The organism is Vibrio cidicii (assembly GCF_009665415.1).
In the GTDB taxonomy this organism is placed as follows: domain Bacteria; phylum Pseudomonadota; class Gammaproteobacteria; order Enterobacterales; family Vibrionaceae; genus Vibrio; species Vibrio cidicii.
On sequence record NZ_CP035922.1, the window covers coordinates 230,686 to 288,356 of the forward strand.

General features: G+C 49.6%; 48 protein-coding genes (1 of these 48 running past the window's edge). 32 read left to right on the forward strand and 16 right to left on the reverse strand.

The genetic code is table 11. From position 1 onward, the window contains the following. Positions 1-278: 278 nt before the first annotated feature. Together EWA64_RS16560 and EWA64_RS16565 are read left to right on the forward strand one after the other, a co-directional pair. Positions 279-1,982, forward strand: coding sequence for an AMP-binding protein (locus tag EWA64_RS16560; RefSeq protein ID WP_061896129.1), 1,704 nt, complete (start codon positions 279-281; stop codon positions 1,980-1,982). Positions 1,983-2,166: 184 nt separating this feature from the next. Beyond that, a complete protein-coding gene (locus tag EWA64_RS16565) occupies positions 2,167-2,616 on the forward strand; it encodes an HIT family protein (RefSeq protein ID WP_061896128.1) in 450 nt (149 codons plus the stop codon). Positions 2,617-2,812: 196 nt separating this feature from the next. On the opposite strand, the gene EWA64_RS16570 is transcribed toward EWA64_RS16565, so the two are convergent. Then, positions 2,813-3,661: a GlyGly-CTERM sorting domain-containing protein gene (locus EWA64_RS16570; RefSeq protein ID WP_139045751.1), complete on the reverse strand. Its 849-nt coding sequence runs from the start codon at positions 3,659-3,661 to the stop codon at positions 2,813-2,815. 140 nt (positions 3,662-3,801) lie between these two features. On the opposite strand from EWA64_RS16570, the gene EWA64_RS16575 reads away from it, so the two are divergent. The 5 genes from EWA64_RS16575 to EWA64_RS16595 all read left to right on the forward strand — a co-directional run bounded on the left by EWA64_RS16575 (position 3,802) and on the right by EWA64_RS16595 (position 9,801). Beyond that, on the forward strand, positions 3,802-4,425 hold the full coding sequence (locus tag EWA64_RS16575) for an STAS domain-containing protein (protein WP_139045750.1): 624 nt from the start codon (positions 3,802-3,804) through the stop codon (positions 4,423-4,425). Between the two features lie 26 nt (positions 4,426-4,451). Next, positions 4,452-5,189 carry a hypothetical protein gene (locus tag EWA64_RS16580; protein WP_061896125.1) on the forward strand — a complete coding sequence of 246 codons (738 nt, stop codon included), beginning with the start codon at positions 4,452-4,454 and terminating at the stop codon, positions 5,187-5,189. Between the two features lie 81 nt (positions 5,190-5,270). Beyond that, complete coding sequence (locus EWA64_RS16585; protein WP_139045749.1) at positions 5,271-6,254, forward strand: zinc-dependent alcohol dehydrogenase family protein; 984 nt, start codon at positions 5,271-5,273, stop codon at positions 6,252-6,254. A 194-nt stretch (positions 6,255-6,448) separates the two neighbouring features. Continuing rightward, on the forward strand, positions 6,449-8,425 hold the full coding sequence (locus EWA64_RS16590; protein WP_061896124.1) for a methyl-accepting chemotaxis protein: 1,977 nt from the start codon (positions 6,449-6,451) through the stop codon (positions 8,423-8,425). Between the two features lie 8 nt (positions 8,426-8,433). After that, complete coding sequence (locus tag EWA64_RS16595) at positions 8,434-9,801, forward strand: ABC transporter substrate-binding protein (RefSeq protein ID WP_061896123.1); 1,368 nt, start codon at positions 8,434-8,436, stop codon at positions 9,799-9,801. Between the two features lie 106 nt (positions 9,802-9,907). Here the strand turns inward: EWA64_RS16595 and EWA64_RS16600 are convergent, their stop codons facing one another. From EWA64_RS16600 to EWA64_RS16610, 3 genes are all read right to left on the reverse strand, one after another. After that, the gene (locus tag EWA64_RS16600; protein ID WP_061896122.1) at positions 9,908-11,542 is read right to left on the reverse strand and encodes a methyl-accepting chemotaxis protein; all 1,635 of its coding nucleotides are present in this window, start codon (positions 11,540-11,542) and stop codon (positions 9,908-9,910) included. A 235-nt stretch (positions 11,543-11,777) separates the two neighbouring features. Beyond that, on the reverse strand, positions 11,778-12,029 hold the full coding sequence (locus EWA64_RS16605; protein ID WP_039441738.1) for a DUF2999 family protein: 252 nt from the start codon (positions 12,027-12,029) through the stop codon (positions 11,778-11,780). A gap of 194 nt (positions 12,030-12,223) precedes the next feature. Then, the gene (locus tag EWA64_RS16610) at positions 12,224-12,472 is read right to left on the reverse strand and encodes a DUF3297 family protein (RefSeq protein WP_039441740.1); all 249 of its coding nucleotides are present in this window, start codon (positions 12,470-12,472) and stop codon (positions 12,224-12,226) included. A gap of 211 nt (positions 12,473-12,683) precedes the next feature. On the opposite strand from EWA64_RS16610, the gene EWA64_RS16615 reads away from it, so the two are divergent. Continuing rightward, positions 12,684-13,094, forward strand: a complete 411-nt coding sequence (locus EWA64_RS16615) for a hypothetical protein (RefSeq protein ID WP_230856410.1) — start codon at positions 12,684-12,686, stop codon at positions 13,092-13,094. Between the two features lie 45 nt (positions 13,095-13,139). Here EWA64_RS16615 and EWA64_RS16620 read toward each other — a convergent pair whose 3' ends face one another. After that, positions 13,140-15,617, reverse strand: a complete 2,478-nt coding sequence (locus EWA64_RS16620) for an EAL domain-containing protein (protein ID WP_061896121.1) — start codon at positions 15,615-15,617, stop codon at positions 13,140-13,142. Positions 15,618-15,803: 186 nt separating this feature from the next. On the opposite strand from EWA64_RS16620, the gene EWA64_RS16625 reads away from it, so the two are divergent. Both EWA64_RS16625 and EWA64_RS16630 read left to right on the forward strand, forming a co-directional pair. Then, complete coding sequence (locus EWA64_RS16625; RefSeq protein WP_061896120.1) at positions 15,804-16,760, forward strand: diguanylate cyclase; 957 nt, start codon at positions 15,804-15,806, stop codon at positions 16,758-16,760. 12 nt (positions 16,761-16,772) lie between these two features. After that, positions 16,773-20,234 carry an ATP-binding protein gene (locus EWA64_RS16630; protein ID WP_369435843.1) on the forward strand — a complete coding sequence of 1,154 codons (3,462 nt, stop codon included), beginning with the start codon at positions 16,773-16,775 and terminating at the stop codon, positions 20,232-20,234. 351 nt (positions 20,235-20,585) lie between these two features. Here the strand turns inward: EWA64_RS16630 and EWA64_RS16635 are convergent, their stop codons facing one another. Together EWA64_RS16635 and ampC are read right to left on the reverse strand one after the other, a co-directional pair. Further along, positions 20,586-21,236: a CatB-related O-acetyltransferase gene (locus EWA64_RS16635; protein ID WP_061896118.1), complete on the reverse strand. Its 651-nt coding sequence runs from the start codon at positions 21,234-21,236 to the stop codon at positions 20,586-20,588. Between the two features lie 115 nt (positions 21,237-21,351). Continuing rightward, positions 21,352-22,506 (reverse strand): class C beta-lactamase, encoded by a 1,155-nt coding sequence (gene ampC / locus EWA64_RS16640; RefSeq protein WP_065860357.1) that lies wholly within the window; start codon positions 22,504-22,506, stop codon positions 21,352-21,354. Positions 22,507-22,983: 477 nt separating this feature from the next. Between ampC and EWA64_RS16645 the strand changes: the two genes are divergently transcribed. Further along, positions 22,984-23,868 carry a hypothetical protein gene (locus EWA64_RS16645; protein WP_039426801.1) on the forward strand — a complete coding sequence of 295 codons (885 nt, stop codon included), beginning with the start codon at positions 22,984-22,986 and terminating at the stop codon, positions 23,866-23,868. 98 nt (positions 23,869-23,966) lie between these two features. Here EWA64_RS16645 and EWA64_RS16650 read toward each other — a convergent pair whose 3' ends face one another. Beyond that, positions 23,967-24,803 carry an alpha/beta fold hydrolase gene (locus tag EWA64_RS16650; protein ID WP_061896116.1) on the reverse strand — a complete coding sequence of 279 codons (837 nt, stop codon included), beginning with the start codon at positions 24,801-24,803 and terminating at the stop codon, positions 23,967-23,969. Positions 24,804-24,892: 89 nt separating this feature from the next. Here EWA64_RS16650 and EWA64_RS16655 point away from each other — a divergent pair, with 89 nt between their 5' ends. Then, on the forward strand, positions 24,893-25,078 hold the full coding sequence (locus EWA64_RS16655) for a hypothetical protein (protein ID WP_039426805.1): 186 nt from the start codon (positions 24,893-24,895) through the stop codon (positions 25,076-25,078). A gap of 68 nt (positions 25,079-25,146) precedes the next feature. Here EWA64_RS16655 and EWA64_RS16660 read toward each other — a convergent pair whose 3' ends face one another. Both EWA64_RS16660 and EWA64_RS16665 read right to left on the reverse strand, forming a co-directional pair. Beyond that, positions 25,147-26,346, reverse strand: a complete 1,200-nt coding sequence (locus EWA64_RS16660; RefSeq protein WP_061896115.1) for a DEAD/DEAH box helicase — start codon at positions 26,344-26,346, stop codon at positions 25,147-25,149. Positions 26,347-26,433: 87 nt separating this feature from the next. Then, positions 26,434-27,336, reverse strand: a complete 903-nt coding sequence (locus tag EWA64_RS16665; protein WP_061896114.1) for a LysR family transcriptional regulator — start codon at positions 27,334-27,336, stop codon at positions 26,434-26,436. Positions 27,337-27,478: 142 nt separating this feature from the next. Here EWA64_RS16665 and EWA64_RS16670 point away from each other — a divergent pair, with 142 nt between their 5' ends. From EWA64_RS16670 to EWA64_RS16715, 10 genes are all read left to right on the forward strand, one after another. Continuing rightward, complete coding sequence (locus EWA64_RS16670; RefSeq protein ID WP_061896113.1) at positions 27,479-28,336, forward strand: MBL fold metallo-hydrolase; 858 nt, start codon at positions 27,479-27,481, stop codon at positions 28,334-28,336. Further along, positions 28,330-28,956, forward strand: coding sequence for a DsbA family protein (locus tag EWA64_RS16675; protein WP_061896112.1), 627 nt, complete (start codon positions 28,330-28,332; stop codon positions 28,954-28,956). The genes EWA64_RS16670 and EWA64_RS16675 overlap by 7 nt, the downstream gene beginning before the upstream one ends. Positions 28,957-29,014: 58 nt before the next feature. After that, positions 29,015-29,374, forward strand: coding sequence for a hypothetical protein (locus EWA64_RS16680; RefSeq protein ID WP_061896111.1), 360 nt, complete (start codon positions 29,015-29,017; stop codon positions 29,372-29,374). A 129-nt stretch (positions 29,375-29,503) separates the two neighbouring features. Next, positions 29,504-30,106, forward strand: coding sequence for a thermostable hemolysin (locus tag EWA64_RS16685; RefSeq protein WP_061896110.1), 603 nt, complete (start codon positions 29,504-29,506; stop codon positions 30,104-30,106). Positions 30,107-30,115: 9 nt separating this feature from the next. Beyond that, entirely contained in the window at positions 30,116-31,621 is a 1,506-nt protein-coding gene (locus EWA64_RS16690) for an AMP-binding protein (protein WP_061896109.1), read from the forward strand. A 38-nt stretch (positions 31,622-31,659) separates the two neighbouring features. After that, positions 31,660-32,343, forward strand: a complete 684-nt coding sequence (locus EWA64_RS16695; RefSeq protein WP_061896108.1) for an iron-containing redox enzyme family protein — start codon at positions 31,660-31,662, stop codon at positions 32,341-32,343. 9 nt (positions 32,344-32,352) lie between these two features. Next, positions 32,353-33,150 (forward strand): SDR family oxidoreductase, encoded by a 798-nt coding sequence (locus EWA64_RS16700; RefSeq protein ID WP_061896107.1) that lies wholly within the window; start codon positions 32,353-32,355, stop codon positions 33,148-33,150. A 26-nt stretch (positions 33,151-33,176) separates the two neighbouring features. Then, on the forward strand, positions 33,177-33,809 hold the full coding sequence (locus tag EWA64_RS16705) for a tetratricopeptide repeat protein (protein WP_061896106.1): 633 nt from the start codon (positions 33,177-33,179) through the stop codon (positions 33,807-33,809). Positions 33,810-33,812: 3 nt separating this feature from the next. Further along, positions 33,813-34,472 carry a response regulator gene (locus EWA64_RS16710; RefSeq protein WP_039426815.1) on the forward strand — a complete coding sequence of 220 codons (660 nt, stop codon included), beginning with the start codon at positions 33,813-33,815 and terminating at the stop codon, positions 34,470-34,472. Positions 34,473-34,530: 58 nt separating this feature from the next. Beyond that, positions 34,531-35,871 (forward strand): sensor histidine kinase, encoded by a 1,341-nt coding sequence (locus EWA64_RS16715; RefSeq protein ID WP_170320375.1) that lies wholly within the window; start codon positions 34,531-34,533, stop codon positions 35,869-35,871. Between the two features lie 207 nt (positions 35,872-36,078). On the opposite strand, the gene EWA64_RS16720 is transcribed toward EWA64_RS16715, so the two are convergent. After that, the gene (locus EWA64_RS16720) at positions 36,079-37,776 is read right to left on the reverse strand and encodes an RluA family pseudouridine synthase (protein WP_061896104.1); all 1,698 of its coding nucleotides are present in this window, start codon (positions 37,774-37,776) and stop codon (positions 36,079-36,081) included. A gap of 230 nt (positions 37,777-38,006) precedes the next feature. Between EWA64_RS16720 and EWA64_RS16725 the strand changes: the two genes are divergently transcribed. The 3 genes from EWA64_RS16725 to EWA64_RS16735 all read left to right on the forward strand — a co-directional run bounded on the left by EWA64_RS16725 (position 38,007) and on the right by EWA64_RS16735 (position 42,047). After that, positions 38,007-40,082, forward strand: a complete 2,076-nt coding sequence (locus EWA64_RS16725) for a ferritin-like domain-containing protein (protein WP_061896103.1) — start codon at positions 38,007-38,009, stop codon at positions 40,080-40,082. A gap of 67 nt (positions 40,083-40,149) precedes the next feature. After that, entirely contained in the window at positions 40,150-41,190 is a 1,041-nt protein-coding gene (gene bufB, locus EWA64_RS16730) for an MNIO family bufferin maturase (protein ID WP_212590095.1), read from the forward strand. Further along, entirely contained in the window at positions 41,187-42,047 is an 861-nt protein-coding gene (locus tag EWA64_RS16735) for an HvfC/BufC N-terminal domain-containing protein (RefSeq protein ID WP_061896101.1), read from the forward strand. Before bufB ends, EWA64_RS16735 begins: the two co-directional genes overlap by 4 nt. An 80-nt stretch (positions 42,048-42,127) precedes the next feature. Here the strand turns inward: EWA64_RS16735 and EWA64_RS16740 are convergent, their stop codons facing one another. After that, positions 42,128-42,808: a substrate-binding periplasmic protein gene (locus tag EWA64_RS16740; protein ID WP_395199289.1), complete on the reverse strand. Its 681-nt coding sequence runs from the start codon at positions 42,806-42,808 to the stop codon at positions 42,128-42,130. Between the two features lie 322 nt (positions 42,809-43,130). On the opposite strand from EWA64_RS16740, the gene EWA64_RS16745 reads away from it, so the two are divergent. The 3 genes from EWA64_RS16745 to EWA64_RS16755 all read left to right on the forward strand — a co-directional run bounded on the left by EWA64_RS16745 (position 43,131) and on the right by EWA64_RS16755 (position 49,828). Beyond that, the gene (locus tag EWA64_RS16745; RefSeq protein ID WP_061896099.1) at positions 43,131-45,317 is read left to right on the forward strand and encodes an esterase-like activity of phytase family protein; all 2,187 of its coding nucleotides are present in this window, start codon (positions 43,131-43,133) and stop codon (positions 45,315-45,317) included. 143 nt (positions 45,318-45,460) lie between these two features. Further along, complete coding sequence (locus tag EWA64_RS16750; RefSeq protein WP_061896098.1) at positions 45,461-48,811, forward strand: PAS domain S-box protein; 3,351 nt, start codon at positions 45,461-45,463, stop codon at positions 48,809-48,811. A 9-nt stretch (positions 48,812-48,820) separates the two neighbouring features. Next, the gene (locus tag EWA64_RS16755) at positions 48,821-49,828 is read left to right on the forward strand and encodes an HD domain-containing phosphohydrolase (protein WP_061896097.1); all 1,008 of its coding nucleotides are present in this window, start codon (positions 48,821-48,823) and stop codon (positions 49,826-49,828) included. Positions 49,829-49,861: 33 nt separating this feature from the next. Here EWA64_RS16755 and EWA64_RS16760 read toward each other — a convergent pair whose 3' ends face one another. Then, a complete protein-coding gene (locus EWA64_RS16760) occupies positions 49,862-50,257 on the reverse strand; it encodes an ACT domain-containing protein (protein ID WP_061896096.1) in 396 nt (131 codons plus the stop codon). Between the two features lie 90 nt (positions 50,258-50,347). Then, complete coding sequence (locus EWA64_RS16765; protein WP_061896095.1) at positions 50,348-51,739, reverse strand: aminotransferase-like domain-containing protein; 1,392 nt, start codon at positions 51,737-51,739, stop codon at positions 50,348-50,350. 115 nt (positions 51,740-51,854) lie between these two features. Between EWA64_RS16765 and EWA64_RS16770 the strand changes: the two genes are divergently transcribed. The 3 genes from EWA64_RS16770 to EWA64_RS16780 all read left to right on the forward strand — a co-directional run bounded on the left by EWA64_RS16770 (position 51,855) and on the right by EWA64_RS16780 (position 54,382). Next, positions 51,855-52,748: an EamA family transporter gene (locus EWA64_RS16770; RefSeq protein ID WP_061896094.1), complete on the forward strand. Its 894-nt coding sequence runs from the start codon at positions 51,855-51,857 to the stop codon at positions 52,746-52,748. Positions 52,749-52,856: 108 nt separating this feature from the next. Beyond that, positions 52,857-54,023 carry an AAA family ATPase gene (locus EWA64_RS16775; protein ID WP_061896093.1) on the forward strand — a complete coding sequence of 389 codons (1,167 nt, stop codon included), beginning with the start codon at positions 52,857-52,859 and terminating at the stop codon, positions 54,021-54,023. Positions 54,024-54,160: 137 nt separating this feature from the next. Beyond that, positions 54,161-54,382: a hypothetical protein gene (locus EWA64_RS16780; protein WP_061896092.1), complete on the forward strand. Its 222-nt coding sequence runs from the start codon at positions 54,161-54,163 to the stop codon at positions 54,380-54,382. A 90-nt stretch (positions 54,383-54,472) separates the two neighbouring features. On the opposite strand, the gene EWA64_RS16785 is transcribed toward EWA64_RS16780, so the two are convergent. Together EWA64_RS16785 and EWA64_RS16790 are read right to left on the reverse strand one after the other, a co-directional pair. Then, positions 54,473-55,168 carry a pirin family protein gene (locus EWA64_RS16785; RefSeq protein ID WP_061896091.1) on the reverse strand — a complete coding sequence of 232 codons (696 nt, stop codon included), beginning with the start codon at positions 55,166-55,168 and terminating at the stop codon, positions 54,473-54,475. 30 nt (positions 55,169-55,198) lie between these two features. Continuing rightward, the gene (locus EWA64_RS16790) at positions 55,199-55,648 is read right to left on the reverse strand and encodes a DoxX family protein (protein ID WP_039464065.1); all 450 of its coding nucleotides are present in this window, start codon (positions 55,646-55,648) and stop codon (positions 55,199-55,201) included. Between the two features lie 366 nt (positions 55,649-56,014). On the opposite strand from EWA64_RS16790, the gene EWA64_RS16795 reads away from it, so the two are divergent. After that, a protein-coding gene (locus EWA64_RS16795; protein ID WP_061896090.1) for an alpha-amylase crosses the window boundary here: on the forward strand, positions 56,015-57,671 show its 5' portion. 407 nt of this gene lie beyond the right edge of the window; only the first 1,657 of its 2,064 coding nucleotides appear in the window; its start codon is at positions 56,015-56,017; its stop codon lies beyond the right edge, outside the window.

Genomic DNA, 57,671 nt, shown 5'->3' on the forward strand with positions numbered 1-57,671 from the left:
AACAAATGTACTCTGAATTGTTGTGACACATCCATATCAAGTCGCTTTAATTTATAAATGCATCAGCTGTGCCGGACAATATTAAAAAGCTATATCTCAGAACAATGGCTTGATGTTAAATAATTGTTGATTAAATGTTGCTCAAATCTATTCTGGTCTGACCATAAGATGCGAAATATTCTTTGAGGGTTGGAGAGGATCTCAGCTCTGATTTCCATCGTTTATGACGCATCATTGCAATGGAACGGCAACCTCAAACGACTAAGGAAGGGTTACTCATGAGCAATTACCGCACGCCTTTAGACCAGTTGAAAATCAACGTTAAGCAACATCCTGATAAAGTCTGGCTACATCAACCCGTTGATCGACAATGGTTTACCTACACTTGGCTAGAGGCGGACACGACCGCCAGAAAGGTTGCTAAAGGGTTGCTTGATGCCGGGTTAGTGGCGGGCGATAAAGTGTCGATCATCGCTAAAAACTCGGCAGAGTGGTACATCTGTGATTTGGCTATCATGATGGCTGGGCTTATCAGTGTACCTATCTACCCAACGGCCAGTGCGGACAACATCAAGTATGTGATTGAGCACAGTGGTGTTAAAGCCATGTTCATTGGCAAACTCGATGATAGTAAAGAGCTTTGCCAAGCCTTACCCGATTCTTTAATCACCATCGCTATGCCGAGTGCCAAAGTTGATTGTCAGCTGGACTGGCATGCATGGTTGTCAAAACTAGAGCCGCTTGCAGAGGTCAATACGCCTACGCTCAGCGATACTTTCTCCATCATCTACACTTCCGGCAGTACCGGTTTGGCAAAAGGCGTTCTGCTCAGTTATTTAAATGTGGCATCCTCTGCCATTTCTGGCAGTGAAATCTTTTTCCAGTCAGAGGCGACACGTGTGATGTCTTATTTACCTTTAGCGCACATCACAGAACGCTGCGTGGTTGAACTGCCTTCGATCTACAATCCTGCGGAAGTCTTTTTTACCGAGTCCATCGATACCTTCATTGACGACGTTAAGTACGCTCGTCCAACGGCTTTTCTGTCCGTACCGAGACTGTGGACGAAATTTCAGTCGAAAATATTGGCAAAAATGCCGAACAATCGTTTGCAACTGCTGCTCAAAATTCCCTTTGTTGGTCAGCTTGTGGCAAGAAAGATACGCGAAAATTTAGGGCTGCAAGAGTGCGTACTATTTGGCTCTGGCAGTGCGCCTATCTCTCCTGAGGTCCTGCTTTGGTTCCACAAAATTGGCATCAGTATTGGTGAAGGTTGGGGGATGACTGAAAGCTCAGGTCTGTCATGCAGCAACGTGCCGTTTGATTTTAATCACCTAGGTACCATTGGTACGCCGCAACCTTGTGTCGAAATGAAGTTATCGGCCGAAGGGGAAGTGTTGATTAAAGGCGATGCCGTGTTTTCCACGTACTACAACAACGAAGAAGCGACGCAAGCCGCCTTTGAAGATGGTTGGTTTAAAACCGGAGACAAAGCGGAGTTGAAGGCGGACGGTTCTTGGAAAATTATTGGTCGGGTGAAAGAGCAGTTTAAAACCAGCAAAGGCAAGTACGTCTCGCCGGTACCCATTGAAAGTAGCTTAGGACGAAATCCGGACATCGAGCAGGTGTGCGTGATTGGCGTTGGTCGAAAACAACCGATCGCACTTATTGTGTTGGGAGAAGGCACTCATGGGCATACCTCTCAGGTAAGAAAAGAGCTTAAGGATACGTTAATAAAGGTCAACCAAGAGCTTGAAGCGCATGAAAAGCTGGATCACTTAATCGTGGTGGAAGAGCCTTGGAGCATCGAAAACGGCCTGCTTACCCCAACGTTGAAACTGAAAAGAGATCAAATTGAGCAACGTTACCATCACTTACTCAGTTTAAATTTGCCCTATAAAGTGATTTTAGAGAGCAAAATCAAAGATGTAGATGAGCACTCTAAACCTGTCTATGCCAAGCGAGTTTCGGTGGGCGCTTAACTCAGTCGCAACTCTAAAAATAGAGTTCACTAAAAATAGAGTTTATCCTGCCAGTTGTGGCCAAAAGGGCGCTATCGATTAGTATGGTTGCTGTGACCTTTGACCCTTGCCGATGAGATGAACAGCAGCGGAAAGTTGGACCGCCGAGCGATAACCGAACAGTTAACAGCCAAGGAGTAGCGCTTTGCCAAGTAGTGACGCATGCATCATTTGCGCTATTAATAGCGACAACTTACAACACTATCGGATTGCTGAGCAAAATGGGTTAAAAGCCGTACTCGACATCTTCCCGATAGCCGAAGGTCATGTGCTGATTCTAAGCCGCAGCCACGCCTCTCATCTTGAGCAACTCTCTGCCGAAGAACACGCAGAGCTGTTTCAGTTTGCGCATCAAATCGGCAAGAAGATGTTTGAGGTGCTGGATGACGTGAGTGATTACACACTGGTGGTTAATAATGGCCGCGACGCTGGGCAACACATACCGCACGTACACATTCACCTGATCCCTCGCCGCAAAGGCGATAGCCTGGGCTTTTATTGGCGCTTAATGACTCGATTTATCAATCCAGTGAGCCCATTGAGCGCCAAAACGCGTCTCGCGCAAATGCATCTACGCTGGATTAACGCAGGGTAAGAGTTTGGCTGTGTAAGAAACGCGAGCAAGCGGTAAAGCGGTAAAGCTCCCCGTTTAGTCACCGATGGTGAGTCAGTAGTTTTGACCGCAGCTAAGTCTACTCTCTTTCTTACGGAGTGAAACAAGATTATGATGTTCCATTAACTAAGAAAACCCCGAACATGTATATGAGCGGGGTTTCCTTTAAAGTAAGCTCTTAATGAATGGCGTACTTACGGCGGAACATTAAAGCTGCAGCAATTAGTATGCTCCAGATAGAGATACTGCCGCCACCGCCGCCTGTGGAGGAATCTCTAGAGGTGTCTTGTGCATCGTTACCGCCGTTACTATCGTTACTATCGTTACCGCCGTTACTATCGTTACTATCGTTACCGCCGTTACTATCGTTACCGCCGTTACTATCGTTGATGGAAATATTGTAGTAGTTGATGATGTCGGGGTTGCGGGTTCCTAGGTAGTCTACAGTTCTAAAGTTCGTCATCTTTAGCTCTGGCATCTCCACCACGTTGACACTACGAAGAAGCATAGAGCTTATCATAACATAGCCTGCAGGATGGAAAGCTATCTGAGCTTTTATATCGTTTTCGATAAATTTGATCTCATTACCTTGCATATCTACAACAAGAACGTCGGTACTGTTACTTCTCTCAAATGCTAGCATGTTATCCGCTAGTGAAAATGTCAAATCAGCTCTGTTACTGGCTGGCGCATCAAACAATACTGTACCATCTTGATCTGTGATCGTAGTGTTTGGATGCTCATAAGTAACATTAAGCTTATGAGTCAGCTTTGGAACATCGTCAATAGTGTCAAATTTTCCGCCAGTGTTAGGATCGATTAAAATATACTCTTCACTGTCAGTCTCTTGACAACGAAAGTAGCCAACTTCACCTATGCATGATTGAAAAGCTTGTTCTCTTAACACTGTTAGTTGGGCGTCGAACTCAAGTAGTTTACCAACGCGTTTGTCATAAAATACAAATGTCCCATTGTTTGTGACGATTCCTCTAGGCACATATTCGTCTGATAAGGCGCGAGTAGACAAAACTTTTTGGTCATAGTCAATTGCTGCGAGAGCTTGGTCTTTTCTGTTATAGAACCATAGATCTTTATTTGGTGCAGCAGCTATCCAGTCTAAGTTTGCCTTATCTGCTTGGGCAAGAACGAGAAAAAGGCAGCCATAGCATGAGTGGTTATCACTCGTTTGAGCTCTGTGACTTGGCGGCTGTATACGGCAACTTGCTCATCCATAAACAGCCGATGGATTTATACTTCAAGCCGCTGCCGAACGGATTTCAAAATCGCGTTCTCCGCGTCGCGCCAGATATCTTGCCGCAGGATTCCATCGTGATTGAGTCGGTATCGATTGATGGCCAGCCTTATGACAAGTTTGATGCCAAGGCATTAACCGTCGACTTGCCGCAGTCGGACAGCCGTTTATCGGTAAAAGTCAGACTCACGCCAACCAGCGGCGTCGATCACTTTAAAGTGCAGGTCGAGAAACAAGCGGAGGCGTGTGTGGTACGTCTATCCGGCGCTTTTGATGAGCGCGCTATCCCGATTTTTAGTCAGTATGTCGGTGACATGGAGGGCAGCAGCCGTTTGGTAATGGAATGCAGTCAACTGGATTCCATTTGCCCGGCGGCGATCCGCGAGATCCTGTTTATCAAACAGAAGTTGTCGATAGACGAACGTCTGTGTTTTGTTGCGGTGAATGAGTCTGTGCAGAAGTCGCTACAAAACAGTGAGATTTTTAGTGAAATCGAACTCTACTCTTCATTGGATCAGGCGCTAAGCGCAAAACGTTAATCGCACAGGCGAGTAAAGGAGATGCTATGGCCGTATCCAAACTTGTGACTTTTCGTCGCTGGCTAATTGGTTGGATAAAAAATCCTTGGGTGGATATGGTCATTGGCATTTTTGTCTTAATCACCGCAATACTTGAGTTCGCGGTCGAAGAGACGCATCAATTGAGTGGAGCAAAAGGGCTGTTCTTACTTGGAAGCTGGGTGGTGCTTAAGGCAACGTTAAGGCTGCTTGAAAGTGTCGACCTTCTGGTGGATTCAGCTCAGCATTTCTATAAAAAAGAGAAGCCGCGATTTTTACTCAGATTCAACTTTATTGCTCTGATTCATATCATGATCGCCATATTGCTGGTGGTGATTGGCGTCAGTGAAGCGATTCAGGAATTTGATAGTGAAGTGGCGCTTAGCCAAGTTTGGCACTGGAACTTAGTGTTGGTGGGGGCGATGATCATGGCCAAGACCACGGGAGAGTTGATGGACGCCATCTACTTTGCCAGTAAAGCGGCAAAAAAAACCATGGCGCGCACCGCGCAGCAGGCCATTCGCTGGTTGCGATTCCCGAGGATGGAATTGGCCATGGCGTTTATGGTGCTGTTTATTTCGGCTTGGGAGCAGTTGCTCCGGCCTGGCGTCTTGCATCTCGGGCCACAGCATGGATTAGCTTTTTATGCGTTGGTGCATATCACTCGCTTCTTTGCCTCAATGGCAGAAACGACCGATTTGATTTATCTCTCTGAAAGTGAAAGCCACTACCCTCACGAAGATTAGCCAAAGTGTGCTGAGAACATTTGACGGCGCTCATGAGCTGACGTTATAACGCTTGCACTATTTCTAAGCTGCACGTAAGCCATGATGATAAACACCCGAGTTAAGCAATGTTGTTTTGGTCCGGCCAAAGAGTCCTTAACGCTCGAAGAGGTTGAGCTTCAACCGCTTGAGGCAGGCAAAATCCGCGTTCAAATTGAAGCGACCAACATCAACCCTAGTGATCTACTTTCGATTCAAGGTGTCGGGCAGTATCGTCGTGTGCATGTTCCGCCACGAGTACCTGGCTTCGAAGCAGTTGGGAGAATTGTGGATATTGGAATAAGCGACAGTGAGTTTCTTCTTGGGCAAAAAGTGCTGGTGGCGATGGGAGGCACGTGGCAGCAATATGTCGATGCAGCGCCCGACAATCTCTTTTTACTGCCACCGTCACTGGACAACGGCTACGCGTGTCAGCTTTACATTAATGCACTTACCGCTTGGGTTATCACGCAGAAGGTAGCGCAATTGAGCCAAAAGGATGTGGTGATAGTGAACGCGGCAGGCTCTGCGATAGGTAAAATATATGCTCAGCTTTCACGTTCGCTCGGTTTTCGCTTGATTGCGGTCACATCAAATCCACAGCACTACCCCTACCAGAATCTTGCCGTTCTCAATGCCAATCAAGACCTCAATTCGCAGATCCAAACCCGCGGTTTGCCCACGCCGACGGTGGCTTTCGATGCGATTGGTGGTCAGGCTGGCACGGCTTTGGCTCATACGCTTGGCCGTAAAGCACAATTTATCAATTACGGCACACTTTCACTCACGCCTTATGACAACGTATTCTTCCAATGTATCAAACAGCGGGAGATCAATTTCAGTACTTTTTTCCTGCGCTATTGGGAAGAGTCGGTTGGGAAAGTCGTAAGAAAAGAAGTCTTTGCCGAGATGTTAGCGCATTTTCTAACCCAGCATATTGCCCTTGATATCGAGCGTAAGCTGCCATTAGCTAAATTTCAAAGCGCGATCGAATCGATTGAAAACCCAGCGAACAGGCGACAAGGTAAGATCATTCTGACGTTGTAAGTCTTGCCTGAGGTATTGCTCATTTCACGACAAAATCTTTGCTGTTGGCTAAGCAAAGACTTCCGTTTTCTTCACACCTTACCCGATACCCGACTGCAACACTAAACATCACAAATCGTGATGCCTGTTGCACCACCTGCGCGAATCGGGGCTATGTTTAATCTATCTACTCATTCATCAACGAGGATATGTACATGGGCTTATCTATCGTACAGCGGATTATCGCTGGATTCGTGTTGATGCTCCTGTTGTTGATCTTATTGGGCGTCATCAGTACGTTTAAAATTCAAGGCATTAATGATGGTTTGTCTCAAGTTACCGATAAGGCGACGCCTTTAGTGGTATCGGTGGCAGGGCTTAAAGAAGCGTTACAAGAGAGTAACCGTTGGGTGCTTGAGTTTCGCACCAGCGAAGATGCGAACGAATTACCGCAACTTTCGAGTCGCTTTCAAGACCAGCAAGCTCGTTTTCGGCAACTGAGCCAAGAGATGAACAAACTGGCTTCAGAAGAAAGCCAAACCCAGTTCCAACAGGTGCTCAAAGCGACCGATCAATTCTACGCGCAAGCCGACCAAGTGTTGGCGAAACATGGTGAATGGGTCAATACCTTGTTGCAGCGCCGAGAGCTGGAAATTGCCTTTATTCGTTTAGAAGACACCTATCAATGGGCGGCGGACTTGCTGTTACAACAGAGTGCTAGCCAACGCTCAATGCGTAATAAAGCGGAGCTGATTACCTCGGGGATTGCTCGTGATTTGAAAAACATCCGTCGCGCCGATGCCAAAACCGATCTCAATGAGCTGGAAAAAGTGCTCAGTAAAGATATCGAAATGGCGCGCAAACGGCTCGAACGGGTGCTGGTGGCGGACGATGTCAAGGCGCGCTATGTGGCAAACCTGAACCGTTTGCAAGAGCTGGCGCTTGGGCAGCAAGGTTTGCTGGCAACCATGCGCAAAGCGCAACAGCTTGAAAACGATCTCGTGAGCCAAAACCAACAGGTTGATGCAAGCCTAGCCAATAGCCTTTCAAAGCTAGATGAAATGGCGCAATCGGCGGGCAGAATCGCAGAGCAAAGTCGCGTGCTCGCGGATGCGGCGGTAAGCAGTGCCAATTTCTGGATCATGGCGGTGTCTGCCATTTCTGCAGCGGTGGCACTGGTTATTGGCTACACCACCGCGCTCAGCATTCAAAGACCATTGCAGAAAATCAACAGTGAGTTGGCCTACATGGCCAAAGGCGATATGACGCGCCGAATCAATTATCAGACCCGCTGTGAGTTTGGCGAGCTGTCCCGTTCTATCGATATTTTGGCCGACAAAACCGGTGAATTGTTGTCGCAAATTAACGCCGGATCGCGCCACTTGGTGGAAGAAGCGAGCCGTTCGGCAGAAATAAGTGAACGGGCGATGGCGCGCGTGCAAGAGCAAAAGAGCCAGACCGATCAGGTCGCGGCTGCCATTACTGAGCTTGAAGTGAGTGCCACCGAGGTTGCGCGTTCGACCGATGGCGCGAAAGATGAGGTGGATCGCGCTGATGCCGAAGCTAAGAATGGTCGGCAGAAAGTCGCGACTACACGACGCATTACCGAGCAGCTTGCAATCGATATGGAGTCTGCCGTCGGCATTACCCACAAACTGGGCGAGTTTAGCAACAACATTGGCAGTATCTTGGATGTGATTCGCGGTATCGCCGAGCAAACCAATTTATTGGCCTTGAACGCCGCGATTGAGGCTGCTCGCGCGGGCGATGCCGGACGCGGTTTTGCTGTGGTGGCTGATGAAGTGCGTGCGCTGGCCACTCGCACGCAAACCTCGACCGAAGAGATCCAAAATATGATCGAGAACTTGCAGCAATCCAGTAAAGAAGTAGTGGAAGTGATGGGCCGCAGCCAAGAGCAAACGCGGACCTGCGTGGAGCAAACGCGAGAAATGGACAGCGCATTGCAGTCGATTGCGGATCGCATGAGTGCGATTAAAGAGATGGCCGATCAAGTCGCACACGCGGCGCAAGAGCAGATTTTGGTTAGTCAGAGCGTCGCCCACCACGTGACAGGCATCTCGGAAGTGGCGCATGAAACTGAACGGGAAGCGAGAGAATCGGCTACCAGCAGTGAAGTGTTGGCCGATCTGGCGGCGAAACAGCAACAACTCATTGCACATTTCAAGGTTTAGGAGGGCTTATGACCAACAAGTGGATTGGAGCGTTGAGTCTCCTGTTTTGTAGCCAATTGATGGCAAGTGAACTGGTGATCGAAAGCTGGCGTGGTGATGATAAAGCGTTGTGGGAGCAAAAAATCATCCCGGCCTTTGAAGCGGTTCACCCTGACATCAAGGTTAAATTTCATCCGGTGCAGAACGTCAACTACATGCCGACCCTGTGGCAAAACCTCAAGGCAGGTAAAGCGGGTGACTTAATCACCTGTCGCCCGTTTGATGACTCATTAGCGCTGTTTAAAGCGGGGCATCTTGCTGAGTTGACCGAAATGGCAGGGATGGAAAACTTCCCCAGTTTTGCCCAAGCACCATGGCAAACCGACTCCGGAGCGCAGACCTTCTGTGTGCCGATGGCATCGGTGATTCATGGTTTCTTTTACAACAAAACCATCTTTAACCAGTTGGGTTTGAGTGTGCCACAAACACGCGATCAGTTCTTTGCGGTGCTGGATAAAGTGAAAGCCGATGGCCGTTATGTGCCGCTATCTATGAGCGGTTCAGAAAGCTGGGTTTCCTCTGAGCTCGGTTTTCAAAATATCGGCCCCAACTACTGGAAGGGAGAAGATGGCCGCTTGGCGCTGATTAATGGTCAGGAACGTTTGGACGATCCGCAATACGTTGAAGTATTTGAAGAACTGGCCCGTTGGCGCAAATATCTTGGTTCGGGGGGCGAAAGTCGCGATTATGGCACCAGTAACGAGCTGTTCACCTCAGGAAAAGCGGCGTTTTATGTCGCGGGTTCGTGGGAAATTGCCCCTTTCACTGGCAAGGTGGACTTTGGCGTAATGCGCCCACCGGTGGCAAAAGCGGGCGAAGGTTGTTTTTTTACTGACCATACCGACATCGGCATGGGGATGAATCCGGCGAGCAAAAATCCGCAAGCGGCGAAAGCGTTCTTGCAATGGCTGACTACTCCTCAGTTTGCCGAGCTTTATACCAACTCGCTTCCCGGTTTCTTCTCGCTTTCAAACCATTTCTTTGATGTCACCAACCCTGCGGCAAGGGAGATGATGGAGTGGCGCGATCAGTGTGATTCCACCATTCGCGTGGCGACGCAAATTCTCTCGCGCGGCACGCCCAAGTTGGGCGATGAACTGGCCGAGGTAAGCCAAGCGGTGTTGCTTGGCAAAATGGCACCGAAAGCGGCGGCTGAGCGTTTAGAAGCTGGACTGCAAGGTTGGTACGCACCCCATCAAAACATGCCAGAGAAAGAGCCAAGTTGTCAGTGTGTTGAGGCCAAGTCGAACGTAATGCCCGCTGATGCCATGGCTTTACAGGAGTCCCAAATGAGTACTTTGTTTGAGGAGCCGAGTGAGGCGACGATTGAGAACTGAGTAAGCGTTATGCTTCTGCCTCCATAGAAAAATACGCCAATGATGGACAATGAAATGCAAAGGGGAGGATCAAATGATCCTCCCCTTTGATTTTGCTATTTTGCGACTAGCGCAGCTTAAATCTCTGGACGGTATTTTGCAGTTGGTTCGCCAACTGGCTCAATTCGACGCAGGATTGCGCGGCGCAAGAAGAGCCTTGTGCAACATGTTTGGCGGATTCATTAATGCGCTCGATGTTGCGGCTCAGCTCTTCAGTGACTGAATCTTGCTCACCACATGCGCTGGCGATCTGGATGGTCATATCGGCAATTTGGCCGCTTTGCTGGCGAATTTGTTCAATTGCCTGTTGTGTTTCTTGGCTTTGCTGCACACTCGTTTGGATCAAGTGGCTGCTGTTTGTGGTCGCTTGGCGTGCTTTTTCTGCGCAGCTTTGCAGATTTTGAATGATTTCAACAATATCGCCTGTCGATTGCTGGGTTTTTCCTGCGAGAGCGCGAACTTCATCTGCGACTACAGCAAAACCGCGACCTTGTTCACCGGCACGAGCCGCTTCAATCGCTGCGTTCAGTGCCAACAGATTGGTTTGATCGGCAATATTACTGATCACATCCACCACCATGTTAATCTGCTGTGCTTGTGTTTCCAGTTCTAGTACACGCTGTTCGGCTTGGCTAATTTCTTGATTAACCTGCTGAATAGACTCAGCTACCGTGCGCATTTGCTGTGAGCCTAAATTGGCGTGCTGGCTACTTTCACGAGACGAATCTGAGGTGGATTCGGTATTTCGAGCCACCTCAGCTACGGTAGATTTCATTTCCGCCATGGCAGTGGCGATTTGCATCACCTCTTCTTGCTGGATCTGCATCGCCTGAGAGGTTTGCTCGGAGACGGCACTCACTTCATCGACCGCATGAGAAAGCTGTGTCGCGCTGGTGATGATTTCTTCAACCATCACGCGCAAATTGTTTTGCATGGTGTGGCACGCATCGGCCAGTTCGCCAAGTTCATCTTGGCCAAAATGTTGGCGATCTAATTGGTAGGCTAAGTTGCCATCGGCAATGGCGTTTGCTTGAGTGACCACTTGCTGCAAAGGGCGGCAAATAAGATTGGTTAGCATCCAAGTGATAACACTCATAAAGCCGACCAGTAATGCCATGCCAATTAGGGAAAACTGGCTAATCGTGCTGATCAGTGAAACCAGCTCATTGCGGTTTCTATCTACATAAGTGAGATTGAGTTTTAGCAGCTCGTCAATCGCGACTTCCAACTTTTCAAATGTCGCGAGTGAGCGTTGCAGATCTTGCTGTGCTTTCGATTTCTCGGCTTGCATGATGTCATTGTTGAAAGAACCCAACTGATTGAGGTAGTCCTGCCACAGTGTTTTGACGGGAGTAAAAATTCGGCGTTCATTGTCAGTCCAGATGCTGCTTTCGTAGTGGCGCAGATCGGCCTCAATTTTTTGATAACGCTCATTCATCCAGTGAATATCTTCGGCGATTTCACTGGCATCGGTTGAAGTAAGCAGACTGATTTGCGCGCGTCGTACGGAAGACATGTTGTACTTAATTCCATCGACAACCAGCATTGCAGGCAACGTATCGTCGGTCAGATTAAGCACATCGCTGTTGATTGTGTTGAGCGAACGGTAAACATAGCCGCCAAACACTAAAATCGTAATAGCGACGGCACCTAATGCAACGGCAATTTTTTTACCTATTGGTAGATTCTTAAATAAGGACATAGGGAGTCGGTGACCTCAAAATAAAGCGAATTGGTCACGTCCGTGTGTAAAAAGATGCTTTCCGAATTGCGAGACAGCAGCACCTAGACGAGGTACTGAGTTAAGTGGGGCGGAGTATAGCACTAATGAGTGAGATGAACAGAATTTATGTGATTCTGGTCACGAATTGTAGGGCAAGAAAGAGGAGTGGCAGGCCGCAGAGTTTGTATACGCTTCTGCGGCCAAAATACGCAAATTACGACTGCAATTTCGCTTTTGCTTCTTCGACTTTAGAAAAATCAAGGCCAAGCTCTTCCACCGCTTCTTTGATCAGAGCCGGGTTTTGCATCACTTGCGCCATCAGCGCTTGCAACTGCTCTTGAGGCAAACCGAGCTGGGAGATGGTCATCATCGCGGCGAGCGGGTTTTGTGTTAGTGCTTGGAAAAGCTCGTTAATCTGCTCATCGCCAATATTATTTTCTTTCAACATCGCCAGAATTGGGTTCATCACATTTCCTTTTAATCGATACACGAAATAGACAGGCAGTTTAGCACTTGGTTAAACAGGGGTGAACTGGCAAAGGCGCGTTTTATTGCCGCTACCATTGATTACTGTGAATAGTCATAGATCGGACGAAACCGTAGAAAAAGAAAAGCCGACGCAAGCATCGACTTTTTATGTTGTCAGCGAAACCGATGAAGTTACACGTAGTAAGCTTCAACCGTGCCTTTCAGTTGAATCAGCATTGGGTTGCCGTAGCGATCTTTTGCTTTTGGCGATGGAATTTTAACCCAACCTTCGCTGATGCAGTACTCTTCAACATCAGTACGCTCTTTGCCGTTAAAACGGATACCGATCTGGTGTTCGAAACACTCTTTAATAAAGAATGGGCTGCGTGGATTACCCGCTAGGCGATCCGGTAGGGCTGGTTTTGCCGTAGTGTCGTTCATGTTTTTTGACCTAAAGTCGCTAAAAAGTGCGTCATTGTAGACAGAGCCAGCGCGCTGTTCAAGTGAAGTCGCTAGCGCTGTTACAAGCTGAAAGCGCTGGGCAACCGTGGCTTGTTTGATTTTGCTTAACCTCAATTCACCAACTTTTGACAGTCAGCGACAAGCTGAGCAGGTAAGCTCGGTTTCTGGCAAACAAGGAATATCTGAGATTATGTTAAGAAAATACATTGCGTTGTTGTGTTTATTCTCCGCCTCGAGCGTTCAGGCCGCTGATGACTGTCAGGTGACGATTGAGCGCTTGCATGATGTGGTTCAAGGTTATCAAGTCCAAGAGAACGAGGATGGCAAGCGATCAAGCGTTGCACAAAATCCACCGCTTCGCTGCGCAGAAATCACCATCACTTCGACATCTCGCAAAGAAAAAATCGCTATTTGGCTACGTGAGCACATTGAAGCGACCTTAATTGATGGGCGTGAATTGGTCGCAAGTCAGCTCAACTTTAAAAAAGATGACGTAAAGGCGGGCTACATTACCTTTCGCCCACAACAAGCGGTTTGGGCGTATGTCTGTTTCAGTGAAGATGCCACGCCAATCGCCAGTATAGAGTGTGAGTTGGATTGATTGTGAAGGTCATTGGGTTCTCAAGAAGGCAAGCTTAAGCTTGCTTCACACCTTCACATAGTTCACATTCTCTACCAATGTGCGCAGCGTGTCATAAGTGACTGGGCGAGAGAACAAAAAGCCTTGGCCTAGTTCGCACTCTAACTCATGCAGAAGCTTTTCTTCATGTGCAGTTTCAATGCCTTCGGCAACGAGTGTTAAGCCCAGTGATTTGGCCAGATGAACGACAGTTTTTACAATGTTGAAACTCTGCTCATCTTTGGTCATATCCCGAACAAATGCCCTATCGATTTTCAGCTCATCGATTGGGAAGGCTTTGAGATAAGAGAGGCTTGAGTAGCCAGTGCCGAAATCGTCGATAGAAATGGACACACCCAGTGTTTTAATGCTCAACAGTATATTTCTGGTGGTTTCGAAGTCATTCATTAAGGCGCTCTCGGTGACTTCCAACTCCAACAAGTGGCTAGGTAACTGAGTTTCTTGAAGAACAGCGCTGACCTCGTTGGCAAAGCCGGGGTTGGCGAACTGTTTCGCCGCGACATTGACAGAAAAGCGTGTAGGCATGCCGTCGTCGAGCATCTGCTTTGCCATGCGGCAACTTTTCATCATCACTTGCAAGCCGAGCTGGTTGATAAGGCCGGTTTCTTCGGCGATTGGGATAAAATCGAGTGGTGAGATCAGGCTGTCATTGGTATCTCTTAACCTAACCAGTGCTTCACAACCGACAATAGCGTGGTCTTGCAGGTTGTACTGCGGCTGGAATAGCACCTCCAGTGCATTACGCTCAATCGCCTGTCTGAGCTGAATTTCAACGTGATGGCGATGAAGCAGTTCGGACTCTAAATCTTGCGAGAAGAAGCAGTGTTGCTGCTTACCCTGTTTCTTCGCCCGGTACATTGCCGTGTCTGCATAACGCAATAGCTTTTCTTCATTATCGGCATCATCGGGGTAGATGCTAATGCCGATGCTGGCGGTGATTCGATGGGCCGTACCGTTGATATAAAACGGATGATTGATGGCAAGCTGCAAATCAGTGGCAAAAGAGTCAATCGTGCCGAGATTGGAGACATTGGTGGCGATGATAATGAACTCATCTCCACCAGCTCTGGCTATGGTGAAATCAGGAAGACAGTGTTCCGCTAAGCGGGTAGCGAGTTTTTTGATCAGTAAATCTCCGACGTGGTGCCCTTGCGTATCGTTGATATATTTGAAGTTATCGATATCAATCAACAGCATCGCGAGACGCCGTTTTTGAATTTGTGTAATGCGCATGGCGTTATTGAGTCTATCGTGCAGTAGCACGCGATTGGGCAGATCAGTCAATTGATCGTGATTGGCTAAATGGCTCATTTTTACCGACATGGCAATCGTTTCACTCACATCGTGAAAAACAATAATAGCACCAATAACTTGGCCTTGATTGTTACGAATGGGGGCAGCAGAATCTTCCACCCGATACACTTTGTTGTCTCTTGAAGTGAGTTGGCAGTTCAATGCCATGGCGACGGTGCGCTGTTCTTTTAGCGCCAACAAGATTGGATTAAAACTCTTTTGTTCCGTGGTCGCATCGCACAACAGCATTATCTCTTCAATATGTTTGCCTTTGGCTTGTGCTTGCCGCCAACCTGTCATGCTTTCGGCGATTGGATTCATGAAGGTGATGTGTGCGTTAATATCAGTAGCAATGACGGCATCGCCAATAGAATTTAACGTAACGTTAAGCCACTCTTTTTCTTCGGTTAAGGCGAGTTGAGTATTGACGATATTGGTCATATCGACGGCGGTGACGATGTAGCCAGTTAATTTATCATCGGTAATACGTCGTTTCACATGGATATCTAAATGTTTGGTTCCCGCAACATAGGTATTGAGTTCATAGCGAAATACGAGATTATTCTGATCGTGCTGACAGCAAACTTCTCTGCGAATGCGCTGTGCGAGCGCTTCCGGCAAGATCATATCGATGTTTGCATTTGTTCCCAGCTCTTTGTCTGTGCCGAGACCAAACCAATTTTTGCTGTAGTCATTGCAAAAGCGCCTTTCCCACTGTGGTGACCAATAAGAGACGAAAATGGGTAGCTGGGTGAGTAAGTCTTGCAAATCGCCTTTGGCGACTGATAACGCATCGGATTGAACACGCAATTGCAGTTGATTCAGCACTCGTAAACGGCAGAGGCGCATGTCAATTGGTTTGGCAATAAAATCTACCGCTCCGTACTCAAACGATTGGTACTCCAGGTCGGTTTCGTTGTGCGAGGTGATAAAAATAACAGCGGTGTTGGCGGTGTCTGGATTTTCCAGTAACTGCTTACACAGGCTTAAGCCATTGAGCGTGGGCATCTCAATATCAAGAATCGTCACTTTTGGTAGGTGGACCGCAGCAAGATCAAGAGCTTGCAACGGATTGGTGGTAGAGATGATGCGTCCCAGACCACGCAGTGCTTCTTCCATTATGATCAAATTGGTTTGCTCGTCATCCACGATTAAAATGCTGACGTCAAATTGCGTATTACTTGATGACATATGCCGCCTGCCTTAGCTGAACTCGTCACGATTCATTTCGTTCTGGACACCTTGTCCATTGTGCCAGTATGAACTAGCCTAATTAGAGTTGTTTCATTGTTGCTTAGAGACCTGATGAATATGGAGCTGCTTCAAAAGGAAATATAGTTCTGTATAACGAAAAAGTACAAAAGGATAAGTACCAACGTGCTAGGTGAGTTGCAAAAGCGGCAGGATAGGGCGACCGTGCTTGTGGTTGATGATGAGTTGATCAGCCGTGAAGTCATTAAGGAGTGCCTGTCGTCTGCATTTAATGTTATTACTGCGAGCAGTGGTGAGGAGGCAATAGTCCTTGCTACTGAAGCGTCGCCAGATTTAGTCATACTCGACATCATGATGGAAAAGATTGATGGGTGGAGCACTTGTTCCATCATGAAATCGTCGCCACACATCTGTCATATACCTATCATTTTCGCCACTTCTTGCGAAGACGACGATGCGCAGCTCCGCTGCTGGGAAGCTGGATGCGTTGATTTCATTACTAAACCGATCAATTTTGCTACCTTAGAACACCGAGTGAAAACACATGTCACGCACAAATTGCAAACTGAACATTTGGAAACCTTATCCAAACGTGATGTTCTTACTAAGGTTCTGAGTCGTCGCGCATTGGAAGAAGATTATCCGGTTATCGCGGGTCATTGCCGCCGTAGCGGTTCTCCTTGCTCCATTCTGATTGCTGATATTGACGACTTCAAGTTGTATAACGACACCTATGGCCATCTTCCTGGAGACAACGCGCTATGTGCGGTAGCGAAAGTGTTAAGCGACACCTTAAAGCGTGTCACCGATAGAATTTATCGTTTTGGCGGTGAAGAGTTCGTTATCATTTTGCCCAACGCGGATTTTCACGGCGCAAAATTGGTAGCGAGACGACTGAATTCGGCGTTAGAGCAACAGTGGATAGAGCATGCAGCGAGCCCTATGGGATGCATCACCATCAGCATTGGTGGTGTTGCTTGCAGTGCAGAAGAGATGCCAACTGACGTGACAAAGGTTCTCGGGATCGCAGACGGTGCCCTCTATCAAGCAAAAGCGTTAGGGAAGAATGGTAATGTTGTGGTGAAAATGGCAGCGACAAAGCCTGAGCAAGTTCTTGGTTGAAGGGAAGCAATCATGCGGATACAAAAGCTATTTGTTGTTGCGATATTTTTTTTGTTCATCTTGGTCTCCGGAATGGTGATTTACCAATACAGCCAACATGCCGCGTCGCAGATCATTCAAGATGCACAAAGAACGCTGATTTCTGCAACGAAAAGTAAAGTCTCGTTGCTAGAGAAAAGTATCGCTTCAAATATCGGTTTGTTAAAATTTCTTCATTCCACCCCACCTATCTCAGGCATTGGCCGTGCGCTGGAGAACAATGGTAACGATCCTATGGACAACACTACACTCGCACAGTGGAAAAGCCGATTGGATGTTATTTTCAAAGCGTTGATTGAAAACAACAGCGAGCTTATCCAACTGCGCATTATCACTGTTGAAGATGGGCGAGAGTTCTTGCGTGTAGACCGAGATGGTGGCCGAGTGGTTGCCGTGCCAGAGCAGCGCTTGCAAGACAAAAGGGATGAGTCCTATTTCGCTGCAGCAGCAGAATTGGAGTTTGGTGAGGTGTATGTCTCACCTATCAACTTGAACCGTGAATATGGGAAAATTGTTTTTCCTGCGCAACCTGTTTATCGCATCGCAATGCCGATATTCGGTCATGGTGGTGATCGTGTTGGCTTCTTGATCATGAATGTTGATGCCACTGAACTTATTCAACGTTTTGTCACAGAAACGGGGTTTATCAATGAGTTCTGGCTGGTTGATCAAACAGGCAGTTTTGTTTTTTCGACCAACAGTAAACTGAATTTTTCTGCGCAGTTGAACCCGTCTTGGACACTGACGAGTCTTTATGAGATCACTCCCTTCGGTACCGAAGGCTTGGCCAGCATTGCCGAAAAATCGGGAGGACAAACTCAATGGTTAGCGGATAGGGAAGTGGTGTATACCGGTACGAGCCGAGATGAACATCTGTTCGTTTATAGCTTGTTGAACCAAACCGTTATCGATCAAAGGATCAACGCAAGGCATCGAGAAATTATTACCATGGGTGGTATTTCCGTCTCTATTCTCGCCATGATCACTTTGGTGTTCTATCGTTCCTATCGCGCCAGCACCAAGTTGAACAATGCCAATTCAACTTTTCAAGCAATTGTTGATGGATCAGTGGATGCGCTCATCTGTATTGATGAAACTGGCTTAATCAAAACATGGAACCACGCTGCGGCGCAGCTTTTTGGCGTGCCGCAATCGTCGGTGCTCAACAAGCCAGTCTCTGAGTTTGTTAAGCTACACAACGCCGATTTACTCAAGCAACTGGCCGTCTCGAAAAACAAAGGTTCCGTATTGGCGTTCAAAGATACTTTTGATGATAAAAGTGGCTATCTGAAACATTTGGATATCAGTTTGTCTCCCATCATCCATCGCTCATCGTCAATGGAATCGTTCGCGCTGAGGTTAAGAGATATTACTTCCGAAGTCCGTAGCGAAGAGTTGTTAAAGCAGAGCAACGCTCAGGTCAGAGAGCGTACGGAAGAGCTGAAACGACACAGCGAAGAGCTAGAAATTGCTCACAAACAAGCGATGGAGGCGAGCTTGGCGAAAAGTAATTTTATCTCCACCATCAGCCATGAAATGAGAACGCCGCTCAATGGCATAATGGGCACACTCAACTTAATTCAAAATGATCCGCTCACTTCCAGCCAGCAAAAATATCTCACTATGGCTGAACGTAGCGTCAGTACTTTAGCCGTACTGATAAACGATATTCTTGATTTGTCGAAAATCGAATCGGGCAAACTAGAAGTGCATAATCAAGAATTTTCACCGCGTGAAGAGGTTGAAAGTATTGTTCAGTCGATGTCGGTTAAAGCAATAGAGAAAGGGCTGGAGTTGATTATCGATACCACCAATATTCACCATTCTCGAGTCATTTCCGACCCTAATCGTCTCAAGCAAGTGATCAATAATCTGCTCAACAATGCGATCAAATTTACCAATGAAGGGGAAATTCGTGTCGTTGCGTCCACTAGCACGCTGGAACAGGGTAGCGTGCGGTTGAGTGTTGATATTTTTGATACTGGAATTGGTATTGCTCAAGAAAATCAGCACAAGCTCTTTCAGCCTTTCTCACAAGAATCGTCCGAGACAGCGACTAAGTTTGGCGGGACAGGTTTAGGGCTGTCTATCTGTCGTCAGTTGTGCCAGTTAATGAATGGTGATATTGGCTTTGAGTCGATTCAAGGTAAGGGAAGTCATTTCTATTTCTATCTGGATATGCCGGAATCAGAATGCAACAGTGGTTCATTGGCCGCAGAGTTGCAAGGTCAGCGCATTGGTTTATGCCTAAACAATGATTCGTTAAGCAAAGTCGTGGCGAAAATGATCCTGAGTTGGGGTGGGCAGGTATTTGAACCTAAGTTGCCTATTGCACAGTGGCTAAATGAGAAGTCGTTGGACGCGGTTATCTTTGAAGCCGAATCATGTCACTACAAAGCGTTAATCAAAGCGGCGAAAGAGCACATATCATCCACCTCACATTCAGCACTTAAATGGGTTGAACTGAACGCTTCGACGCCGTTACCGCCGTATCAAATGGGAGGAGAACTTGCAGTGACTGTGGTGTCTAAACCGATTTTGAGCGAGGATTTATTAGCGGTATTAATAGGCTCAAATTCAACAGTAGAAGATGACAAAGAAGGGACAGAGAAACGTGTCGTTTCGTCGTGCCGGGTTGACTTGACGGGGATACGAGTGATGATTGTGGACGACAACGACATCAATCAGGAAGTGGCCAAAGGCTTTTTAGCTCCGCTTAATGCGCAGATCGATTGTGTCTCCAATGGTTTGGATGCGCTTAATTTGGTGATGGAGAAACATATTGAGGGTAAAGCTTACCACTGTATTTTGATGGATTGTCAGATGCCAGTGATGGACGGCTACGAGTGTGCTCGACAGCTGCGTTACAACTCTCAAAAATATGGCCACAGTAATGTGCCGATCATCGCGATGACGGCAAACGCCTTTTCTGGTGAAAAAGAAAAATGTTTGGCACACGGTATGAGTGATTACATCACCAAGCCCGTCGACTCGGAGAGGCTGGTGGAGAAAGTATCACGCTGGACGAAAAAATATCAGAATCAACGTGGTGCTGAAGCGATACAAACGCAACAGGTGACAGTGAAATCGACCTATGAAGGCTGGAAAAAAGATCAGGCGCTAAAGCGCATGGCAGGAAACCAAGCACTGTTGGATAAAATCGTTACTATGTTCCAGGCCTCTTCGGTTGAATATATGGAAAAATTGGAATCTGAAATCTCCGCACGTAACATTAATGAAGTTACACAGTGGAGCCACAAGCTGAAAGGTTTATGCGGCGACATCGGCGCACAAGATCTTCGAGAAATGTTGGCTGAGATGGAAAAAGAAGCACGTAAACAAGAAGAGTGCGATATCACTCAGATTGAAACCACGTATCACCAAGCCAAGCAAGAGTATTCAAAATTGATGGAAGCGATAGCGAGTCCAGTATGACCAAAACACGCGACACCTTTTAATTTGTAATTTGTATTAGTGCCGCGTGTTCACATCACCGATGTTCTTTTCACAAGTGAATGCCAGAGCAGTTCAGCGTACTTGCTTTCACCTGCTAATTTACGTCTCTTAATCCCAATCTGTTTGATGGTAGATGTCGCTTCATTGAGTGAGCAGTGAACTTTAGAGGTTTGTGTTTAGGTTGCGAGGCAAGCCTCAAGATCTCTCGCTGCGTTACATCCCTGCGCTTGCCCAAAGAATGGCAGTGGAGCTAAGCGCCGACCATAGCGCAACGGTTCGAGCGTGCGGCAGAAGAGCTGTATTAGCCAGCGACAACTGAAGCCTGATAATTCAGGCTCTTGTGGCAGGTAGATTTAAGTCATAGTGCTTGCTCGCATGTTTGAGCTGTGCTATGTCGCTGGCGCAAAGATACTTCTTGAGCGCGGAAAATTTTTCTTCAGACCAGTCATAAATTTTCAACGTTAAAAGCTCATCGATGATGGTTTTATCGAAACGATACTTGACGAATTTCGCCGGAGATCCCGCGACGAAACTATAAGGCTCCACATCATGAGTTACAACGCTATTCGCAGCAACGATAGCTCCTTCTCCAATGTTAACGCCCGGCATTACCATTGAACGCATGCCTAGCCAAACACCATCGCCGATGTGCGTATCGCCTTTGCCGACGTACGCCTCTTCAATGAAATCCATAAAGGGATATAAACAGAACCAGTCTGCTCTGTGCGTGCTATTTCCGCCCATCAAGATAACCACTTCTGGCGCGATACAGACGTAATCACCAATATAAAGTTTGTCAATAGTCCATTTTAGCTGCCAATCACGGCTTATTTTGTCACCTTGAAGATATCTCACCGCCGATTCTTCAAAGCCTGCATCCCAACAATCACTGTAGTAACTGTGACTGCCTTTGATGATGATATTAGGATTTGTCACCACTTCATGTAATAAGGTAACTTTCGACCAGTGTTTAGTATTCATTTTCTTGCTCATAATTAAATTTTAAAAAGTATAACAATGAAAAACTCTGTATATCAATGTGTGATCGAAAAATAGCCACTGGTTTTCGAAACAGTGGCGTAGAGATACAGAAGAATTAATTCGAAGAGGATACGATTGACTGGAAAATATTGTAGGCCGCAGTTACTCGTTCTCCATTTGGATAGTTTTTATTTGCGAGCAGGACGATACCAATATTTTCTGATGGGATATAGGCCACATAAGCTCCAAATCCTCCAGTTGAACCTGTTTTATTGACCCAGGAGTTTATATGGTTATTTTGTGAGTGGGTGATGCTTACGTGTTTAGGATTTAAAATCATGTCTGCTGAGTTACCTTCCAACAACGTTGGTAGTGTGGCAGGGTACTGATACATTTCCCATCCGATCGCTTGAGTGAAAGTTGGCGTATCAAAATAGCCTATATGAGTACTTTCTAGAGCATTTTGCATTGTACTGTTGAGAGGAATAAGACCAAGGTTGGCGTCAATATAACGTATCATATCGGTACTGGATGACTTTATCCCGTAGGCTTCGGCATCCAACATTCCCGGACTCACCCGAACTGGTTCATTGTTTTTATTGTAACCAAAAGCGTAGTTGCTTTCTTGATTACTTGGGACGTCAATATAGGTATTCAACATACCTAACTCAGGGAGAATGGTATTCTCCATCAAGCTGGCATAGTCTTTATTCATACTCACTGCAGCGATGTGCCCATAGAGTCCAATACTCGGATTTGAGTATTGTCTTTGCTGCCCAGCGGGGAACTTTGCTTGCCATGACTGATAGTATTTCATCATGGAATCATGATCCATCACTTCAGCAGGAAACTGAAGTGGCAGGCCACCAGCGGTATAGGTTGCAAGCTGGATGATTTTTGTGCTGCCAATGGTACTGCTTTTAAGTTCAGGTAAGTAATCGGCGGCCGTACTTTGTAGGTTAAGTTTGCCGTTATGTTGTGCATATCCACCTAATGTGGCGGCAAAGGTCTTACTGATTGAACCCAATTCAAATAGAGTTTCTTTCGTTACGGGTGTTTTTTTCTCTACATTAGCCAGTCCATAATTATAGAAATAATGTTTACCTTTGTAAGTGATCGCGACAGCCATCCCCGGTATCTGGTGTTGTTTCATTAAAGCTTGAATGTTCTTATCAACCGCATTTTTAATGTTTTGCGGTTGGCCGGCATGTGACAGGAACGACATGGCAGTAAGAACTGAAATAGAAAGTAGCTTAATTTTGTATTTCATTTTTTTGTTCATTGTAATACCAAATAAATGAGAAATGTAAGGCATCTCATTAATTATCAAAAGATGGCATAGAATAGAGAGTGGATTCGACATTATTGTCATGAAAAAGAAAAATTAATTTTAGCGCACATAATACAATGAGTGTTTATTGAAATTCTAAATGTAGTTGCCTTTAGTATTCTCAGGGTTTATTAATGATATCCTTATTAATTGTTATGTTGAGAGAGACGTTAATGCAATTTATTCAGATATTTCCTCAACTTAGCGGCCTTAGACTGGATCATCTAAGTGACATCTGGTATTTTCGCTCAGCTGCTCTGCGCTTCACAAAATGTTACAATTGGGTGTCATTTTTGTGTCGACCTTCGCAGGGCGGAAGTTTGCTTAAAGCAGCGTAGGCTGTGGACTGGCAAGCATTCGGGCTCTAATGGATTTGCATTGGAGAGTGACTGTTGAAATTAGTTGTAAACAGGCCTTATGCAAAACAGCAAGGAAAGCTTCAATGTCGCCGTGTCTGAGCAAGAAATCCGCAAAATGGATACGCTGCTGCAAAACATTGACACGGATATGGCGGTCTCTATGTCTTACGTACGCCGCGCTCAAGGTATCTCCTTCAAGCAGCTCGAGCAACGTTTCTCGGGCATCAATGGTTCGACGCTCAAGCGTTACATGCAGCAGAGTTATCCGTCGATGCGCCCCATCCATGTGGTGGCCGCGCTAACTTGGGTCATGATGGTGCCGATGACCAGCTTTTACTATGGCCTGAAAATGAAAGAGCAGTTTCGTGGCATGGATGACAAAGCCATTGAGGCGCTGCTCTGTATTGGCCGACTGCCCAGCGATCAGTTCAAGTTATATTTGGAATTAGTGGCGAACTTAATGAATGAAGACGACCGCGTGGCGTTTCTTCGCTTCAAAAGTGAGCTTGAATCGCAAACGGGTTTGCTGAGTAACTACAACGAGCTACTTCCTCCTCCTGTGCTGGATATCCACGAATTCGCGATTGACTACTACCGTTCTGTGGCGATTACTGTGAAACGTTTTCGTTTGCAGCACAACATTCCACTCGAAACCATTGCGCGTGTACTGGGCATTTCAGAATATCAGTACCAAATTTTGGAAGACGTGAACAAGGTACGCGATTTCCCGGTGGCGATTGGTTTTCGTGTCAAGTTGGGTTTCCATCTAAGTTCGCACGTTAACTTTACCAGCGAGATGCGCCAATTCCCTGAGTTCCATCAGTTGCGTCAGGTGCAGCATGTGCGCGATGCGTTGATTGTGGAAGCTTTGACCAAGGTTGAAAAGTCACGGAAAAATAGCGCCATCGATATACTGATGAGTTTATCAAAGATATACATATAAAATGTGATATTGATAAGGTGAGTGAAAATAATCAACCCAAATTGCACAGCGACTTGAGTTGATTATAAATGCATGAAAAATGAAAATAGCCTAAGTTTTTACGTTAGGCTGGCGAATGTTTTCTGCAACGCAACAGATGAAGCGGCTTGGGCGATTAATATATCCGCGACTTTGTCTGGATGTTGTAAATGGACTAAATGGTCCGCATTTTTGATCACAATAAAGTGACTTCGATTGAGTTTGGCAGAAAATTCTTGCGCCACTTCTTTGGTGACATAAGGGTCAAATTCACCGACACAAATGGTGCAGGGGATATTGATATTTTCAATATTTGCTGGCGTATGAACTAATAGACGAACCGAATTCTCAAAGAATACATCAATACGTTCTTGCTCCATTTTGCTGACTTCTCGCTCTGTTGCACGAATGATGGCGCTGTTTCTGGGAATATCTGGATGCCTGATCGTCAATGAATGGGTAAAACTTTTGGCGAATGCCACTGGGCTCTCCATGGCGGCAGCAATCATTTTCTTGGTGGCAAAACGGCCAGAAGAGGGAATACCGGGAACGCCGCCACAAATGGAGAGGCTGAGCACGTTCGGCCAAAGGTCGCACAGCTCCACCGCAACCGCAGTGGCGTAAGAGAATCCCATTACGTGGGCTTTGTCTATGCCTAAATAGTGAATGAGATCTTTGAGCATTTTTGCTTGATCACGAATGCTGATGGTCGAGTCCAACGGCGTGGTGCGCCCTGTGCCCGGGACTTCAATGGTGATGCAGTTCAGTTGTGTGGCGAAGCGGGTCGAATAGGCATGTACGCTTTCGATATCTTGCAGAGCGCCAAGCAAAAAGATCGCAAATTGGTCGGAATGTTTGCTTGGATAAGCGCGGTAGCGGTATTGGCGGCCGTTCAATACAATTTTTTGGATTTCCATGTTGTTCTCCTTTGGGTTAAAGAAGAGCACAATATAAATGATTGAAAAATATATAAGAATTAACGTTAAAGTTAGGGTTAGGTGCATTAATGAAAAATGAAGATCTGGAGCAATACCTTTCTCAAGCAGATCAGTCAGTTAAAGATTTTATGGCTGAAGTGCTAGAAACATTGGGAAAAAAAATTAGTGAAGAAGAAGAGCCGTTGATCAGTTTGCAATATTTTGGTGCCAAACTGGAAATCAAACTACTCTCTTTTGATGGCGTTTATGACTAATGTATTAATAATAAATATTGTTGATGTGAATTTTATAATAAAAATGCCAGCAATTGCTGGCATTTTTATTACTTATCGTCATTTGTCGGGCGTTTATGTTTAGGCACATAATTTAAGATTGAAATCGGTACCGGCTTTTTCGGCGTAAAACCGTCTATTTCGCGGCGCTCTAATAAATGCCCTAAACGGCTTTCAATCATGCATAAATTCTTAAAGTTATCTTTAGAAACGAAGGAGATCGCTTCGCCTTGTGCGTTGGCCCGCCCGGTTCGGCCAATGCGATGAACGTATTCGTCGGCTGGGAAAGGCAGATCGTAGTTGACCACTCGCGGTAGCGCTTCAATATCAATCCCGCGTGCCGCGACACCGGTTGCCACCAAGTATTTGATTTTACCTGCTTTGAAATCTTCCAGCAGTTGAGCGCGACTTGCTTGGCTGCGGCCACTGTGGAACGCTTCTGCGTGAATGCCGCGTTTTTCTAGCTGAGAAACCAACTTGGCCGCACCATGCTTGGTTTCAATGAAAATCAGTGTTTGATCCCACCGGTTTTGCTGAATTAGATGGCTCAAAAGTGCCGATTTTTGATCTTTGTCGACAGTAATAATCCACTGCTCAATGTTGGCTTTGGAGGCCTGCTTCGACGCGATGCTGATCTCAAACGGGTTGTGGATCACGCTTTTCGCCAGATCGCGCACTTTGTTCGACAAAGTGGCAGAAAACAGCAGATGCTGCATCGCCTCCGGCAAACGATCGAGGATCTTGTTGATGTCGTCGATAAAGCCCATATCCAGCATGCGGTCCGCTTCATCGAGAACTAAAATCTCCACTTCTTCAAAGTAAACCGCACGTTGGCCGTAGAGATCGAGCAATCGCCCGGGTGTGGCTACCAGAATATCTACGCCATCAATCAGTGCTTGCTTTTGCGCTTTTTCATCCACACCGCCATAGATAGCCAGTGAGCGTAACGCCAATGATTGGCCGTACTGCTGAATTTTGTCATCGACCTGAATGGCGAGCTCACGGGTAGGCACTAAAATCAGCGCGCGGATGCGTTTTTTCTTTTGCGTTTGCGCGCCCTGCAGTTTGTGCAAAATCGGCAATACAAAACTGGCGGTTTTCCCCGTGCCCGTTTGCGCCGCGGCAATGACATCTCGTCCTTGCAAAATCACTGGGATCGCTTGGCTCTGGATATGGGTCGGTTTCTCGTAACCGAGCGCGCTGACCGCTTGTGCCAAGGGTTGGCATAGGCCGAGTTGAGTAAATGACATGCGAATCCTCACTTAATGGGTATCAAAATCGCGTCACTTCTACTGGCGGGACGCAAAGCGCGGCATTCTATCATAGCCTTGGCAAAACTACAGACGGATATCCTGCCATTTTGTTTGAGCAAAATAACGCAGCAGATGATCGATTAAGCCCCGCACCGCTGGCGAAAGGTGCTTGCGCGAAGGATACAGTGCATAGATCTCCATCACCTTAGGCTGCCACGAGGGGAGTATCACCTCAAGTTCGCCTTTTTCCACGGCACTTTGCGCCAGATAGGTCGGCTGCATCGCAATCCCCATACCGTGGCGCGCCGCGCTCAGTAGTGTGGTTGCCTCGTTCGCCGTGAGCGCGCAGGAGACTTCCACCGACTGATGATGGTCTCCTTGGCTAAGATGCCAGATATGGCGCTCGAAGTTCTTGTAGCCAAGACAGCGATGATGCGCCAAATCGGTCGGATGTTGAATCGGACGACTACTGGCCAAATAGTCGGGTGAGGCGACTAAAATGGAATCGCAGCGGGCGATAGGGCGGCCAATCAGAGACGGATCGGGATTGGCCGCGATGCGGATCGCCAAATCGATCCGCTCGGCAATCAAGTCGCTGGCACGGTCTTGCACATCGATATCAATTTCAACCATCGGATGTTGCGTCATAAACTCTTTCACCGCAGGGATCAGCTGCGCAAAGCCAAACGACATACTGGTGGCGATGCGAATGCGCCCACCGAGCGCGCCATCGTTGCTGAGTTCATCCTGCAGCGCCGCCGCTTGCTCAACCCACGCTTGCAATAAAGGCAGGCACTGTTCCCCCGCTGAGGTCAGGGCAACTTTACGGGTCGTGCGGTGTAAAAGACGCACACTTAACCACTCTTCAACCAGATCGACATGGCGTGTCACCATAGGTCGCGACATGTCCAACCGTTCGGCGCTGGCGGTAAAACTTTGCGTCACGGCAACGTCCAGCAGGACGCGTGCAGCAGTCAGTCTATCCATGATTTGCTCTTATTACGAAATAATGATGTTAATTATTGGCTATATATCTGAACAAGTACAGCCCGTAAACTGCGCTCATCCACTTAGCTCACCGCCAAGTGAGTGAAACAAGATTGAGCCAACCAATACGGGAATAGAGAATATGAAAACAGTTATGACTTTAACCGCGACTTTACTGATGTCTGCAGGCGTTATGGCCAAACCGCTCACCTTAGAGGTGTACAACGCCGACGGTAACAGCTTCCACGTTAACTCAACACTGGTTTATGGCGACACCGAAGCTATGGTGGTCGACACGGGTTTCACCAAAGCTGATGCGCTGCGCATTGCGGCTAAGGTGCTGGACTCTGGCAAAACGCTGAAAACCATTTTTATCAGCCAAGCGGACCCGGACTACTACTTTGGTGCCGAGGTGCTTAAGCAGCTCTTCCCACAAGCGGAAGTGGTCGCCACTCCTGCTGTGCGAGCAAAAATTGCCGAAAAGCTGCAAGGAAAACTGGCGTTCTGGGGGCCAAAAATGGGCGCGAATGCGCCAGTGAATCCGTTATTGCCAACCGCTTATCAAGGCAAAACATTGAGCTTAGATGGCGAAATGATTGAAATTCGCGACAGCGAAGGAGAGTTGGCGCACCGTCCTTATCTGTGGATCCCGGCGAATCGCGCGATCCTTGGTAACGTTGCGGTGTATGGCAATGTACACCTGTGGATGGCAGACGCGCAGTCGAATCAAGAGCGTCACGCTTGGGCTGAGCAGTTGCAGCAGATGGCAGAGTTGAAACCACAAGTGGTGATCCCGGGTCACATGACGGCCAACACGGCGACCGACAGCAGCGCGATTCGTTTTTCACAAAGCTATTTAACTGCGTTTGACCACGCGAAAAGTAACAGCAAAGACAGCGCTATGCTGATCAAAACTATGCTGGCGAGCTACCCAGATGCAGGTTTGCCAATGGCGCTGGAGATTGGTGCGAAAGTGCACACAGGAGAGATGAAATGGTAAAAGTTCACTATATTTTTGACCCAATGTGTGGGTGGTGCTTCGGCGCCACCTCATTGATGGCTGAGCTGGCACACCACCCTGAGATTGAACTGCTTCTGCACCCCGGCGGTATGATGCAGCGTGCGCCGATCAGCGTCGATTTTCGTCAGCACATTTTGCAGGCCGATCAGCGCATCACAGCGCAAACGGGGCAATCATTTGGCGAGGCGTACTTAGAGCGGGTATCGAGTGGCGCGCCGCTGATTCTCGACTCTTACCAAACTGCGCAAGCGATCATCGCTGCTGAGCAGGTGGGGATTGCCGCTTTTGAGATGCTTAAAGCGATCCAAAAAGCGCACTACATTGATGGCAAACTGGTCGCCAGTGAAGAGACGCTGAGCGAGCTTGCGCTGCAGTTAGGCGCAGATCAAGACGCGTGGCAACAGGCGATGCAAGCGGCGAGCACTAAGGTGGATAGCCAAGTCGCTAACACCCGCCGCCTGATGGAACAGTATGGTCAGGGCGGTTTTCCTTCCTTATTGGTCGAACAGCAAGGCCAAATGCGCAGCGTGCGCCCGAGCGATTTCTACGGGCAAAGTCAGCGTTGGAAATCCTTTTGGCAACAAGTGGTTAATCACTGACAATTCAAGCGCAACGGGTTATCCTCAGGCTCTTCTTATTGCTTAGAGGGTAACTTCCATGCGTTTTGAATCGGTCCATCAGGATGTGATTTCTTTTGAACGTTTTGTTTGGCGCTGCGCTCGCTATGCTTTGATCGCGCTGTTGGTACTGCTCATCGGCCTTATGCCGGGCATCGGTGGCTTCGTCTGGATCACTGGCCTGTCTGTCGAGCAAGCGCTGCTCAACGCGTTGTCCATGGTCAGTGGTTTGGAACTGCCTTATCCGGTGGCAGATTTGCTGGAATCCACAGCCACGCACCTCTTTTTGGCGCTTTACAGCCTGTTCATTGAAGGGGTATTTTTTGCCGCTTTAGCCACCTTATTTGCTCCGGCTATTCATCGCCTGTTTCACCGCCTGCATTGTGAACCCACAGAGTAACTTTAGGGAGACAAGCTCTCCCTTCATTTCCCTCATTACCATTTAAATGGTGTTCCTCTAATTGGATTAAGCGTTTCTTAAGTTACCCAAGCTAATTTTGCTGACAGAACGAGCAAAAGGGGAACGCTTATGTACAGCAGATACCAGCCATCATCGATTCAGCTTGAAGTGATTGACCAGAAGCATGCGCGCTGGCCTGAGGCGACACACTTGGTTCAAGAGCGTTATCAACAAGCCTTCGATGCGCACTTACATCGCTTTATGCCCAGTTTTTTGGCCTTGCTCGACAACGGTGAGATGAAATCGGTGTGTGGCTATCGAGTGGCGAAGGATGAGCCACTGTTTTTGGAACAGTATCTCGACGAGCCTGCGAACCAGATCCTCTCGCGCCGTTTCGCTTGCGATGTCACCCGAGACTCACTGATTGAGTTCGGTCAACTGGCTTCTTTTAGCCGAGGTTTATCGGGATTGCACTTTACCCTTATCGCCGAAAAACTGGTTGGTCTTGGCTTTGAATGGTGCATCTTTACCGCCACCGATCCGCTGCATGCCTTGATGAAACGCTTTGGTTTAGAGCCGACCATGATCGCCAGTGCCGATGCAAAGCGCATCCCCAACGCGACTCAGATCTATGGCAGTTACTATCAGCACTCGCCACGTATTCTCGCCGGCAATTTGCGCTTGGGTCTGGCCCATTTAAAGCAATTGGCGCTGCAACAAAAACAGGCATAGGAGGGGAAGATGAACACGATTTTGACCGCGCTTGAACAGCGTGCCCTCACTAACCCCGAGCAGCTTGCCTTTATTGGTCACAATGCCAAAGGGCAAGCCATCTCACTGAGCTATTTTACCCTGTGGCAATCGGTGGTGGAAATCGCTGAACAGTTTATCGCCCTGGATGTACAGCGCATTGCGCTTAGGGCAGAAAACAGCCTCGATTGGGTGGTCGTGGATCTCGCGGCGATGTTGGCCGATGTGGTGATTGTGCCCGTACCGATGTTTTTCTCCACTGAGCAGGTGGCGCATCTTCTATCTCAATCTTGCCCTGATTTGCTGATAGGCGAATGGTTTTTTGGCGCAGATCAACGAGTAGACGCGCTTGGCCAACTGCAACCAGCGGGTGAGCTAAGCAATCTGCCGATTTTCTCGCTCAGTAGCGCGCATTCGGCCAACTTGCTCAGAAATACACGCAAAATCACCTTTACTTCTGGCTCAACCGGAACGCCGAAAGGGGTCTGTTTAAGTGATGACAACTTAGTGCGGGTCAGCGAAGCGATTGCCGCCGAGCTTGGCAGCGAGTTTCATCAGCATTTGGTCGTGCTGCCGCTGTCCACCTTGCTGGAAAACATAACCGGCGTTTACGTGCCGATTTTACTCGGTGTCACCTCATTGATTTATGCCGGACGTGAAGTGGGGCTAAACGGCTCCAGCCAATTTTCTCCTCACGCTTTCGCTGCTGCACTTGCTCGCTTACAGCCCTCGAGTTTAGTGCTGACCCCCGCGCTACTGATGGCGCTGATCGCCGTGGTGCAGCAAGCGCCATCACTGGCGAGTTCACTGCAATGGGTGGCGGTCGGCGGCGCGCGGGTTGCTCCAGAGCTGATTGACAAAGCTCGCGAGCTCGGCATTCCCGCTTTCGAAGGTTACGGGTTGTCGGAGTGCGGCTCTGTGGTGAGCATGAACACCGCGACAAACAACAAGCCGGGCAGCTGCGGCAAGGTGCTTAGTCACTTGCAGATCAAAATCGCTGACGATGGCGAGCTGTGGGTCAAAGGCAATAGCGCGCTGGGCTATCTTGGTGAACCGTTTGAGGATGTTTGGCTGGCAACGGGCGACATCGCTACCATCGATGACGAAGGATTTCTCACCATCTCTGGCCGCAAAAAGAATCTCATCATCAGCAGTTTTGGTCGCAATATCTCCCCGGAGTGGATCGAATCGCAAGCGCAAGTGTTTGTCCCCGGAGGTCATTTTGTGGTCGTCGGCGATGGGCAAGCCTATCTGACGGCGGTGGTGAGTCCCCATTTTGACGACATTGCCCAACGCGTCGAGGCGTTAAATCGCACTATGCCCGACTACGCGCGCATTGCGCAGTTGCTGGTGGTTGAGAGCAGTGCCCAGTGGCGCGACTGGCTGACGGCCAACGGCAGACCAAAACGTGCGTTGATTGAACACCAAACCGCTGCTACCAGAGCGCAGTCAGACGCGGCGTTGATTCGCTGGCCACAAGATGCGCTGCCAGCGTAACGCTTTAAATCAGGCTAATTATTTCAAGGAGATAGACCATGACTTCTTTTTTCCAAACACTACAAAATGAAACACGCAGTGCTCAGCAGAGTATGCTGCAAGCGCCGGTGTTTGCGGCCTGTGCCAATGGCGATATCTCGCTTGAGATGTACCAACGTTTTCTGACTCAGGCTTTTCATCACGTTAAACACACCGTGCCGCTTCTTATGGCCTGTGGTGCGCGTCTGAGCGACGACTATGAATGGGTCCGCGATGCCATCGCCGAATACATCGACGAAGAAAAAGGCCATCAAGAGTGGATTTTAAATGATATCCACGCCAGTGGTGGCGACGCCGATGCGGTGCGTGCTAACCGTGCGCAAGGCCGAGTGGGTACGCCGATTGAGCTGATGGTGGCCTATCTCTACCACCAAATTGACCGCCACAATCCACTCGCTCTGTTCGGCATGGTGTGGGTGTTGGAAGGCACCAGCGTAGGTGTCGGTGGCAACATTGCCCGTTTGGTAAAAACACAGCTTAATTTGCCTGCCGAGGCGATGACCTATCTCACCTCACACAGTGAACTGGATCAGCAGCACATCCGTTTTTTTGCTGCCTTGATGGATAAGATCACCGAGCCAAGCGATCAGCAGGCGATCATTGAATCGGCCAAGATGGTGTTTCACCTCTATGGGCAAATGCTGTGTGAACTTTACCCAAGTCCATTTGGCAAAGTGGCTTAGGAGCGCTGTATGAAAATCGAAGACAGTCATATTCTGCTCACTGGCGCTTCTGGCGGCATTGGGCGTAGCATCGCCAAGCTATTAGCCGAAAAAGGGGCGCGCCTGACCTTAGTTGGGCGTGATGGCGACAAGCTAAACGCGCTGCGTCAGTCGTTGGCCAATGCTGAAAAGCACAAGCTGATCTGTGCCGATTTGAGCAGCACAGAAGGGATGGCACAGATCCGCCGCGCCGCGATGCAATGTATCCAGCAAGGCGAGCGGATTGACGCGCTCATCAACAATGCGGGCTCCAATCAGTTTCGTCTATTGGCGAAACGCAGTGCCGAATCGATAGAGAGTGAGATGGCGCTAAACCTGCTCACGCCGATCCACTTAACCCAATCGGCGCTCACTTGGCTGAACAAACCGGGGATCATTCTCAATATCGGTTCGACTTTTGGCTCGATAGGCTACCCCGGTTACGCTACCTACTGTGCTGCAAAATCAGGTTTATTACGCTTTAGTGAAGCGATGAACCGAGAGTTGGAAGGCACAGGCATCAAGGTGCTTTACCTCGCCCCGCGTGCCACTAATACCGAGCTTAATAGCGAGGCGGTTAAGCAGCTTAATCAGGTGCTTGGCAACCATAGTGATGAGCCGGAAGTGGTGGCACAGCACGTGCTGACAACCTTAGAGCGCGAACACAATATGCGTTGGATTGGTTGGCCGGAGCGGCTGTTTGTACGCATCAACCAGATCTTGCCGTTTTTGGTCTCGGGCGCGATTCGCAAGCAGCAATCGGTGATTCTTTCATTTCTTAATCGTTAATCTTTGTTTCTCAGGGAGAGGATGTCATGAACACTCAAATTTCTCTTTTGGTTTTGGCGGCGGCCTCGCTGACCGCTTCGATACCTGCATATGCGATCACTCCGCTGGAAAAAATCCAAGCAGACTGGGCTCATTGCCAGTACCAAGTAACTGACAGCGATGAGCAAGAACGCTGTTTTGAAAATGTGATTGCACAAAATACCGTCGAAGTGAACATCGCCCCCAACAACGCGGAGCTAAAAGTCTGGCTTGCGATCAACAAATCGTCATTGGCGGGTGTGCGCGGCGGTTTAGGTGCTCTATCCTTAGTCAAGGAATCTAAAGCCTTGTTTGAAGAGGTGATTAAGCAAGCACCGCAAACACTGAACGGCTCGGCCTACACTAGCCTTGGCACACTCTACTACAAAGTACCCGGCTGGCCGCTTGGTTTTGGTGATGATGACAAAGCCGAAGAGATGTTGAAGAAAGGGCTTGAAATTAACCCCAACGGCATTGACTCCAACTACTTTTATGCTGATTTTCTCGCCGAACAAGGCAAGAAAGCCGAAGCCAAGCAATATCTCGCGCGCGCGCAGCAAGCGCCCGCCAGAGCAAACCGCCCACTGGCCGATGAAGGGCGGCAAGGGGAAATCGCCCGTTTACTGGAGAAATTAAAATAATCTATGCGCTTATTACTGGTTGAAGACGATACACAATTAGGCGAATCCATGCTCGCGGCGCTCAGTCGGCATGGATACACGGTGGACTGGCTTGAGCGTGGTAGTGGTGTCACTACCGCGCTGAAAACCGAGCAGTTCACCGCCGTGATCCTCGATCTCACTTTGCCAGACATTGATGGCCTAGAAGTGCTGCGACAAATTCGCCGCGCTGGTTACACTTTGCCCGTGATGATCCTGACCGCACGCGATGACATCAGCGATCGAGTCAAAGGGCTTGATGGCGGCGCGGATGAGTACATCGGTAAACCATTCGCATTAGAAGAGTTGTTGGCGCGCCTTCGCCTCATCATTCGCCGCAGCAGTGGCAGTGCGGAAGAGCAGATTCAGGTCGGCGAACTGACGTTATCTCTCTCAAAACAAGAGATTTGTTGTCAGCAAACCCCACTGAAACTGACGCGTAATGAGTATAAGATTTTGGCCACCATGATGACCCAGACCGGGCGAGTATTGAGCAAAGAGCAGTTGCAGCAGGCGCTACATGGTTGGGACGAAGGCAGCAGCGACAATGCCATCGAAGTGCACATTCATAATTTACGCAAAAAGCTACCGGATAACGTAATCAAAAATGTCCGCGGTGTGGGGTATCTAATTGAAAAAGCATAAAGTTTTCTCGATTAAACGCCGTTTAACCCTTTCTGTTGTGCTACTAAGTTGCGCACTTATCCTTTTGTCTCTCTACTTCAGTTTTTCCGCTGCAAAACACGAGGTGGGTGAGGTTTATGACGCGCGGTTAGGGCAATCGGCCAAGTTACTTCTAATGGCGACCTCCGTATCTGCCGATGGCCTTGCTCAGCAAGAGCAGCGTGAACATTTTGATGAGTGGATGGAGAATATTCAGCGCCTTTCTCATGCTCGGGATGATATCGCAACCGCTTTTGGTCACCCATATGAACAGAATATTCTCTTCCAATTCTATCGTGACGATGAGCTGATATTCAGTTCTGACTCGCAACAAGCTGCGCTGAGCCTTGGTCGTGATCATCAAGGCTTTGGTGATGTTCAGACCGAAGGACATTTCTGGCGCATTTTTCAGCTCGCTCAACCGCACAGTCAGCGTGGTTATGAATACGTCTTAGTGGCGGAAAAGCAGCACATACGTGATGAAGCGATCAATGAAATTGCACTCTCTACGGCGCTGCCACAGCTGGTGCTCATCCCTTGTTTAGTGCTGCTGATGATTGTTCTCATCGATCGCAACTTCCGTCCGATCCACGAGCTAAAATCGGCCATCGCGGTGCGCAGCGTGCATAAACTTGATCGCATCTATGTGCGTGAACAAACCGCCGAATTGACCCCATTGGTGGAGACCTTAAATGAACTGCTCGAACAACTTGAGCAAGCGTGGCAGCGGGAAAAACGTTTTACGCGTATGGCGGCGCATGAACTCAAAACACCGCTGACGGTGCTGCGTTTAAATGCAGAGAACGCCCTAAACAGCCAAAGCCCAGAAGAGTTAAAACATGACTTGGGCATGATCCTCAAAGGGATTGATCGTACCGACCGTTTGATTCACCAACTGCTGACTTTAGCCAAAGTCGAAAGCCTAGCTGAGCTTACAACTCAGCAAGTTGAGTTGTCGGCTTTGATTCGGCAAGTCATCGCCAATCTCGCGCCATTAGCCATCAAGCAGCAGCAACAGTTGAGCTTTGAGGGGGAGAAATATTGGCTGGAAGGGGACGAGATTCTGCTGGGGGTGCTGTTTAAGAATTTGATCGACAATGCGATTCGCTATTCTGGCACGGGGAGTGAAATTGAAGTGCAACTCACGGTGGATGCCCATGGCGCGCAAGTGACGGTGGCAGACAATGGGCAAGCGATCAAAGAAGAGGTGCGTGAGAAAATGTTCGACAACTTTTATCGCGCCAACACGGAAAAAGGTGATGGCGCTGGCTTAGGAATGTCGATTTGTCGTGATATTGCCCAGCGTCATGAGGCTAGCGTAGAGCTTTTACCTAGAGAGGGTGAGCGGAATGTTTTTTGTGTGCGTTTTTCGTCCTCATGATGACGAATGCAGATAAAGCGCCGCAGTGAAGTGCTGTTGAAGGGGCAGGGATAGAGGTTGATTTCAAAATGATTGCTTTGGCTGAAGATTGCTATCAAAGCTTGAGATTAAGCGAAGCGGCATAAAGAGGCTTTTACTTAGAATATTTATTGGAAGCTGTTCGATGAGGCGCTTTTGATGTCAGCGCCTCACACTGAAATGTGCAAACTAAAACTCGGCATCTACTTGAAAATGCAGGCGCTCTTTGCTGTAAGGGTGGTCGAGCTCAAGCGACTCGGCGTGCAAGTGCAGTCGGTTTGCTTTCTCACCATACAAACCATCGCCCACCATCGGCATGTTCAAACCAAGGTGATGAGCACAATGAACGCGAAGTTGGTGAGTACGCCCCGTTCTTGGGTAGAGGTAGAGCTTGCTGCGGCCATCGCGAATTTCAATCAACTGCCAATCAGTATGCGCGGGTTTACCGTGTTCAAAACAGACCAGTTGACGCGGCCGGTCGTCTGGGTCGCCGCGCATGGGCAGAGTGATTTCCCCTTGGCTTTGCGACACTTCACCTTCCAATAGCGCCACATAACGCTTTTGCACGCCACGAGAAATAAACTGCTTTTGCAGGCTCTTGTTGGCACGGCGAGTGAGGGCAAATACCAACAGTCCTGAGGTCGCCATGTCTAAGCGGTGAATCACAAACGGCCCTTCCACGTCAGGGAATAGCGCTTGCAAACGGGTATAAGCGGAATCGCTAATGGTTTTTCCCGGTACCGATAACAGCCCAGACGGTTTGTTGACCACCACCATCGCCTCGTCTTGATAAACGATTTCCAGCGCTTTGTCTTCTGCCCAGTTTTCTTCCAGCGGGTTCGGATCCATGTTTAGCCCTTGCAGCATATGGCCCAAAATGGGCTGGCATTTGCTGTGGCATGATGGGTAAAACTTTTTGTGTTGGCGCACTTCCGATTTCGGTGATACGCCCCACCAAAACTCCGCCATTGCCAGTGGCTTCAAGCTGTGGGTAAAAGCGTATTGTAGCAGTTTTGGCGCGGCACATTCTCCAGAGCCTGCTGGTGGCACAGGGCTGGTGGTGGGGGCGAAAATCGCGTTGAGATCGCTCTGCTCCCCGCGCACATTGAGGAAGCGGTACTGAGCAAACAGCTTGTGTTGCAGCGCATTGGATAGGGTTTTGCGCTGCTCTTTGAGTGTGTCGAGTTGAATGAGCAGCACTTGCAAACGTGCCTCTTCACTGGCGAGTTTTTCATCCCACTCCAGTTTGAGGTATTTGAGCACGTTTTTCTCAGCCACGCTTTGTTTGGCGAGATCATCCAACACCGCTTTGAGCGCATCGCCAGTGAGCGTTGCTTCCGCTTGCTCGCGCTGCTGTTTACGCTTAGCGCGCCCTTCAATCATGGCTTGGCGCTGGGCCTTCTCTTGCGCTTGGTAAGCTTGGCGGTCAGCCTCAATTTGCTGGCGAAGCTGCATAAGTTCAGAGCTTTGCGATAACTGCTTTACTTGATGGTTGATGTCGGTGATTTCGGCAAACTCGCGGTGGAAAAAGCTCTCTTTGGTCAACATGTCAAACACCGGTGGGACAAATCCCGGCAACAGATTTTGCTCAGCCACTTTGCCCGAAAACGCGCTCAAAAAGCCGATTTCACCTTGTGGATTTTGTACCAGTAGCACGCCAAACATTTTGCCAATCGCGCTTTCATCCTCGCGGTTGAGCTGCCCGTTTAGCAAACCAAAGTTGTGTTGCCAATCTTGCTGAGTGAGCAAATGGTGTTGCAACTGCTCTGCCGCTAACACACACAGCGGGTGCGGCGTGTAGTAAAACGGAAAAGTGAAGCGCTCTGGCAGGGAATAGCCGTCGATAGTCGCAGTGAATCGAGTAAAGCAAAGGTCCGGCGTGTGCATGAGAGTGTCCGAGCAAGTCAAAAAAATCGAGCGAGGATTGTACCTATTTTACGCAGGATTGCACGGTGCAAAGGCACCCTGTTGTCACTCGTTGCAATGGATTAGGCAATTTTTTGGCGCAATCAAAAATCCATGAATATACTTTATGTGCATTTGTGCATATCAGAGCAATGAGCCCATGCGGTATCGGGCACCACATAACAAAAGTAGATAAAGTAAAGGAAGCAAATATGGATTTTCAACGTTTGGCCGGGTTGCAGTTAGAACGAAATCCGCGCTTATCGAACCGAGACATCAGCCATTTAGCGGCCGATGTGAACGCTGTGCGTTGTCTGACTCAGGCTGCGATCAACGTCGAGCTGTTTACTATTCCGTTGTACATGACCACCATGTACTCGATAGAAGGCATGCACTCGATTACAGGGAAAGGCAATGCGCTCTATCTTGGCCGTCGTTGGCCAGGCATCACGCCGACTCCCAACCCGCAAACTGCCAATCAGCAAGCGTGCAATTTGATTTTCAGTGTCTTTATCCAAGAGATGCTGCATTTGCAAATGGCGGCCAATATTCACAATGCGCTCAGTGCGACCGTGGCAGGTAGCCAAGCGGCTGCGGCCGATTTCAACTCACCACTGCTGGTGAATGAGAACAATGGCTGGATCTGCTACGGCCCGGACAAAACCGCCATTCCGCACATTTTGGATCTCACCGATCTCTCTGAAGCGCCCTATAACGCGGTGAAAGTTGCACTGGGTGGCTTGGATGAAAACAGCATCAACCTATTTTTGTTGATTGAAGAGCCGTCGGATGTACTCGCTAGCCGCATCCAAGCTAGCAAGCGTGACAAGTATATTGCGACCAACGGCAAAGGCGTCGAGAGCAGTGTGCCGTTTGACCATTGGAGCGCGCAATCTACCGAAGCCGACCTGCCGCAATTTGGCACTATTGCGACCATGTATGAATGTTTGGCCGCGTATTTGAATGTCACTTACAGTGACGGCAGCAGCCTGTTTAGCAAAATGTTTAATCCGGATTCGATTCAGCGCGACTTGTTCAACACCGAAGAGAGCGGCCACCCGCTGGCAGAGTTCCCACGCATGAAAACGGTGGTGGACGCTAAAGAGGCCAATCAAGCAAAAAGCCAGATCTTCCAGTTGATGAACGCGATTACCGATCAGGGCGAAGGCGCAACCATGAAAGTGGAAGCGCAAACCGTCTTGCCGGCCGGTTTGGTGGGGGCGCCAGTTGACCCAAGCTACCAGCCAAACTTCCAAGCACTTCAAGCCGACTACAAGCAGTATGACGAAAAGGGTGACGAACTACCGATGTCTGGCGCAGCGCACGCTCGCTTCTTTGGTGGCGTGGTGGATCACTACGACCGTTTCCAGCAAGTGAAGGGGTTGTTGGAATCCGGCGAAATCACCACCTGGGCCGATTGGCATGCCAACCCAGCCAATAAATGGCAGCCAGACGATCTGCAAACCGCAGAGTACCAACACAACCAATATGCGGGTGTGTTGCCTTCTGCTCAGGCGGTTTCCACGGCGCTCAATAACCTCAAAGCGGGTGGCGACGCCAGTTGGCAAGAGATGAGCCATGTGGCTGCTGGTGCGATTGCAGGCATTACCACTGTGCTCAATAAATACTGGACAGACAAAGGCGTCGACTTCCCGTTCCCGTCAATGTCAGGTTCTGGCGATCGTGTCTCCATCTGCTGGGCGGTGTTTGGCCAAGCACCGGATCTGTCGCTAGGAGAGTACCAGCGCATTCCTGAATCGCAGCGCGATTATCTCTATCACGCTTGCCAAGGGATGGCGCTGGAGCCAAATCCAAATGAAACGGGCAATAGCTGCGCGTCGAAAGAGATTTTCCACACCTGTCGCGGCTCGAACAGCTGTAAAGCGGAAGGGGGTTGTGGTTTTGTGCAGAAAACCTCAGGTGGCGGCTCGGGTTGTCGTAGCTTGAGCGCCACACCGAGCAATAAGAATGCGGTGCAAGCGGGTTGCGGCGCGCCGGAACTTTACTCTCCGCCCGCCGATAACGCTTGTGGTGGCTTGGGCGGCTGCGCGGTGCCCATCTCCGCCTCACAGCTCTATCCTGATGGTGGCCTGATGCCCATTTACCAATTGCGCGCCGGACAGCATCCAGAACAGGTTTCCGGTGAAGGGGTGCAGTTTGCCACCGGTGATGCGGTGTATGACATCGCTTGGCAGGCGTACAGCAAAGCGCTGGCCGCTGAAGGAAAAACGGCAGGGGACAAGCCGCAACCTTCTGATCTGCGTTTGGCCTTCCCACCATCAACGTAAGAAAAATAACAGTTTGCCTATTTGCAAGGCACGTCGCTCTGTCTGCCCTTTGGCAGACAGAGTTATTATGACTACACATTCAGTTGAAAGGATGCCAATGCGTTCCACGTCAGATCTGCCTAATTTCCCAGCATCGACACCGCCCCATTCTCATGCAGAGGACTCTCATGCCGAGCTTCGTGCTTCCATGGGGTTTGGCGTCGGGCTTCGCTCTTGCCATTTTGCTTGGCTTGAGCAGCACCTACTACCAGAGCAAAGCGGCGTTGATTGGTTTGAAGCGATCAGCGAAAACTACCTCGACCACCATGGCTATGCGCGCCACTTACTCTTTAAGCTGCGCGAACACTATCCGATTGCCTTGCATGGCGTTTCGATGTCGATAGGCTCGAGCGATCCGCTCGATAAAGAGTACCTTAGTAAACTGCGGCTTTTGTGCCAAGAACTGGAGCCGAAGCTGGTTTCCGACCACCTTTGTTGGACAGGGATTCAAGGGATTAACAGCCACGATCTGTTGCCGATGCCACTTACCGAAGAGAGCCTAACGCATGTCTGCGCGCGGGTGCAGCAGGTACAAGAGTTTCTGCAACGACCGCTGGTGATAGAAAACCCCAGCACCTATTTTGCTTTTCAGGAGAATCAATTCCACGAGTGGGATTTCCTTGCCCAGTTGGTTAAGCGCAGTGGCTGCCGCTTGCTGTTGGACGTCAACAACGTCTACGTGAGCGCGAAAAACCTCGGTTTCTCCGCTCATGACTACTTGGCGGGTATTCCGCTCGATGCGGTGGTGCAGTGTCATTTAGCAGGCCCGACCGATTGCGGAACCCATTTGATCGACACCCACGACAAGCCGGTACCAACCGCTGTGTGGCAGCTCTATCAACAGATGATCGAACAGGCTGGCAGGCCGATTTCCACATTGCTCGAGTGGGATGCCAATATTCCGGATTTTCCCGAGCTGGTCGGCGAACTGAACCTTGCCAAAGCGGTATTACAAGGGCAAATTCCACAACGCGAGTCGTTAAGACAGAGCGAGAATGCACCACTCTCGACACCGATTGCCGATGCGCTTGGCCGCAAGCAGTTCGTCTCTGCGCAGGAGGTCGAATGAGCTCATCTAATCAGTTAGCCGCGCGTCAGCAGTGGTTGCTTGAGTCGATTCTACAAGGTCCAAAAGCCAGCCAAATGGCCAGCGAGTTTATTGTCGGCTCGGCGAAAATGTCAGCGGCAGCACGTCTGGCCATATATCAGGACGGCTATCGGTTGCGTCTGCTTGAATGCATGGCGGCGGAGTTTCCGGCATTGCAGCACTACCTTGGCGAACCGCTGTTTCGTTTATTCAGCTTAGGTTATCTGCAACAGCAACCTTCCCGTCACTACAGTTTGTATCAATTGGGTGAGGGATTTGCTGATTTTCTCGCCGCAACGCGCCCGAGTGAAAAGAGCGTGCAGCCACAATGGGCTGCAGGGCTTAAGATTCCAGAGCAACTTGCGAGATTCGAGAGGGCGCGGGCAAATGCACTGCGCGCTGCGGGGGCACAGCCGCATAGCACGCCGGAGTTAGGTTGTCTGTTTCACTTTCCAGCGCTGGCCTTGCCTCAAAGCAGTACATTAGTCGAGCACGATTTTGCGCTGCATGACTATGTGCTTGCCGCTGACCGTCATGCACTGGCGCTTGAGCAAGGTCAGAGCGCGGAAAAGCCCACCATGCCCGTCGCACAGCCCGAATCTTTGTTGGTTTATCGCCATCAATTTCGCGTCAAAGTGGTTAAACTTGAAGCTTGGCAGGCCGACGTATTGCGCGTATTAAGTGCCACGACGCACAGAGCGCAAAAGAGCAAAGCCATGTACGCGGATTGGCAAACCTTGCTTGCGCACAACCAACTCGCTGAAAGCGAACTGCTGATGAAACTCAACCTGTGGCTGCCACAGGCTTTAAAAGAAAATCAGCTTACGCTTGCCGAATAACGCTGTTTGAAAGCGCAGGCAAGGCGCTTCTTCGGTTTGTGACGGTGAAAAGCGTACGCAGCGCGACACGTCCCAAGGTATTAATCCAACTGAGGCGAGTTTGCCTTGGGGAGGTTTCGATTAAAAATGCTGAGCAAGGTAGGGCTATCTTGGCGCTGTTTCGGGAAGAGTAAGTAGTTGCTGTTGGTGAGAAAAGGCACAGGATGGTGGGTGATCCGTTGTCTCAAATGAGGGATCTCTTTATTAATCAGATAGTAGCCTATGTGTTTCTCTTCGGGGACAATTTCAACTCGTCCTTTGGCTAATTTTTCTAGGTTTTTAGCCGCCAAGCCATCACGTTCCATGTAGAGAGCGCCACTCTCAATCAGCGCATCCATCTCCTGTCCATAGCTGTATGCAATCACACCACCCAGTTTGTACGGGGCCAGATCGCTAAGGGATTGCCACTCAAAAGGTTTTGCACTGGGGTAGAAAAAGACAAACTCTTCTTGGCTCACTGGTTGGCTATAGTAAAAATCGTTCTCCCGCTCCGCGCTGTGCATCCAAATCGCCGTCGCATGGTAAAGCCCCCTCTGTGTTTCGGCGTACGCTCTTGCCCAAGGGAGAAAATGGAACTGAACTTGATAGCCTTCAGCCGCGAAGGCGGTTGAGATGATTTCGGCAACGAAACCATAATTGTTTAAATCACTGCCGATAAAAGGGGGCCATTCACCCGAAGCGATATGGATGACGTTATCTGCGCTGGCGCTGCTTTTCTCGATATGCTTTTCTGTAGCGTAAACCTTGACTCCCCAACTGCACAGAGCAAGTAAGCATAGGCCCCACTGAATGTGTTTAAAAAAGGCAGACTTCAACAGCGGAACTCCTTTGTCGTCATTGCGTCATGACTTGATGATGGGCGCAGACGATACCGACTGTCAATTTATCGAACAATTATCCATGAGAAGAGTCGCGCCTTGGCCATCCACAAAGGCGCAACTTGTGACGGGCGCAGCATGTCATACAAGTAACACCCGTTTCTCATCGCCTTGTCACAATCGGTCACTAGCTTGTTCGGATCTGTGAACAATAAGGAAGTGTTAAATGCTTATCTCCCATTCTCATCTGGGAGCGCTGGCGCTCATCTTGGCCAGTTCTTCTTTTGCCAGTTCCGCCGACTCGTTCAAACGTATCGCCAGTTTCCCGGTGGCTGATAATGTGCCCCATGGTATGGACAGCAAAAAGCCGACTTCGGCAGAGATCATCACCGCCACAGAAGATGGCAATACACTGATTTATTCCGACAGCCCGCTCGGCGGGATCGGTTTTATTGACATCAAACAGCCCCATATGCCTCAAGCCGCCGGGTTTCTCTCGCTGCATGGCGAACCCACCTCGGTCGCCGCGTATGATAAATGGGTGTTGGCGGCGGTGAACACGTCGAAAAGCTATACCCAACCTTCGGGATATCTGGCGATTGTGTCGGCGACCGGGCGCAAAATTGTCGATAAATGCGAACTGGGCGGCCAACCTGACTCGGTGGCCGTCTCTAAAGATGGTCGCTACATCGCGGTGGCGATAGAAAACGAGCGCGACGAGAGCCTTAATGACGGCGAACTGCCGCAGTTGCCAGCGGGTTTTCTGGTGATCATTGCAGCGCAAAAAGGCAAAGCCGACTGTTCCACAGCCAGACGCGTGACCTTGACCGGATTGGCGCAGATCGCCCCCGACGATCCTGAGCCAGAGTTCGTTGCATTCAATACCGCCAATCAAATTGCGCTGACTTTGCAGGAAAACAACCACATTGTGATTGTCGATGCCGCCAGTGCGAAAGTGGTCAATCACTTCTCGGCAGGTCGTGTGGACTTGCAGCAGATTGATGTGAAAAAAGATGGCGCGCTGCTGTTTACTGGCGAGCAGAAAGGCGTTTTGCGCGAACCGGATGCGGTGAAATGGCTCGATAATGAACGTCTGGTGATCGCCAATGAAGGTGACTATCACGGCGGCGCACGGGGTTTTACCATTTTCAGTAAGCAGGGTGAGGTGCTGTTTGAAAGCGGCGCGTCATTTGAGCATCAGATCGTGCGCGCCGGGCACTATCCAGAAAAGCGCTCGGGCAAAAAAGGAGCAGAACCGGAAGGGCTGGAAGTCGCGACTTTCAACGGTCAGCAGTACATTTTTGTTCTGTCGGAGCGAGGCTCGGCGGTCGGCGTGTATCAAGACCATCGGGCGAATCCGCGCTGGATGCAACTGCTGCCCTCGGGCATTGCGCCAGAATCGGCGGTTGCCATTCCCCAGCGTAATTTGCTGGCAACCGCCAACGAAGCCGATCTCATTGCTGAAGGCGGTGCACGTTCTCATGTGATGATTTATCAGCTGAGTTCAGGTGAGCCGACCTATCCGCAAATCGTCTCGGAGAATGACAAACGCGGCGCGCCGATTGGTTGGGGGGCGCTTTCCGGCCTTGCTAGCGACGGCAAAACGCCCGGCAAATTGTATGCAGTGAATGACAGCTTTTATTCTTCACAGCCGACGATTTTCACTATCGACGCAAGCAAAACGCCTGCGGTAATTAAGAGCGCTCTTACGGTCACCCGCGACGGCAAAGCGGCGAAAAAGCTGGATCTGGAAGGCATTACGACCGATGGCAAAGGTGGCTTTTGGCTTGCCTCGGAAGGCAACGCCGCCAAAGAGGTGCCGCATGCGCTTTATCATGTCAACGCCAAAGGCGAAATCCAACAAACGGTTGAATTTCCTAAAGAGTTGTTGCAATACGAAACTCGCTTTGGCGCAGAAGGGGTGACGTTAGTCGATGATACTTTGTGGGTTGCGGTGCAAAGACCGTGGAAAGATGACCCAAGTGATCGGGTCAAATTGCTCGCATACCACATTCCGTCGGATACGTGGCGCGCGGTGCACTACCCGCTTGAACAGACAGAAAAAGGTTGGGTCGGTTTGTCGGAGATCACCGCATTCCAAGGCAATCTCTACCTGTTGGAGCGCGACAATCAACTGGGCAAATCAGCCAAAATCAAACGCTTGTACAAAGCCTCGCTTAAACAAATTTCGCCTGTCGCGCTTGGGCAAACCTTGCCTGTGGTGCAAAAAGAGCTGGTGTATGATTTCTTGCCAGAACTTAAGGCAGGCAATGGGTATGTGGTCGATAAAATTGAAGGTTTCACCATCGACCCGCAAGGCCGTGGCTACGCGGTGACCGATAACGACGGCGTAGATGACAGTAGCGGCGAAACCTTGTTCTTCAAACTCAAACTGGATTTTCTTGATCGTTAGTTCTGTTTCCCCCGGTTTTCGGCGTGAAAGCCGGGGGTGTTTCGCTTAAGTTACGCGTGTTTTAAACAATTCCACACTAATTTGTAGCGCTTTTGTAACCAATTCTCTACCATCAAGACATCGTTCCCTATCGAGTTTGTTCCATGCTGGCGCAGTTTTTCGTTTTCCAGGTTGACCCGCACACGCTCATCACAGGCACCTATGATCCCGCTTTGGTGCTGCTTTCCGTCTTTCTGTCCTGCATGGCCTCTTTTTTTGCACTGCGTTTGGCGGCGGCAGCGCGGCATATTGTGATTAAAAAATACCGCTGGTTGGCGCTCTCTTCCGGCGCTTTTATTATGGCGGGCGGGATTTGGAGTATGCACTTTGTCGGCATGCTGGCGTTTGAAATGTCGCACCCGATGGCTTACGACCCGTGGATCACCGCGCTCTCATTTTTGCCAGCGGTGGTCGCCAGCTATATTGTGCTGCACTCGTTAAGCACCGAAGCGGCCTGCTTATCGGTAACGCTGCGCAATGGCATCATCGTTGGCGCGGGGATTGGCACCATGCACTACGTCGGTATGGCCGCCATGCGCATGGACATGATTTTACGTTACGACCCTTACTGGTTTGCCTTGTCGATCTTGGTGGCGGTGGGGCTGGCGTTTATTGCTCTCTCAACTCGCAGTACGCTGAAGAAAAAATTCCCGGCGATGCGCTCGTTACATATTAGCCTCGTTAGCTCGGTCATCATGGGCGGGGCGATTTCTGGCATGCATTATACGGGTATGGAAGCGGCGCGTTTTATTCAAGATATGCAATGCGTCGTGCCGACCATCACCGAGCAAGATAACCAGCAACTGGCGCTCGTGGTGGCAATCTTCACTCTGCTTATCTCCACGCTGGCGGTCAATGTCAGCTCGCAGTTGCGCTATCGTCAGTTACTCAGTGAAAAAACCGCCGGAGAAGCGCGGTTGCAAGCGATCCTAGATACCGCCACCGATGGCGTGATCACGATTAACGGCCAAGGTGAAATTCAGGGTATCAATAGTGCCGTGAGTCAGATTTTTGGTTGGCCGGAAAGTGAACTGGTTGGGCGCAATGTCTCAATGCTGATGCCTTCCCCATATCAAGCGCAGCACGATTCTTACCTCGCGCGCTATTTGCAAACCGGTGAAACCAAGGTTGTTGGCGCGCCACGTGAAGTGGAGGCCAAACATCGCGACGGTGCTCTTATTCCCGTACGTCTTGGCGTGGGGCAGGTCAATTTGGAAAGTGGGGAAACCCTGTTTGTTGGTTTTGTGGCCGATATTTCCGAGCGCAAAGCGATGGAAGAGAAGCTGCGCGAGAGTGAAGCGCGTCTCAGCTCACTGATGCAAAACATTCCCGGCGCGTCGTTTCGTCGCCGGCTTGATAGCCAGTGTACACCGATTTTCCTCAGCGATGGCATCGTGGATCTGTGCGGCTACACTGCACAAGAATTTCTCTCAGGCAAACAACGTTTTGCCGATTGCATCGTCGCCGAAGATAGAGACAACGTCTGCTCCTCGATAGCTGCGTCTCTTGATGATCGTGAAACCTACGAGTTGGAATATCGCCTCATTCACCGCGACGGTCATACCGTGTGGGTGTTGGAAAATGGCATGATCGTGCGCGACGAAAACGGCCAAATTTTGTGGAGCGATGGCGTGACGGTGGATATTTCCAGCCGCAAAGCGATGGAGGAAGAACTGGTTGAAGCGCGGCAACGAGCCGAACAAGCGGCGGAAAGTAAAGCCTCGTTCTTGGCGAACATGAGCCATGAAATCCGCACACCGATGAACGCGATTATTGGTTTTACCGATATTCTGCTCGACTCGGACATCAGCGGTGAAAGCCGCCGTCATTTGCAAACCATCAGCCAGTCGTCGCGCTCTTTGCTGCATCTGCTCAACGATATTTTAGATAGCGCCAAGCTAGAGAAAAACAAACTGGAGATAGAACCCATCCCGTTCAAGCTCTCTTCTTGCGTCGATACGGTGATCTCTACCCTGTGGCTCAGCGCTAAAAGTAAAGGGATAGAGCTGGATTTGCAGTTGGATGCTCAATTGCCGGATGTGGTGTTTGGTGCACAAGATCGTATCCGGCAGGTGCTGATGAATCTGGTTGGCAATGGCATCAAATTTACCGAAAAAGGCAAAGTCTCGTTGCTTGTCGAGGCGCTAAGTACCAAACCTGATTGGGTGCGTTTTAGCGTGCAAGATACTGGCATCGGCATTGAAGCGGATCGGCTAAGCGCAATTTTTGAGCCTTTTACTCAAGCCGACGCGTCGATGAGTCGCCGCTTTGGTGGTACCGGGCTGGGTACCTCGATTTCCAAACAGTTGGTTGAGCTGATGGGTGGTGAGATCCACGCTAGCAGCGAAGTGGGTGTCGGCAGCTGTTTTTATCTCGATTTGCCACTACCCGCCAGTGAACTGAGTGTGGCAGGCGGTGTGATGGAAGTAGTGATGCTGCCGCCATTGCGGATACTGGTGTGTGACGACATTGAACAAAACGTCAATTTGTTGAAGATTTTGCTTGAACGTCAAGGTCATACGGTATTCATCGCTCGCGATGGTTTGCAAGCAGTCGAGCAGTATCAAACTCAGGAGCTTGACGTGATTCTGATGGATATTCAGATGCCCAATATGGATGGTTTGGCCGCCAGCCGCGAGATACGCCGTCTGAGTGAAGCCTTACCCAGAGCGCGGGTACCGATCGTTGCTTTGACCGCGAGCGTATTAGTGGAAGATCGCCTCCAAGCCAAACAGGCGGGCATGGATGGTTTTGCCAATAAGCCAGTAGAAATGGGCCAACTGACGCAAGAAATTGCCCGAGTGTTACAGCTTGATCCAGAGGTGTACAAGACATTGCTCAACGAGGGTGATGAGTTAGCAAATTCGCCCGACTATCAGGTTATTCACTATGGTAAAGCGATCAAGTTGTGGGGCGATGAGCAATTGTACGCGCAGGAGCTCGGCAAGTTGGTAGAGAAAAACCGTGATATTTCAAGCCAGTTGACGCAACTGCTCGATAAAAATCACTGGAATGAACTGGCTGAGCGTGCCCATGCGATGAAAGGGATCACAGGCAACTTGGCGTTGATGCCACTGTTTTACGCCTTTACCCAACTGGAAAAATCCGCCGATGGTCATCGGCCTGCACAAGCAGAAAAATCGCTGGCGGAGATCACACAGTATTGGGCGCAGTTGATGGTCGAGCTCGACATGCTGCAACAGCGTGCTACTCGTCACGTCAGCCAATCACAACCGCTTGATGTCAGCGAAGAAGAGATACTGGCTCTGTTGAATCAATGGCTGAAAGCGACCCGTGCGGGTGAACTGCGTGATGATCTGGCTGCGCAGTTACCACAAGTGGCACCAGATAAGATTAAAAAAATGATCGTCGATGCGCTTAACGCGATGGACGAATTTGATTTTAAAGCGGCGGCTGGGTTCATTCAGTCGGCGATTGACGCTCTGCAATCTTAAGGAAACGTTATGTCTTTGCTTGCTAAACCTACACCACGCATCCTTATCGTTGATGATGAGCCAGCAAACCTCAAGGTTATGCGTCAGGTGTTGCAGGAAAACTACCGCTTATCGTTTGCTCGCTCAGGACAAGATGCGCTGGCGCTGCTGGAGCAAGAAAAAGTCGAGCTGATTCTGCTCGATATCATGATGCCGGAAATGACCGGATTTGACGTATGTCAGCGGCTGAAATCCAACCCCATAACCGCAGCGATTCCGGTCATTTTTGTCACTGCGCTGCGTGATTCCATTGATGAAGAAACGGGTTTTGCCCTTGGCGGGGTCGATTACATTACCAAACCGATTGTGCCCGCGATTGTGCGTGCGCGCGTGAAAACTCACCTTTCGCTGGTCAACATTGACGCTTTACGTGAGGTGCAAATTGATTTGATCCAACGTCTTGGTCGTGCGGCTGAATACAAGGACAACGAAACGGGGATGCACGTGCAGCGCATGAGCCACTACTCGAAAATTCTTGCCATGGCGGCGGGCATCGATGAAGAACGTGCTGACGAGTTGCGGATGGCGGCTACCATGCATGACATTGGGAAAATTGCTATTCCCGACAATATCTTACTTAAACCCGGAAAGTTGGATGAGCGAGAGTTTAGCCACATGAAAAAGCACGCGGAAATTGGCGCGAGCATTTTAGCCGAGCCACGCTCCGCGTTGGTGGCGCTGGCGCGCAGTATCGCCATTACTCACCATGAAAAATGGGACGGCTCAGGTTACCCGAATGGATTGGCGGGTGAAGCTATTCCACTGGAAGGGCGTATTGCGGCGATAACGGATGTGTTTGACGCTTTAACCAGCGAGCGGCCTTACAAAAAAGCGTGGCCGATTGAAGAGGCGATCAAGTTTGTTCAGGCGCAATCGGGCAAACATTTTGATCCGCAATTGGTGGCGTTGTTTATCGAGCAACTGCCTAAAATTCTTGAGATCAAAGAGAAATTTAAAGAAGAGAGCTTTCAGCGCTAATATCACAATGGCAGCCCAACAGGGCTGCTTGTCTCACTCTGCCAATGATTCCAGTGCTTGGAGCGCCGCCTGCGCTTTCTCTTGTGGGACAAAAATATGATCATGGTAATAACCAGCGACCACATTGGCGCTGATGCCATGCTCGGCGAGCTGGCTCGCAAACGCCGCCGTCAAGCCAACCGCTTGCAAACTGGAATGCACCGTTAACGTAATCAGGCGAAAGATGCCATCAAATCTCAGGCCGCCAAACTCGGCTTTGTCGCGTGGCACAACCAAGGTCAGCCCTTCTTGCTCACGAAAAGTTGCCATCGGCTCTAGGTGCAAATAGTCGGCTAATGGGCCATCAACGCAGCAGAAAACGTACTCACCGTCGAGCAGTTTGGGTGACATGGATTTTAGCAGTAGGTCTAAATCGGTAATCGCGCTCATAATAACTCCTTGTAAAGTGGCTTGGCCGCAAGCTTACGCGGCGATTTGGCTGAAGTACACCGCATGATATTAATCCATGATTAGCTGCGCTTATACGCTTTGCCGGCACTGGTGAATCAGTGTTATCAAGGTGTCGAGCTGCGCTTTGGCCTCATCTTGTAAGGGATACCCTGCGTTGATGCGCAGACAATCTTGATACAAATCCAACGTGGTGAAGAGTTGCCCTAAACGTACATCCAACCGCTGCTCTTGTGCCTGTTTCGCAAAGGTATCTGTATCAATGCCGGGTATCTGAAGCCAGATAACCATGCCGCCTTGCGGTTGGCTGATTTTCACCTCAGCGGGTAGATGGGCGCTGAGATACTGAAGGTATTCTCGCTTCAGCTGCGCCAATTTCTGCCGCCGCTTTTTGACCTGACGAGCATAGTGCCCCGAGGCGATATAGTCGGCGACGGCAAGCTGTATGGGGGTTGCTACGCCGTAGCTGCTGACCGAAAAGCGGCGTTGATAGGTCTCAAGATAGCGCCCGGGCAGGCACCACCCCAGCCGATAACCGGGAGAGAGGCTTTTCGACACCGAGCCGCACCACAGTACATAGCCATCGGTGTCGTAACACTTTGCCGGTAGCGGCGTTGTTTCTTCGTGGCTCAACTCCAGATACACGTCATCTTCAATCACTGGGATCTGGTATTGGTTGGCCAACTTTGCCAAGGCCTGTTTCTGTTTGACCGACATAGTGATGCCCTGCGGATTCATGTGCGAGGTGCAGAAGATCGCTGCGGTGACCACGCCTTGCTGGAAATGGGTCTCCAACTGAGCGAGATCAATTCCGTCATCCAGTGAGGGAATTTCGACGATGCTGCGTGACATCTCGCCAAGGAGCTGCAAAATGCCGTTAAAACAGGGGGAACTGATGGCGATGGCATCCCCCGGCTGTGTGCAAGCTTCCAACGCAGTTTTGATTGCCGACATGCATCCTGATGTCACCACAACCTCGTCAGGAGAAAAATGCAGCCCGAGCGGCGTAAAGTGATCGCTCAGCGCGGTGCGTAGTGAAAGCTCGCCACGGCTGTCTGGATAGCGATTGAGTCTGTCCCCCATGCGCTTGACCGCACGGCGAAAACTGCGTTCCAGTTCAATCACATCTGCCGCTTCACTGTGCGTGCTGGACACCCCAAGCGGCCCATTAAAGGCGGCAGGCAACTGGTGATTGGGTTTCGCTGTAGAGATTTGGCTGACAAACTGTGTCCATTCTGGGGTGGCGTGAGAAACCATACTGGCTGAAACAAAATAGCCCGCTTGCGGCCGGGCGTGAATTCGCCCTTGGGATTCCAGCTCCTGATAACAGCTGATAGCAGTCGACAGACTCACCGCTTGCTGTTTGGCAAGTTGGCGCAGTGACGGTAGGCGGCTGCCGGGTTTGCGTCGGCCTTGTTCAATGTCGCTAACAAACTGCTGTGCCAGTTCTTGATAACGGCTCATCTTGCGCCACCCCTTTAAAATTGTACTGGTTTTAATTGTAAAAATTGTATCTGTATCCCTTTGCTTGCTCAAGCCATACTCCGCCTATCGATGATTGGCGTAGAAGGGAGAGAGTATGAAAAGAGAAGATCTGCTGTTGGCGGTTGCGGTGATGGCGATATGGGGGTTTAACTTCTCAATGATCAAGTTAGGGGTGAGCGAAGTGCATCCGCTGCTGGCGACGGCGGCCCGTTTTACCTTGGCCGTGTTTCCGGCGATATTTTTTATCTCGCGGCCCAAAGTCGCTTGGCGCTATTTGGCGGCGTATGGATTGGTGTTTGGTGTGGGCATCTGGGGCATGGCCTCTTGGTCGATCACCGCTGGCTTGTCGTCGGGAATGTCCTCGATCTTGCTCTCGACCAACGTGCTGTTTGGCATGCTGATGGGGCTGGTGGTGTTCAAAGAGCGTTTGTCGCGTCGCAAATTACTCGGCGCGGGCTGCGCACTGGTGGCGCTACTGATTTTGGTGTTTGCCACCCAAGGTAATATTACTCTCAGCGGCTTGGTGCTGATTTTAACCGCTGCGATGAGTTGGACCGTGATGGGCGTGATCGTCAAAGCATCAAAAACTACCCAAGCATTTGCATTTAACGTGTGGGGAATGTTGTTTGCTCCGTTGCCACTGGTGCTGTTTGCGCTGGCGCTACACGGGCCAAATATTCTGTGGCAAGCGGCGGAAAAATGGAGCACGTTCACTACCATAGCGGTGGTGTTTCAGGCCTATCCTACGACGTTGTTCGGCTATTGGGTGTGGAACAAAATGCTGATTAAGTATCCGTTAAGTACCGCTGCACCCCTGACGCTATTAGTGCCGATCTTTGCGTTAGTTAGTGGTTTCTTTATGTTTGCAGAAACCCTGACACTGGCACAGATCATCGCTTGCGCGCTGTTTTTGCTCGGTATTGGTTTGATTGTTAAACCAGCCAAACCAATGCCGTCGCTTGCTGAAGCAGAGTTGCAGGTACGCTAGTCGCATCAACGTCGTGAATAAAATAGCGGTGTTAGCAGGAGGCAGGATGGTTTTTGCTGAAAGACTTCTTATGCTAGGATTTCTTCGCATCCATCATCAGAGAATCCTATGCTGACCGCTTTAGCGATTAACAATTACCGTTCCATTCTTGATCTGGTCATCCCGCTTGGGCCGCTGAATGTGATCAAAGGGGCGAATGGGACGGGCAAATCCAACCTCTACAAAGCGTTGCGCTTACTGGCTGAAACGGCGCAAGGCGGTGTGGTTTCTGCCTTGGCAGCCGAGGGCGGCTTAGACTCCACCTTTTGGGCTGGCCCGGAAAAAATCACAGCGGCCATGCGGCGTGGTGATCAACCCGTTGAGCAGAACGTGCGGCAAGAGGTGAAGCGTCTCAGGCTCGGTTTTTCGACCGAGCACTTTAGCTACGCCATCTCGCTTGGGTTGCCAACGCCGACGATCTCCATGTTTGGTCGCGATCCTGAGGTAAAGCGTGAGTGCATCTGGAACGGACCTGTCTATCGTCCGGCGAGCGCCTTGATTGACCGCACAGGTGCCATGATCAAGTCACGTGAGGGTCGAAGTTGGCAGGTCGTTTCACAGCATATTGCGACTTACCACAGCATGTTCGATCAAATCGCCGATCCCATGGCTACCCCTGAAGCGTTTACTTTGCGTGAAATCATTCGAGGGTGGCGTTTTTACGACCACTTTCGCACCGATAAGGACGCGCCAGCACGCCAGCCCCAATTAGGTACAAGAACGCCAGTGCTGCACCATGATGGTCGAGATCTCGCTGCCGCATTGCAGACCATCATTGAAATTGGGGACAAAGAGACGCTGTTTAAAGCGATTGATTACGCTTTTCCCGGTGCGACCATTCGAATTCTCAACCACAGTGATGGCCGCTTTTCGTTGGAGTTTAAGCAGCATGGGCTTTTGCGACCACTAAGCGGAGCAGAACTGTCTGATGGTACTTTGCGCTACTTGCTGTGGGTTGCTGCGCTATTGACGCCCCGTCCACCGAGTCTGATGGTGCTCAATGAGCCAGAAACTAGCCTGCATCCTGATCTGCTGCCCGCTTTAGCGCGGCTGATCCTTCACGCCAGTGCCCATACTCAAGTGTGGGTCGTGTCGCACGCGCCCCGATTAATCGCCGCGCTGCAAGCTCACCCAGAATGCAACGCTATCGAGTTAGATAAAGATTTTGCTCAGACTGTGGTGCCGAGTATGGATATTCTTTCTACCCCTAATTGGCGATGGCCGGATATGGGGTAGGAGCGAGTGCTATTTGACTAACAACGAAACGCGCACGTTTTAAGAAGAAAAAATTGCCTGGGTCGAACCATTGAGTTTGATCGTTTATAGGTTGATAGTTACACTGACGATGTCAGATATCCTAATAGGGCAAGTTCATGAAGCAGGAAAAAGCAGAAGCGAACAATTCTCAGACTACACGTAAGTTTGTGCCTAAAGCTGAAAATTTTAAGGTGAGCACCTCTTATGAAGGTCTTACAGCAAGTGGTAAGCCCCAATCCCTAGAGGCGCTAAAACGTCAGTGGGTAGACGCTAACATACAAGGATATGTTGGCAACTTATCTCTTCTAGAATCAATTTTTGACCAAGCCATTCGTTAGATACTGTTTTTCAAGCTCGTTCTAATTCCCGCTAATACTTGGGTTAAAGGCGACTGCGCATTTCTGCGATATCGCCTAAGTTTGTCTGGTCTAGGGCAAATCAAACACCAATGCGGTGACGGTTTCACTGCCTGAACTGCGCAGTTCAATCGCGGTTTGATCCACCACTTTGGCGCCATCCCCCGGCTGAAGTGTGGTGCTATCAAGCGATAGCGAGCCACTAACCAGATGCACATACACCTTGCGTCCGACTTGCACTGCTAAGCTAAATGACTCGCCGGATGCTAAGATCAGCTGTGATAAGGTTGCATCTTGCTTAATGTGCAGTGTGCCTTCTCGGCCATCAGGTGTGGCGATGGGCGTCAGTCCCGGCTCACGACCAAAATCTTTCTGCTGATAGCCGGGCTGGCCGCCGAGGCTGTTGGGCTCAATCCAGATTTGCAGAAAACGCAAATCATCTGCTTTGGAAGCGTTGAACTCACTGTGGTAGATGCCTTTGCCTGCCGACATCAACTGGAACTCACCCGCTGGCAATGTTTGTACGTTGCCCTCGCTGTCTTTGTGCGCAATGGTGCCGCTGAGCACGTAGCTGATGATTTCCATGTCGCGATGACCGTGGGTCTCAAACCCTGCCCCAGGGATCACCTTGTCATCATTGATCACACGCAGTGCGGAAAAGCCCATGTGCTGTGGATCGTAGTAACTACCAAACGAGAAAGTGTGTTTACTGTCGAGCCAGCCAAAGTTGGCGCGCCCGCGCTCTTGTGCTTGTCTTACGCTGATCATGATGTCTCCTGAGATCTCTGTGAGAGTGGATTATTTCCCAGCCAGTTTCTGGCTAAGAATGCTATCTAGGCCCAGTTTACCAGCGCCCGAAAAAGCCAGTGATACGCTTGCAGCCAGCAGAGCCAAACCAAATTCGTACCCGTTGTTGGCCATAAACAAGCCATTCTCAAGGTGTACAGAGACAATCGCCACCAGCATGGTAAAGGCAAGCGCAAATGCAGCAGGGCGAGTCAGCAAGCCAAGTAAAATGGCCAATCCGCCGAAGAACTCGGCACTACCTGCTAGGCCAGCCATCAACATGCCAGGGCCAAGGCCGATGGAATCCATCCATTGTCCGGTTCCTGCAAGGCCATAACCGCCAAACCAACCAAACAGTTTCTGCGCGCCGTGAGCCATAAAAATGATGCCGATTGGCAAACGAAGTGCCAGCGCGCCGTAACCTGCTTTCGATTCAGCTAAGCTTTTGATTAGTGATTTCATCTTCATATCCTCAATAATTTTTAATGTCTTTTTGTTTTGAGAGAGGCTTTATCTCTCAAGCATTGAAGCAAGTTTAGAGGGAAGTGTCGCTTACGATAATCACTGGTTGGTGATTGAGACGTTCAATTATTTCGAATGAATTTGGTGGGGGTTAAGGGGGGCGATCACTGCTGATTTGTAATGGATAGCCGCGTTTCGTTTATCTTCGAGCAGGTGGTTGAGCGAATATTCATCGCCTACGCCCTTGATTGGCGAACTTGTGATAGAGGTTAAATTTTAGGGCGTAGTGGCTGTGAATGATGTCCGTTGCCACAGAGTTTTTTACCATGCACGGTGAACAGAACTATTCTAACAACGGACTGAATGATGAAACTCAATGCCATTACCCTGACTTTATTGCTCAGCTCGGCCGCCGCGGTCGCTGAGCCCAATCTGACCATTTCAACCACCACCAACAGCCGTGATTTCCCACTCAGCGCCGAGCAGCCGTTAGTGGTTCCGCTCGTCAAAGATACCTACACCCTAAAAGTGACCGGGCTTGAGGGGAACTGCCAAGCGCAGGATGATCAGCGTATTAAGTTTAACCAACCGATTTCACTAAACTGCGGCAAAACCACCGAGTTACCGCTGAAAATCCTCTTTAGCGGCGATTACTCTTTTGCTTTTGATGCAAGCGCGAACACCTTGACCTTTAAGCGTGAACCGAAAAAGGTCGCCAAAAGCGAGTTTAAGCGCCCCGTGCCGCAAGTTGAATGTGAAGTGTACGCTGGAGGGGAAGTGAGTGTGAACCTTGGCGACACCTTTGCTGACGGCACTGAACTGCGCGACGCGTACAGCGGCCAAATTGTGACGGTAGAAAACGGCGCTGTGTCGCTCACCCCTGCGGCGGGCTCTGGCGGTCTGCTGCTGCTTGAGCCAGTGACCCCGGCCAAGTCAGATGTTGGTTTTGATTACCGCAACGCCAACATCTACTTTGTTATGGTTGATCGCTTCCACAACGCCGACCCGAGTAACGACAACAGCTACGGGCGCAAAAAAGATGGCAAAGAGGAAGTGGGGACGTTTCATGGCGGCGATTTGAAAGGTGTGATTGCAAAGCTTGACTACATTCAAAGTCTTGGCACGGATGCGATTTGGCTTTCGCCGATTGTCGAACAAGTGCATGGCTTTGTTGGCGGCGGTGACAGCGGTTCGTTTCCTTTTTATGCGTATCACGGCTACTGGACGCGGGATTTCACCAAAATTGACCAGAACTTTGGCAACGACGCCGACCTAAAAACCTTGGTCGATGAAGCGCACAAACGCGGCATCAAAGTCTTACTTGATGCGGTGATCAACCATTCCGGCTATTCGACCTTGGCTGACTTACAGTTTGATGGCTTGAACGTTATCAAACCCGAGGGTCAACTGCCGCCCAAATGGGCAGATTGGCAGCCACAAGCAGGCCAGAACTGGCACAGCTACCATCAAGCGATTGATTACCAAAGCCAGAACTGGCAGCAATGGTGGGGGCCAGATTGGGTGAGAACGGGGCTGCCCGGCTATCAGGCTCCGGGCAGCAGCGACATCACCATGTCGTTGGCCGGTCTACCCGATTTCATCACTGAATCGACCCAAGCCGTGACGCCGCCCGCTTGGCTGCTCAACAATCCCGGTACGCGTGTTGTGGCGAGAGAAAACTACAGCGTGGCCGATTACCTGATTGAATGGCAAAGCGATTGGGTGAAACGTTTTGGTATCGACGGTTATCGCGTTGATACAGTGAAGCACGTTGAAGGCGAGGTGTGGCAACGGTTGAAAAAAGCCGGCAGCGAACGCCTTGAAGAGTGGCGTAAAGCCAACGGAAAAACCGGTGAACCCTTCTGGATGATGGGCGAAGTCTGGGGTCATTCGGCGTATCGCAGCCCTTATTTTGATGATGGCTTTGATGCCTTGATCAACTTCGACATGCAGAAAAAACTGGATAAAGGCGCGGCCTGTTTTAGCCAAATGGCGGACACTTATCAGGATTACGCTAATACTA

Excerpts from the sequence above, each read along its gene's own strand:
- EWA64_RS16760 (WP_061896096.1), bottom strand. The coding sequence starts at position 50,257 with ATGAGCGCGATTACCGATTTAGACCTACTGCTAAAATCCATGTCACCC.
- EWA64_RS16615 (WP_230856410.1), top strand. The coding sequence starts at position 12,684 with ATGTTAAGAAAATACATTGCGTTGTTGTGTTTATTCTCCGCCTCGAGC.
- EWA64_RS16660 (WP_061896115.1), bottom strand. The coding sequence starts at position 26,346 with ATGTCATTTACTCAACTCGGCCTATGCCAACCCTTGGCACAAGCGGTC.
- EWA64_RS16675 (WP_061896112.1), top strand. The coding sequence starts at position 28,330 with ATGGTAAAAGTTCACTATATTTTTGACCCAATGTGTGGGTGGTGCTTC.
- EWA64_RS16605 (WP_039441738.1), bottom strand. The coding sequence starts at position 12,029 with ATGAACCCAATTCTGGCGATGTTGAAAGAAAATAATATTGGCGATGAG.
- EWA64_RS16680 (WP_061896111.1), top strand. The coding sequence starts at position 29,015 with ATGCGTTTTGAATCGGTCCATCAGGATGTGATTTCTTTTGAACGTTTT.
- EWA64_RS16580 (WP_061896125.1), top strand. The coding sequence starts at position 4,452 with ATGGCCGTATCCAAACTTGTGACTTTTCGTCGCTGGCTAATTGGTTGG.
- EWA64_RS16765 (WP_061896095.1), bottom strand. The coding sequence starts at position 51,739 with ATGAGCCGTTATCAAGAACTGGCACAGCAGTTTGTTAGCGACATTGAA.
- EWA64_RS16755 (WP_061896097.1), top strand. The coding sequence starts at position 48,821 with ATGTCTTTGCTTGCTAAACCTACACCACGCATCCTTATCGTTGATGAT.
- ampC (WP_065860357.1), bottom strand. The coding sequence starts at position 22,506 with ATGAAATACAAAATTAAGCTACTTTCTATTTCAGTTCTTACTGCCATG.
- EWA64_RS16695 (WP_061896108.1), top strand. The coding sequence starts at position 31,660 with ATGACTTCTTTTTTCCAAACACTACAAAATGAAACACGCAGTGCTCAG.
- EWA64_RS16610 (WP_039441740.1), bottom strand. The coding sequence starts at position 12,472 with ATGAACGACACTACGGCAAAACCAGCCCTACCGGATCGCCTAGCGGGT.
- EWA64_RS16690 (WP_061896109.1), top strand. The coding sequence starts at position 30,116 with ATGAACACGATTTTGACCGCGCTTGAACAGCGTGCCCTCACTAACCCC.
- EWA64_RS16735 (WP_061896101.1), top strand. The coding sequence starts at position 41,187 with ATGAGCTCATCTAATCAGTTAGCCGCGCGTCAGCAGTGGTTGCTTGAG.
- EWA64_RS16665 (WP_061896114.1), bottom strand. The coding sequence starts at position 27,336 with ATGGATAGACTGACTGCTGCACGCGTCCTGCTGGACGTTGCCGTGACG.
- EWA64_RS16585 (WP_139045749.1), top strand. The coding sequence starts at position 5,271 with ATGATGATAAACACCCGAGTTAAGCAATGTTGTTTTGGTCCGGCCAAA.
- EWA64_RS16710 (WP_039426815.1), top strand. The coding sequence starts at position 33,813 with ATGCGCTTATTACTGGTTGAAGACGATACACAATTAGGCGAATCCATG.
- EWA64_RS16685 (WP_061896110.1), top strand. The coding sequence starts at position 29,504 with ATGTACAGCAGATACCAGCCATCATCGATTCAGCTTGAAGTGATTGAC.
- bufB (WP_212590095.1), top strand. The coding sequence starts at position 40,150 with ATGACTACACATTCAGTTGAAAGGATGCCAATGCGTTCCACGTCAGAT.
- EWA64_RS16775 (WP_061896093.1), top strand. The coding sequence starts at position 52,857 with ATGCTGACCGCTTTAGCGATTAACAATTACCGTTCCATTCTTGATCTG.
- EWA64_RS16790 (WP_039464065.1), bottom strand. The coding sequence starts at position 55,648 with ATGAAATCACTAATCAAAAGCTTAGCTGAATCGAAAGCAGGTTACGGC.
- EWA64_RS16670 (WP_061896113.1), top strand. The coding sequence starts at position 27,479 with ATGAAAACAGTTATGACTTTAACCGCGACTTTACTGATGTCTGCAGGC.
- EWA64_RS16630 (WP_369435843.1), top strand. The coding sequence starts at position 16,773 with ATGCGGATACAAAAGCTATTTGTTGTTGCGATATTTTTTTTGTTCATC.
- EWA64_RS16770 (WP_061896094.1), top strand. The coding sequence starts at position 51,855 with ATGAAAAGAGAAGATCTGCTGTTGGCGGTTGCGGTGATGGCGATATGG.
- EWA64_RS16620 (WP_061896121.1), bottom strand. The coding sequence starts at position 15,617 with ATGTCATCAAGTAATACGCAATTTGACGTCAGCATTTTAATCGTGGAT.
- EWA64_RS16595 (WP_061896123.1), top strand. The coding sequence starts at position 8,434 with ATGACCAACAAGTGGATTGGAGCGTTGAGTCTCCTGTTTTGTAGCCAA.
- EWA64_RS16560 (WP_061896129.1), top strand. The coding sequence starts at position 279 with ATGAGCAATTACCGCACGCCTTTAGACCAGTTGAAAATCAACGTTAAG.
- EWA64_RS16780 (WP_061896092.1), top strand. The coding sequence starts at position 54,161 with ATGAAGCAGGAAAAAGCAGAAGCGAACAATTCTCAGACTACACGTAAG.
- EWA64_RS16655 (WP_039426805.1), top strand. The coding sequence starts at position 24,893 with ATGAAAAATGAAGATCTGGAGCAATACCTTTCTCAAGCAGATCAGTCA.
- EWA64_RS16650 (WP_061896116.1), bottom strand. The coding sequence starts at position 24,803 with ATGGAAATCCAAAAAATTGTATTGAACGGCCGCCAATACCGCTACCGC.
- EWA64_RS16785 (WP_061896091.1), bottom strand. The coding sequence starts at position 55,168 with ATGATCAGCGTAAGACAAGCACAAGAGCGCGGGCGCGCCAACTTTGGC.
- EWA64_RS16700 (WP_061896107.1), top strand. The coding sequence starts at position 32,353 with ATGAAAATCGAAGACAGTCATATTCTGCTCACTGGCGCTTCTGGCGGC.
- EWA64_RS16575 (WP_139045750.1), top strand. The coding sequence starts at position 3,802 with ATGAGTGGTTATCACTCGTTTGAGCTCTGTGACTTGGCGGCTGTATAC.
- EWA64_RS16720 (WP_061896104.1), bottom strand. The coding sequence starts at position 37,776 with ATGCACACGCCGGACCTTTGCTTTACTCGATTCACTGCGACTATCGAC.
- EWA64_RS16635 (WP_061896118.1), bottom strand. The coding sequence starts at position 21,236 with ATGAATACTAAACACTGGTCGAAAGTTACCTTATTACATGAAGTGGTG.
- EWA64_RS16645 (WP_039426801.1), top strand. The coding sequence starts at position 22,984 with ATGCAAAACAGCAAGGAAAGCTTCAATGTCGCCGTGTCTGAGCAAGAA.
- EWA64_RS16705 (WP_061896106.1), top strand. The coding sequence starts at position 33,177 with ATGAACACTCAAATTTCTCTTTTGGTTTTGGCGGCGGCCTCGCTGACC.
- EWA64_RS16590 (WP_061896124.1), top strand. The coding sequence starts at position 6,449 with ATGGGCTTATCTATCGTACAGCGGATTATCGCTGGATTCGTGTTGATG.
- EWA64_RS16725 (WP_061896103.1), top strand. The coding sequence starts at position 38,007 with ATGGATTTTCAACGTTTGGCCGGGTTGCAGTTAGAACGAAATCCGCGC.
- EWA64_RS16745 (WP_061896099.1), top strand. The coding sequence starts at position 43,131 with ATGCTTATCTCCCATTCTCATCTGGGAGCGCTGGCGCTCATCTTGGCC.
- EWA64_RS16600 (WP_061896122.1), bottom strand. The coding sequence starts at position 11,542 with ATGTCCTTATTTAAGAATCTACCAATAGGTAAAAAAATTGCCGTTGCA.
- EWA64_RS16750 (WP_061896098.1), top strand. The coding sequence starts at position 45,461 with ATGCTGGCGCAGTTTTTCGTTTTCCAGGTTGACCCGCACACGCTCATC.